Origin of the sequence: Sulfitobacter sp. EE-36, from assembly GCF_000152605.1 — a bacterium.
GTDB classification, from domain to species: domain Bacteria; phylum Pseudomonadota; class Alphaproteobacteria; order Rhodobacterales; family Rhodobacteraceae; genus Sulfitobacter; species Sulfitobacter pontiacus.
Map to the genome: position 1 here is coordinate 1,162,948 of NZ_CH959310.1, position 54,701 is coordinate 1,217,648.

59 protein-coding genes (2 of these 59 only partly in view) are annotated in these 54,701 nt (G+C 61.5%); 39 read left to right on the top strand and 20 right to left on the bottom strand.

Features of this window, described 5'->3' with window-relative positions:
- A protein-coding gene (locus EE36_RS08190; RefSeq protein WP_005851203.1) for a DUF1244 domain-containing protein crosses the window boundary here: on the bottom strand, positions 1-250 show its 5' portion. It extends 65 nt beyond the left edge of the window; only the first 250 of its 315 coding nucleotides appear in the window; its start codon is at positions 248-250; the stop codon falls past the left edge of the window.
- 280 nt (positions 251-530) lie between these two features.
- On the opposite strand from EE36_RS08190, the gene pyk reads away from it, so the two are divergent.
- The 4 genes from pyk (at position 531) to rplT (ending at position 2,961) form a co-directional block, all read left to right on the top strand.
- On the top strand, positions 531-1,976 hold the full coding sequence (gene pyk / locus EE36_RS08195; RefSeq protein ID WP_005851205.1) for a pyruvate kinase: 1,446 nt from the start codon (positions 531-533) through the stop codon (positions 1,974-1,976).
- 44 nt (positions 1,977-2,020) lie between these two features.
- Positions 2,021-2,248: a hypothetical protein gene (locus EE36_RS08200; RefSeq protein ID WP_005851207.1), complete on the top strand. Its 228-nt coding sequence runs from the start codon at positions 2,021-2,023 to the stop codon at positions 2,246-2,248.
- A 131-nt stretch (positions 2,249-2,379) separates the two neighbouring features.
- Positions 2,380-2,580, top strand: coding sequence for a 50S ribosomal protein L35 (gene rpmI, locus EE36_RS08205; RefSeq protein WP_005851209.1), 201 nt, complete (start codon positions 2,380-2,382; stop codon positions 2,578-2,580).
- Positions 2,581-2,595: 15 nt separating this feature from the next.
- Positions 2,596-2,961: a 50S ribosomal protein L20 gene (gene rplT / locus EE36_RS08210; RefSeq protein WP_005851211.1), complete on the top strand. Its 366-nt coding sequence runs from the start codon at positions 2,596-2,598 to the stop codon at positions 2,959-2,961.
- A 72-nt stretch (positions 2,962-3,033) separates the two neighbouring features.
- Here rplT and EE36_RS08215 read toward each other — a convergent pair whose 3' ends face one another.
- A complete protein-coding gene (locus EE36_RS08215; protein ID WP_254655566.1) occupies positions 3,034-4,257 on the bottom strand; it encodes a YbfB/YjiJ family MFS transporter in 1,224 nt (407 codons plus the stop codon).
- Positions 4,258-4,395: 138 nt separating this feature from the next.
- Between EE36_RS08215 and pheS the strand changes: the two genes are divergently transcribed.
- The 6 genes from pheS to mscL all read left to right on the top strand — a co-directional run bounded on the left by pheS (position 4,396) and on the right by mscL (position 10,216).
- Entirely contained in the window at positions 4,396-5,469 is a 1,074-nt protein-coding gene (pheS, locus tag EE36_RS08220; RefSeq protein WP_037954562.1) for a phenylalanine--tRNA ligase subunit alpha, read from the top strand.
- 65 nt (positions 5,470-5,534) lie between these two features.
- The gene (locus EE36_RS08225; protein ID WP_005851216.1) at positions 5,535-5,816 is read left to right on the top strand and encodes a YrhK family protein; all 282 of its coding nucleotides are present in this window, start codon (positions 5,535-5,537) and stop codon (positions 5,814-5,816) included.
- 8 nt (positions 5,817-5,824) lie between these two features.
- Positions 5,825-6,676 (top strand): PHB depolymerase family esterase, encoded by an 852-nt coding sequence (locus EE36_RS08230; RefSeq protein WP_152540646.1) that lies wholly within the window; start codon positions 5,825-5,827, stop codon positions 6,674-6,676.
- Positions 6,677-6,759: 83 nt separating this feature from the next.
- Entirely contained in the window at positions 6,760-9,159 is a 2,400-nt protein-coding gene (pheT, locus tag EE36_RS08235; protein ID WP_005851220.1) for a phenylalanine--tRNA ligase subunit beta, read from the top strand.
- A gap of 16 nt (positions 9,160-9,175) precedes the next feature.
- Positions 9,176-9,625 (top strand): YtoQ family protein, encoded by a 450-nt coding sequence (locus EE36_RS08240; RefSeq protein ID WP_005851222.1) that lies wholly within the window; start codon positions 9,176-9,178, stop codon positions 9,623-9,625.
- A gap of 159 nt (positions 9,626-9,784) precedes the next feature.
- Complete coding sequence (gene mscL, locus EE36_RS08245; RefSeq protein WP_005851224.1) at positions 9,785-10,216, top strand: large conductance mechanosensitive channel protein MscL; 432 nt, start codon at positions 9,785-9,787, stop codon at positions 10,214-10,216.
- Between the two features lie 72 nt (positions 10,217-10,288).
- On the opposite strand, the gene ald is transcribed toward mscL, so the two are convergent.
- Complete coding sequence (gene ald / locus EE36_RS08250; protein WP_005851225.1) at positions 10,289-11,407, bottom strand: alanine dehydrogenase; 1,119 nt, start codon at positions 11,405-11,407, stop codon at positions 10,289-10,291.
- A 141-nt stretch (positions 11,408-11,548) separates the two neighbouring features.
- On the opposite strand from ald, the gene EE36_RS08255 reads away from it, so the two are divergent.
- The gene (locus EE36_RS08255; RefSeq protein WP_005851227.1) at positions 11,549-12,010 is read left to right on the top strand and encodes an Lrp/AsnC family transcriptional regulator; all 462 of its coding nucleotides are present in this window, start codon (positions 11,549-11,551) and stop codon (positions 12,008-12,010) included.
- Here EE36_RS08255 and EE36_RS08260 read toward each other — a convergent pair.
- Both EE36_RS08260 and rpsU read right to left on the bottom strand, forming a co-directional pair.
- On the bottom strand, positions 12,007-12,657 hold the full coding sequence (locus EE36_RS08260) for a hemolysin III family protein (RefSeq protein ID WP_005851229.1): 651 nt from the start codon (positions 12,655-12,657) through the stop codon (positions 12,007-12,009). The genes EE36_RS08255 and EE36_RS08260 overlap by 4 nt on opposite strands.
- A 155-nt stretch (positions 12,658-12,812) precedes the next feature.
- A complete protein-coding gene (gene rpsU, locus EE36_RS08265) occupies positions 12,813-13,019 on the bottom strand; it encodes a 30S ribosomal protein S21 (RefSeq protein WP_005851231.1) in 207 nt (68 codons plus the stop codon).
- Between the two features lie 115 nt (positions 13,020-13,134).
- On the opposite strand from rpsU, the gene EE36_RS08270 reads away from it, so the two are divergent.
- The 4 genes from EE36_RS08270 to EE36_RS08285 all read left to right on the top strand — a co-directional run bounded on the left by EE36_RS08270 (position 13,135) and on the right by EE36_RS08285 (position 16,308).
- Entirely contained in the window at positions 13,135-13,833 is a 699-nt protein-coding gene (locus EE36_RS08270; RefSeq protein WP_005851232.1) for a COQ9 family protein, read from the top strand.
- A gap of 84 nt (positions 13,834-13,917) precedes the next feature.
- Complete coding sequence (locus EE36_RS08275; RefSeq protein WP_005851234.1) at positions 13,918-14,643, top strand: energy-coupling factor ABC transporter ATP-binding protein; 726 nt, start codon at positions 13,918-13,920, stop codon at positions 14,641-14,643.
- Complete coding sequence (locus tag EE36_RS08280; RefSeq protein WP_005851236.1) at positions 14,618-15,214, top strand: energy-coupling factor transporter transmembrane protein EcfT; 597 nt, start codon at positions 14,618-14,620, stop codon at positions 15,212-15,214. Before EE36_RS08275 ends, EE36_RS08280 begins: the two co-directional genes overlap by 26 nt.
- A 101-nt stretch (positions 15,215-15,315) precedes the next feature.
- Positions 15,316-16,308 carry an NAD(P)H-quinone oxidoreductase gene (locus EE36_RS08285; protein ID WP_005851238.1) on the top strand — a complete coding sequence of 331 codons (993 nt, stop codon included), beginning with the start codon at positions 15,316-15,318 and terminating at the stop codon, positions 16,306-16,308.
- Between the two features lie 67 nt (positions 16,309-16,375).
- On the opposite strand, the gene EE36_RS08290 is transcribed toward EE36_RS08285, so the two are convergent.
- A complete protein-coding gene (locus tag EE36_RS08290; protein WP_005851239.1) occupies positions 16,376-18,928 on the bottom strand; it encodes an ATP-binding protein in 2,553 nt (850 codons plus the stop codon).
- Between the two features lie 18 nt (positions 18,929-18,946).
- A complete protein-coding gene (locus EE36_RS08295; protein ID WP_005851241.1) occupies positions 18,947-19,426 on the bottom strand; it encodes a molybdopterin-dependent oxidoreductase in 480 nt (159 codons plus the stop codon).
- Between the two features lie 213 nt (positions 19,427-19,639).
- Between EE36_RS08295 and EE36_RS08300 the strand changes: the two genes are divergently transcribed.
- Positions 19,640-20,260 (top strand): response regulator, encoded by a 621-nt coding sequence (locus EE36_RS08300; protein WP_005851242.1) that lies wholly within the window; start codon positions 19,640-19,642, stop codon positions 20,258-20,260.
- On the opposite strand, the gene EE36_RS08305 is transcribed toward EE36_RS08300, so the two are convergent.
- Positions 20,253-20,897, bottom strand: a complete 645-nt coding sequence (locus EE36_RS08305) for a ribonuclease T2 (RefSeq protein WP_005851244.1) — start codon at positions 20,895-20,897, stop codon at positions 20,253-20,255. The two genes, EE36_RS08300 and EE36_RS08305, sit on opposite strands and share 8 nt — an antisense overlap.
- Positions 20,898-21,025: 128 nt before the next feature.
- Here EE36_RS08305 and EE36_RS08310 point away from each other — a divergent pair, with 128 nt between their 5' ends.
- From EE36_RS08310 to aspS, 4 genes are all read left to right on the top strand, one after another.
- Positions 21,026-21,787 (top strand): DUF1013 domain-containing protein, encoded by a 762-nt coding sequence (locus EE36_RS08310; protein WP_005851246.1) that lies wholly within the window; start codon positions 21,026-21,028, stop codon positions 21,785-21,787.
- Between the two features lie 109 nt (positions 21,788-21,896).
- The gene (locus tag EE36_RS08315) at positions 21,897-23,000 is read left to right on the top strand and encodes an endonuclease/exonuclease/phosphatase family protein (protein ID WP_005851247.1); all 1,104 of its coding nucleotides are present in this window, start codon (positions 21,897-21,899) and stop codon (positions 22,998-23,000) included.
- A gap of 246 nt (positions 23,001-23,246) precedes the next feature.
- Positions 23,247-24,425 (top strand): type III PLP-dependent enzyme, encoded by a 1,179-nt coding sequence (locus tag EE36_RS08320; RefSeq protein ID WP_005851249.1) that lies wholly within the window; start codon positions 23,247-23,249, stop codon positions 24,423-24,425.
- Positions 24,426-24,618: 193 nt separating this feature from the next.
- Entirely contained in the window at positions 24,619-26,469 is a 1,851-nt protein-coding gene (gene aspS, locus EE36_RS08325) for an aspartate--tRNA ligase (protein WP_005851251.1), read from the top strand.
- A gap of 127 nt (positions 26,470-26,596) precedes the next feature.
- Here aspS and EE36_RS17695 read toward each other — a convergent pair whose 3' ends face one another.
- The gene (locus EE36_RS17695) at positions 26,597-26,758 is read right to left on the bottom strand and encodes a hypothetical protein (RefSeq protein WP_235602514.1); all 162 of its coding nucleotides are present in this window, start codon (positions 26,756-26,758) and stop codon (positions 26,597-26,599) included.
- A 165-nt stretch (positions 26,759-26,923) separates the two neighbouring features.
- On the opposite strand from EE36_RS17695, the gene EE36_RS08335 reads away from it, so the two are divergent.
- Positions 26,924-27,649, top strand: a complete 726-nt coding sequence (locus tag EE36_RS08335; protein WP_005851255.1) for a GNAT family N-acetyltransferase — start codon at positions 26,924-26,926, stop codon at positions 27,647-27,649.
- Positions 27,650-27,656: 7 nt separating this feature from the next.
- Here EE36_RS08335 and EE36_RS08340 read toward each other — a convergent pair whose 3' ends face one another.
- Entirely contained in the window at positions 27,657-28,376 is a 720-nt protein-coding gene (locus tag EE36_RS08340) for a response regulator (RefSeq protein ID WP_005851256.1), read from the bottom strand.
- A gap of 134 nt (positions 28,377-28,510) precedes the next feature.
- Between EE36_RS08340 and mce the strand changes: the two genes are divergently transcribed.
- The gene (gene mce / locus EE36_RS08345) at positions 28,511-28,915 is read left to right on the top strand and encodes a methylmalonyl-CoA epimerase (protein WP_005851258.1); all 405 of its coding nucleotides are present in this window, start codon (positions 28,511-28,513) and stop codon (positions 28,913-28,915) included.
- Between the two features lie 2 nt (positions 28,916-28,917).
- Positions 28,918-29,211, top strand: coding sequence for a DUF1467 family protein (locus EE36_RS08350; RefSeq protein ID WP_005851259.1), 294 nt, complete (start codon positions 28,918-28,920; stop codon positions 29,209-29,211).
- Here the strand turns inward: EE36_RS08350 and EE36_RS08355 are convergent.
- The 4 genes from EE36_RS08355 to trpS form a co-directional block, all read right to left on the bottom strand.
- The gene (locus EE36_RS08355; protein ID WP_005851261.1) at positions 29,144-29,878 is read right to left on the bottom strand and encodes an EI24 domain-containing protein; all 735 of its coding nucleotides are present in this window, start codon (positions 29,876-29,878) and stop codon (positions 29,144-29,146) included. The two genes, EE36_RS08350 and EE36_RS08355, sit on opposite strands and share 68 nt — an antisense overlap.
- Positions 29,869-30,441: a nitroreductase gene (locus EE36_RS08360; protein WP_005851262.1), complete on the bottom strand. Its 573-nt coding sequence runs from the start codon at positions 30,439-30,441 to the stop codon at positions 29,869-29,871. The genes EE36_RS08355 and EE36_RS08360 overlap by 10 nt, the downstream gene beginning before the upstream one ends.
- Positions 30,442-30,452: 11 nt before the next feature.
- Positions 30,453-31,559, bottom strand: coding sequence for a class II histone deacetylase (locus tag EE36_RS08365; protein WP_005851264.1), 1,107 nt, complete (start codon positions 31,557-31,559; stop codon positions 30,453-30,455).
- A gap of 137 nt (positions 31,560-31,696) precedes the next feature.
- Positions 31,697-32,713 (bottom strand): tryptophan--tRNA ligase, encoded by a 1,017-nt coding sequence (gene trpS / locus EE36_RS08370; RefSeq protein WP_005851266.1) that lies wholly within the window; start codon positions 32,711-32,713, stop codon positions 31,697-31,699.
- Positions 32,714-32,788: 75 nt separating this feature from the next.
- On the opposite strand from trpS, the gene EE36_RS08375 reads away from it, so the two are divergent.
- Complete coding sequence (locus EE36_RS08375) at positions 32,789-33,475, top strand: rhomboid family intramembrane serine protease (RefSeq protein WP_005851267.1); 687 nt, start codon at positions 32,789-32,791, stop codon at positions 33,473-33,475.
- 87 nt (positions 33,476-33,562) lie between these two features.
- On the opposite strand, the gene murJ is transcribed toward EE36_RS08375, so the two are convergent.
- The 3 genes from murJ to EE36_RS08390 form a co-directional block, all read right to left on the bottom strand.
- A complete protein-coding gene (gene murJ, locus EE36_RS08380; protein ID WP_005851269.1) occupies positions 33,563-35,155 on the bottom strand; it encodes a murein biosynthesis integral membrane protein MurJ in 1,593 nt (530 codons plus the stop codon).
- Positions 35,156-35,263: 108 nt separating this feature from the next.
- On the bottom strand, positions 35,264-38,047 hold the full coding sequence (locus EE36_RS08385; RefSeq protein ID WP_005851271.1) for a [protein-PII] uridylyltransferase: 2,784 nt from the start codon (positions 38,045-38,047) through the stop codon (positions 35,264-35,266).
- A gap of 13 nt (positions 38,048-38,060) precedes the next feature.
- Positions 38,061-39,245, bottom strand: coding sequence for a penicillin-binding protein activator (locus tag EE36_RS08390; protein WP_005851273.1), 1,185 nt, complete (start codon positions 39,243-39,245; stop codon positions 38,061-38,063).
- An 89-nt stretch (positions 39,246-39,334) separates the two neighbouring features.
- Here EE36_RS08390 and rsmI point away from each other — a divergent pair, with 89 nt between their 5' ends.
- Genes rsmI through EE36_RS08410 form a run of 4 tightly spaced genes read left to right on the top strand, consistent with a single transcriptional unit; the run spans position 39,335 to position 42,494 of the window.
- On the top strand, positions 39,335-40,195 hold the full coding sequence (rsmI, locus tag EE36_RS08395; RefSeq protein WP_005851274.1) for a 16S rRNA (cytidine(1402)-2'-O)-methyltransferase: 861 nt from the start codon (positions 39,335-39,337) through the stop codon (positions 40,193-40,195).
- A gap of 1 nt (position 40,196) precedes the next feature.
- Positions 40,197-40,586 carry a YraN family protein gene (locus EE36_RS08400; RefSeq protein ID WP_005851276.1) on the top strand — a complete coding sequence of 130 codons (390 nt, stop codon included), beginning with the start codon at positions 40,197-40,199 and terminating at the stop codon, positions 40,584-40,586.
- A gap of 58 nt (positions 40,587-40,644) precedes the next feature.
- Positions 40,645-41,580 (top strand): glutathione synthase, encoded by a 936-nt coding sequence (gene gshB, locus EE36_RS08405; protein ID WP_005851278.1) that lies wholly within the window; start codon positions 40,645-40,647, stop codon positions 41,578-41,580.
- A complete protein-coding gene (locus EE36_RS08410; protein WP_005851280.1) occupies positions 41,577-42,494 on the top strand; it encodes an alpha/beta hydrolase in 918 nt (305 codons plus the stop codon). The genes gshB and EE36_RS08410 overlap by 4 nt, the downstream gene beginning before the upstream one ends.
- Here EE36_RS08410 and EE36_RS08415 read toward each other — a convergent pair.
- Both EE36_RS08415 and EE36_RS08420 read right to left on the bottom strand, forming a co-directional pair.
- Positions 42,460-43,974 carry a YifB family Mg chelatase-like AAA ATPase gene (locus EE36_RS08415; RefSeq protein WP_005851282.1) on the bottom strand — a complete coding sequence of 505 codons (1,515 nt, stop codon included), beginning with the start codon at positions 43,972-43,974 and terminating at the stop codon, positions 42,460-42,462. The genes EE36_RS08410 and EE36_RS08415 overlap by 35 nt on opposite strands.
- Before the next feature lie 120 nt (positions 43,975-44,094).
- Positions 44,095-44,676: a histidine phosphatase family protein gene (locus EE36_RS08420; RefSeq protein WP_005851284.1), complete on the bottom strand. Its 582-nt coding sequence runs from the start codon at positions 44,674-44,676 to the stop codon at positions 44,095-44,097.
- A 181-nt stretch (positions 44,677-44,857) separates the two neighbouring features.
- Between EE36_RS08420 and EE36_RS08425 the strand changes: the two genes are divergently transcribed.
- The 8 genes from EE36_RS08425 (at position 44,858) to EE36_RS08460 (ending at position 52,304) form a co-directional block, all read left to right on the top strand.
- Positions 44,858-45,736, top strand: a complete 879-nt coding sequence (locus EE36_RS08425; protein ID WP_037944893.1) for an RNA polymerase factor sigma-32 — start codon at positions 44,858-44,860, stop codon at positions 45,734-45,736.
- A 106-nt stretch (positions 45,737-45,842) separates the two neighbouring features.
- Positions 45,843-47,036, top strand: a complete 1,194-nt coding sequence (coaBC, locus tag EE36_RS08430) for a bifunctional phosphopantothenoylcysteine decarboxylase/phosphopantothenate--cysteine ligase CoaBC (protein WP_039912206.1) — start codon at positions 45,843-45,845, stop codon at positions 47,034-47,036.
- A gap of 64 nt (positions 47,037-47,100) precedes the next feature.
- Complete coding sequence (gene dut, locus EE36_RS08435) at positions 47,101-47,550, top strand: dUTP diphosphatase (protein ID WP_039912208.1); 450 nt, start codon at positions 47,101-47,103, stop codon at positions 47,548-47,550.
- 99 nt (positions 47,551-47,649) lie between these two features.
- Entirely contained in the window at positions 47,650-48,459 is an 810-nt protein-coding gene (gene phnC, locus EE36_RS08440) for a phosphonate ABC transporter ATP-binding protein (protein WP_005851291.1), read from the top strand.
- A gap of 68 nt (positions 48,460-48,527) precedes the next feature.
- Complete coding sequence (gene phnD, locus EE36_RS08445) at positions 48,528-49,439, top strand: phosphonate ABC transporter substrate-binding protein (RefSeq protein WP_005851293.1); 912 nt, start codon at positions 48,528-48,530, stop codon at positions 49,437-49,439.
- Between the two features lie 71 nt (positions 49,440-49,510).
- A complete protein-coding gene (gene phnE, locus EE36_RS08450; protein ID WP_005851294.1) occupies positions 49,511-50,395 on the top strand; it encodes a phosphonate ABC transporter, permease protein PhnE in 885 nt (294 codons plus the stop codon).
- Positions 50,392-51,690: a phosphonate ABC transporter, permease protein PhnE gene (phnE, locus tag EE36_RS08455; RefSeq protein WP_005851296.1), complete on the top strand. Its 1,299-nt coding sequence runs from the start codon at positions 50,392-50,394 to the stop codon at positions 51,688-51,690. Before phnE (EE36_RS08450) ends, phnE (EE36_RS08455) begins: the two co-directional genes overlap by 4 nt.
- On the top strand, positions 51,690-52,304 hold the full coding sequence (locus EE36_RS08460) for a chloramphenicol acetyltransferase (protein WP_005851298.1): 615 nt from the start codon (positions 51,690-51,692) through the stop codon (positions 52,302-52,304). The genes phnE (EE36_RS08455) and EE36_RS08460 overlap by 1 nt, the downstream gene beginning before the upstream one ends.
- Positions 52,305-52,316: 12 nt before the next feature.
- Here the strand turns inward: EE36_RS08460 and phnF are convergent, their stop codons facing one another.
- Complete coding sequence (gene phnF, locus EE36_RS08465; protein ID WP_005851300.1) at positions 52,317-53,030, bottom strand: phosphonate metabolism transcriptional regulator PhnF; 714 nt, start codon at positions 53,028-53,030, stop codon at positions 52,317-52,319.
- A gap of 102 nt (positions 53,031-53,132) precedes the next feature.
- On the opposite strand from phnF, the gene phnG reads away from it, so the two are divergent.
- The 3 genes in view from phnG to EE36_RS08480 are tightly spaced (each overlapping or abutting the next) and all read left to right on the top strand, a layout consistent with a single transcriptional unit that may run on beyond the window.
- Positions 53,133-53,588: a phosphonate C-P lyase system protein PhnG gene (gene phnG / locus EE36_RS08470; protein ID WP_039912210.1), complete on the top strand. Its 456-nt coding sequence runs from the start codon at positions 53,133-53,135 to the stop codon at positions 53,586-53,588.
- Positions 53,588-54,148, top strand: coding sequence for a phosphonate C-P lyase system protein PhnH (gene phnH / locus EE36_RS08475; RefSeq protein WP_005851304.1), 561 nt, complete (start codon positions 53,588-53,590; stop codon positions 54,146-54,148). The genes phnG and phnH overlap by 1 nt, the downstream gene beginning before the upstream one ends.
- Positions 54,148-54,701, top strand: partial view of a carbon-phosphorus lyase complex subunit PhnI gene (locus EE36_RS08480; RefSeq protein WP_005851306.1) — the start only. The gene runs 595 nt beyond the window's last position; the window shows 554 of its 1,149 coding nt (coding positions 1-554); its start codon is at positions 54,148-54,150; its stop codon lies off the right edge, out of view. The genes phnH and EE36_RS08480 overlap by 1 nt, the downstream gene beginning before the upstream one ends.

The window sequence follows — 54,701 nt, forward strand, 5'->3', positions numbered from 1 at the left end:
CGTCGGTTTGATAGTTGGCTTTCCATGCGTCCATGGTCATGCCGTAGAACAGCTCGCGCGCTTCATCCTTGCCCATGTCGATCCCGCGTTCGTTTGCGGCTTCTTGATACCAGCGCGACAGGCAGTTGCGGCAAAATCCGGCCAGGTTCATCATGTCGATGTTCTGCACGTCCGTGCGGTCTTGCATCAGGTGCTGTTGCAGCCGGCGAAACGCAGCGGCCTGAAGTTCGATTTCCTGTTGTGTGGGCATTATGCTCTCCTGCGTGTGGGGTGGGCCCAAGCTATGGGTTGGCCGGTGCGGGTTCAAGGCGGCGGGCCGTGAATGTGGCGCTGCCTTCCGCTGCCCGCTGTCATCGTGCTGTCATACTGTGGTGGGCATAGACGGGGCAGGCGATCTTCGCTAAGTGTTAACGCTAACACATGTTAACGCTAACTTATTTACTATCCACTCTGACCGCCGCGCGTGTTAGACCCGTGGCAATGAGCGCAGGGGCTGCCAAAGCCCGCAGATGAAAAGGGACGTCACCAGTATGAAACGCACGCGGAATGTCAAAGTAGTTGCCACCTTGGGTCCGGCCTCGGATACGCACGAGACGATATCGGCACTGTTTCACGCGGGCGCGGATGTGTTCCGGTTGAACATGAGCCACGGCAGCCATGACGAAATCCGGATCAAGCACCAGATCATCCGCCAGATCGAAGAGGAAACGGGATCCACGATCGGTATTCTCGCGGATCTTCAGGGGCCAAAGCTGCGTGTGGGTGTCTTTTCGGGGGACAGCGAATTGCTGGTCGAGGGCGCATCCTTCCGGCTGGATCTGGACGAGGCAGAGGGCAATGCCCGCCGCGTGTGCCTGCCGCACCCCGAGATTTTCCAGGCGCTTGAACCGGGCGCATCGCTGTTGGTCAATGACGGCAAGATCCGTTTGAAGGTCAAGGAATGCGGCCCTGATTTCGCGGAGTGCGAAGTGATGATCGGCGGCGTGATCTCTAACCGCAAAGGCGTGAACGTGCCGGATGTGGTGCTGCCGCTGGCCGCCCTGTCGGAAAAAGACCGCGCCGATCTGGAATTCGTGTGCGAGCTGGGGGTCGACTGGCTGGCGCTGAGCTTTGTGCAGCGTCCCGAAGATGTGACCGAGGCGCGCGACCTGGCCAAGGGCCGTGCCGCATTGCTGAGTAAGATCGAAAAGCCGTCGGCGGTGGACCGGTTCGAGGACATCCTGGCGGTAAGCGACGGTATCATGGTCGCGCGCGGTGATCTGGGGGTTGAACTGCCGGTACAGAACGTGCCGCCGATCCAGAAACGACTGGTGCGCAAATGCCGTGCGGCGGCAAAGCCGGTGATCGTGGCGACGCAGATGCTGGAATCGATGATCGAAAGCCCGATCCCCACCCGGGCCGAGGTATCAGATGTCGCGACCGCCATTTATGAAGGGGCCGATGCGGTGATGTTGTCGGCGGAATCCGCGGCCGGTGCCTATCCGGTCGAGGCGGTGCGCACGATGGATAACGTGGCCACCGAGGTAGAGCAGGATCCGACCTACACCCAGATTATCGAATCGTCGCGCAAGGTGGATCGCATGACCGTGGCGGATGGTATTGTCGCCGCCGCACGCGAGATTGCGGAAACCGCGAACATCAAGGCAATCTGTTGCTTCACCCAAAGCGGGACCACGGCGCTGTTGACCGCACGTGAACGCCCGCGGGTGCCGATCATCGCGTTGTCACCCCTCGTCAAGACCGCGCGCCGTCTGGCGCTCACTTGGGGCGTCAATTGCGTTCAGACCGGTACGCTGGAACGCTTCAAGATGGCCGTGGTCAGCGCCGCACGCGTTGCCCGTGACGAAGGCTATGCCGGGCCGGAAGATATGATCGTTGTCACCGCAGGCGTGCCTTTCAACGTCGAGGGCAGCACAAATATCCTGCGCGTCGCACCCTGCGACGAACGATTGATTTTTAATACCGATCCGGAATAACCTCTGGTCAGGTAACAAGAATATATCGAGCAAGGGCAGGAATAATGGATACTGATCTGATTTTGGTGATTGGTCTTGCCCTTGCTGTGCTTTCTATCCCCTCTGTCGTGTCGGCCTTCTCTGATGGCCGTGCGCCGCGCGCGTCGGCGTTGACGGTGCTGATCGCGGGCGGGATGATCGTCTATGCCATCAACACCCATCCGGGCGGCTACGCGTTGGAAGACGTGCCAGACGCCGTTTTGCATGTGATTGCGCGCTACAAGTTCTGGTAAGCGCAGGCGTTTCGCGCTTTTGCCCTTGCTTTGGGCCCCTGTCCCTCCTATACGCCAGCTTCGTTCCGCGCGTCCGGCCTTCGTGGCATGCCGAGTCGCGCACTTACCGAACTCAAGTTAAGGAGACGGAAATGCCCAAGATGAAGACGAAATCGAGCGCCAAGAAGCGCTTTAAGATCTCGGCGACCGGCAAGGTCATCGGCGGTCAGGCTGGCAAACAGCATGGTATGATCAAACGGACGAAAAAATTCATCCGTGACGCGCGTGGGACAACAGCTTTGTCTGCCCCCGACGCCAAGATCATCAAGGGCTTCATGCCCTACGACCGCTAAGATAGGAGAGCCGATATGTCCCGTACAAAAGGTGGTGTCGTTACCCACGCCCGTCACAAAAAGGTAATCAAAGCAGCCAAAGGTTACTATGGCCGCCGCAAGAACACCTTTAAGGTCGCCCGTCAGGCGGTCGACAAAGCCAACCAATACGCCACGCGCGACCGTAAGAACCGCAAGCGGAACTTCCGCGCATTGTGGATCCAGCGGATCAACGCCGCTGTGCGCAGCCACGACGAAGCACTGACATACAGCCGCTTCATCAATGGTCTGTCCCTGGCTGGTATCGAAGTGGACCGGAAGGTTCTGTCCGACCTGGCCATCAACGAGCCCGAAGCATTCGGTGCCATCGTGAAGCAAGCACAAGACGCACTGGCCGCGTAAGCGCCCTTTGCCGACCCCAAGTTTTAGAACGCCGCCCTGACATCGGGGCGGCGTTTTTCGTTTGTGCGGTGCTCAGCTGGGGTCTTGTTGCGGCAGCGGTTTTTGAAACACCACCACAGCGGCCCCTGTCAGCAGGATCGCAGCGGCAGCCAGCAGGCTGGATCCGATATTGCCCGTCAGGTCGCCCAAGGCACCGGCGGCGAAGGGGCCTGCGGTCTGCGCGATGGCAAAGACCACGGTGAACAGGCTCATCGCGGCGGCCCAGCTTTCGGCAGGCAGGTTCTGGCGGATAAAGCTGGTGATCGCGCCGGGAGCCATGAAGACGCATAGCCCGAAAACCACGGCTGAAATCACCACGGCCCCACCCGCAGGCAAGACGAGCGGCAGCGCCGATCCGATTGCGATGCCGGTCAGGATCATCGCCAAGGGCTTGCCCGAAGCATGCCGTGCCAGTACCCCGCGCCAGACGAAGGGCGAGGCGATCAGCGCCACCCCCATGATGATCCACACCGCCGAGATCAGCAGCGCCGGTGCCTGTTGATCCGTCATCCACGCAGACAGGAACGTCAGATAAACGATGTATCCCATGGCAAAACCGACGTAGCCTGCAAGCTCTCTCCAGATTAGGTGCAGCTTGATGCCGCCGGCCGCCGTGTTGCGCTGTGCAGGCACCGATAGACGCGCCGCGGCCCATAGGGACAGGGGCAGGCAGGCCACGCTGATCACGCCGATGATATACCAGCCATAGCGCCATGATCCGGTGCCCCAGAGCTCTATCATCAGGGGCAGGGATGCGCCTGCCAGCATGATTCCGATACCGCCCCCTGCGCCGAACAGGATCGCGATCGCCAGCGCATTGCGGCGCGCGTCGCCCGGAAACAGCCGCGCGGTCAGAACGCCTGCGGTGGAAAAGGACATCGCCCCGAACACCCCCGCCGCGATCCGCCAGAAGGACTGCCAGCCCATCGTCGCCTCGTACCCCGTCGCCAGCAGCGTCAGCGTCGTGGTCACCATGCCGAACCCGAACAACCGCGCAGGCGCGATGCGCCCGATCAGCAGCAGCGTCAGCACCGCGCCGATGATATAGCCGATGGCATTCGCCGTGTTCAGCCAGCCCGCCTGCGCATAGGTCCAGTCCAGCTCGGTCTTCATCGCGGGCAGGATCAGCCCGTAGGCAAAGCGCGCGAACCCGTTTGTGACCGTCACCCCCAGCGTCAGGCCAAGCAGCGCCAGCCAGGGCCGTGTGACAGGTCGGGGCAGGGACGGGTTGCTGTCGGGTTGTAAAATCTCTGCCACGCGCGGCACCCCCTTGATGGTTTGCGCCACTATGTGCCCGCGGTTTCAGCATCACAAGACCCGCTTCAAATGGCCCTGCCGCTTGTATTCGGGGCCAATTCTGCTAGCACCAGCCCGAGCAAAAGACATGAGGCCGATATGGACGACCTGAAAGCGAAATATCTGGGCCAGATCGCTGGTGCCGCCGACGAAGCCGCGTTGGAGGACATCCGTCTGGCCGCCGTGGGTAAAAAGGGTGAAGTCGCCCTGAAGATGCGCGAGCTGGGCCGTATGACGCCCGAAGAACGCCAGACAGTCGGCCCCGCGCTGAACGCGCTCAAGGACGAGATCAACTCCGCCATTGCCGCGAAGAAAGCAGCACTTGGGGATGCGGCCCTTGATGAACGTCTGCGCAGCGAATGGCTGGACGTGACACTGCCCACGCGCGCGACGCGTCAGGGCACGATCCACCCTGTCAGCCAGGTGACCGAGGAAGTGACCGCGATCTTCGCCGAGCTAGGGTTTTCAGTCGCCGAAGGGCCGCGCATCGACACCGATTGGTATAACTTCGACGCGCTGAACATCCCCGGCCACCACCCCGCACGCGCCGAGATGGACACGTTCTATATGGCCCGTGCCGAGGGCGACGACCGTCCGCCCCACGTGCTGCGCACCCACACCAGCCCCGTGCAGATCCGCACGATGGAGGCCGAAGGCGCGCCCCTGCGCATCATCTGCCCCGGCGGCGTCTACCGTGCCGACTATGACCAGACCCACACGCCGATGTTCCATCAGGTCGAAGGTCTGGCGATCGACAAAGACATCTCTATGGCGAACCTGAAATGGACGCTGGAGGAATTCTTTAGCGCGTTTTTCGAGGTCGAGGGCATCAAGACCCGCTTCCGCGCCTCGCATTTCCCCTTCACCGAGCCGTCGGCAGAGGTCGACATCCAGTGTTCCTGGGTCGACGGGCAGCTGCGCATCGGCGAAGGCGACGGCTGGATGGAGGTGCTGGGCTCTGGCATGGTCCATCCGAAGGTGCTGCAAGCGGGCGGGATCGACCCGAACGAATGGCAGGGCTTTGCCTTTGGCATGGGCATCGACCGTATCGCGATGCTGAAATACGGCATTCCTGATTTGCGGGCATTCTTTGATTCTGACCTGCGCTGGCTGCGCCACTACGGGTTTGCGAGTTTGGATCAGCCGACGCTGCATGGTGGTTTGAGCCGCTAATCGATCGTCGCGGTGTCCGTCGCTGGGCACCGCGTCGCTTGTCCGGTGAACAAGGGCAGGGTCCCATGAAAATATTTCGCAATGAACGTCGGGACCAATCCGAGGCGCACCGCAGGCTTTATGCACGGTTCGAGTTGGCCCATACGGTTGTCGATTTCATGGCCGCTTTTTGCTTTATTGTCGGGTCGGTCATGTTCTTTAGCGACGCTTGGCTTACGCCGGGCACATGGCTGTTCCTGATCGGGTCGCTGCTGTTTGCTGCCAAACCAACCCTGCGTCTGATCCGCGAGATCAAGCTTTATCGCATGGGCGATGTGGACGATCTCGCGCATCGGCTTGAGGATTAGAGAAACCCGTGAGCCTCTCCGCCTTTTTCTACGCCATGACCGCGCGGCCAAAAGCGCTTGTACAGGCCGCGATGCTGGCCTGCGCGCTGTCTGCCGCGCCGATGGTTGCCACCGCCCAAACCCTCCCGCCCTGCGGCGGGGATACCGTCTGCAAGCTCGGTGACCGCAGCTACAATATCCTGATGCCCGACGACTGGGACGGCGTGACGCCCCTGCCTGTCATGATGCATTTCCACGCTTTTCTGCGGCGCGGGCGCACGGTGATCCATCATCCGCGTATCGGGTCCGAGACAAAGCCCCGTGGCGTGATGCTAGTAGCCCCGTCGGCGCAGCATCGGGCGTGGCGGTTCTGGCAGGATGACCCTGCGGATATCGCCTTTGCCGACGCGGTGCTGGCGGATGTGGCGAAACGCTATCCGGTGGATCAAAGCCAGATCTATATTTCGGGGTTCAGTTTCGGGGCGGCGATGGCGTGGCGCTATGCCTGCGCGCGCGGCGACCGGATCGCGGGGCTGATGACCATGTCGGGCACGATCAAACAGTCCAGCACCTGCGCCAACCCGCCGCGTCAGGTCCGCCATGTGCATGGGCTCAACGACCTGTGGATGAGCCTGCCGCGCGGGCCCGAACATGACACCACCAATGTCGTAGCACTCTGGCGCAAGGCGTTCCGCTGCGGCAAGGGCCGGCTGGATGGCGCGCTGACCCTCGCCCCGGGGGTAGAGTTCGCGCATTTCACCTGGGACAATTGCGCCGGCGACCGCAGCGTGACGCTGGACATCCATACCGGCGGACATTTCATCCCGACCGGATGGCTTGGCTACCAGCTGGACGGGTTGATGCCCAAAACACCGGGCTAGGCGCAAAACGCAGCCGCACCGCATTGAAACCGCGCCGATTAAACGCTACGCCCTAGCGCAAGCATTGCATGAGGATCACCGCCATGAAATTCACACTGTCCTGGCTGAAGGAACATCTCGACACCACCGCGTCGATCGATGAAATCACCTATGCGCTGACCGATCTGGGGCTCGAGGTCGAAGGCGTCGAAGACCGTGGCGCGAAGCTGGCGGATTTTACGCTGGGCTATGTGCAATCGGCAGAAAAGCACCCCGACGCGGATCGTTTGCAGATCTGTCAGGTGGATACCGACGAAGGCGTGCAGCAGATCATCTGCGGTGCGCCGAACGCGCGTCAGGGCATCACCGTGGTTGTGGCGAAACCGGGCGTTTATGTGCCGGGCATTGATACCACCATCGGCGTCGGCAAAATTCGTGGCGTCGAAAGCTTTGGCATGATGGCGTCAGAGCGCGAGCTTGAACTATCCGAGGAACATGACGGTATCATCGAGCTGCCCTCGGGCAATGTCGGCGACCGTTTTATCGACTGGCTGGCGGAAAACGACCCCGCCAAGGTCGACCCCGTGATCGAGATCGCGATCACCCCCAACCGCCCGGATGCCTTGGGTGTGCGCGGGATCGCGCGTGATCTGGCGGCTCGTGGTCTGGGCACGCTGAAACAGCGCGATGTGCCAGCGGTCGAGGGGCAGTTCCCGTGCCCGATCTCTGTTTCGATCGACGAAGACACGCTGGACCAATGTCCGGTTTTCTACGGTCGTGTGATCCGCGGCGTCAAAAACGGCCCGTCGCCGGCGTGGTTGCAGGACAAGCTGCGCGCTATTGGCCTGCGCCCGATCTCGTTCCTCGTCGATGTAACGAACTTCTTCACCTATGACCGCAACCGTCCTTTGCACGTGTTCGACGCGGATAAGGTCGCGGGCAACAGCCTGCGCATCCACCGCGCCAAGGGCGGCGAGACCCTGATGGGGCTGGACGACAAGGAATACACCTTCAGCGAAGGCATGACCCTGATTTCGGACGCCGAAAAGGTTGAAAGCATCGCGGGTGTGATGGGCGGCGCGGAAAGCGGCTGTTTCATGGACACGGTGAATGTCTTTGTCGAAGCGGCCTATTTCGATCCGGTGCGCACCGCCTACACGGGCCGAGCGCTCAAGATCAACTCGGACGCGCGCTATCGTTTTGAACGGGGGATTGACCCCGAATGGACGCCCTATGCCATCGAACATGCGACGCAGATGATCCTGGACATCGCAGGCGGTGAGGCGTCCGAAGTTGTCGTCGCGGGCAAGGTGCCGGACTATTCTCGCGCCTACAAGCTGGACGCGGCGCGCGTGCAGTCGCTGGTGGGGATGACCATCTCGGAAAGCGAGCAGCGCAAGACGCTGACGGCGCTTGGCTTCCGTCTGGAAGGCGACATGGCGCATGTCCCAAGCTGGCGCCCCGATGTGCAGGGCGAAGCCGATCTGGTCGAGGAAGTCGCGCGGATTGCGTCTCTCACCAAGCTTGAAGGGCGCCCCTTGCCGCGCCTGACGACCGGCGTGCCCAAGCCCGTCCTGTCGCCGATGCAGCGCCGCGAGGCCATCGCGCGCCGCGCCTGCGCGGCCTTGGGCTACAACGAATGTGTGTCCTACAGCTTTATCGATCAGGCGTCTGCCGCGCTGTTTGGTGGCGGCACCGATGACACCCGTCTGGAAAACCCGATCAGCAATGACATGAGCCATATGCGCCCGTCGCTGTTGCCCGCCTTGCTGCAGGCCGCGGCCCGCAATCAGGCGCGGGGCTTCCCTGACATGGCGCTGTTCGAGGTCGGCCCCGTCTTCACCGGCGGCGAGCCCGGCGATCAGCATCTGCAGATCAGCGGCCTGCTGACCGGCAGCACCGGCCCCAAAGATGTGCACGGCGCATCGCGTCCGGTCGATGTGTTCGACGTCAAGGCGGATATCGAGGCGGTCTTGTCTGCCATCGGTGCCCCCGCCAAGGTGCAGATCAACCGCAATGGCGCTGACTGGTTCCACCCCGGGCGTCACGGACAGATCTGCCTTGGCCCGAAAAAAGTGCTTGGCGTCTTTGGTGAAATTCACCCGCGGGTGCTGGCGGCACTGGATGTCAAAGGGCCCGCGATGGGCTTCACCATCTGGCCAGCCGAGGTGCCCTTGCCACGCAAGTCCGGTGCCACACGTCCCGCGCTGAACACCAGCGCGCTGCAAGCGGTGGAACGTGACTTTGCCTTTGTAGTGGACGCCGATGTTGACGCGCTGACGCTGGTCAATGCGGCGATGGGGGCGGACAAGGCCCTGATTGACGATGTTCGCGTCTTTGATGAATTCATCGGCGGTGCCTTGGGCGAGGGGAAAAAATCGCTCGCCCTCACGGTACGGATGCAGCCAAGCGACAAGACACTGAAAGACGCGGATATCGAGGCGGTTGGCGCCAAGGTCATCGACAAGGTGACCAAAGCCAGCGGCGGCGTGCTGCGCGGCTAAAGCGAACGGAGGCGGTATGACACTGCATGTATATCTCTCGGGTGAAATCCACACCGACTGGCGCGATCAGATCATCGATGGCGCGGCAGGGTTGGATGTTGTGTTCACCGGCCCTGTCACCGACCACGCGGCCAGCGACGACTGCGGTGCGGCGATTCTGGGGGCCGAGGAAAACAAGTTCTGGCACGACCGCAAGGGCGCGCAACTGAACGCGATCCGCACGCGCAAGGGCATCGAAGAGGCGGATGTCGTCGTCGTGCGTTTTGGCGATCAGTACAAACAGTGGAACGCGGCTTTTGATGCAGGCTATGCGGCGGCTCTGGGGAAATCTCTGGTGATTCTGCATGGGGCCGACCACGCGCACGCGCTGAAAGAGGTCGACGCCGCAGCTTTGGCTGTCGCCGAAGAGCCCGCGCAGGTCGTGCAAATCCTGCGCTATGTGCTGACGGGCACCCTGCCAGCGTAAGCACGCTTTGCACCGGATTGCGCGGTTTTCGCCTCTGTAAGGGGGAAAACCGTGCTTATCCGACAAAAATCCATCGTTATTTGGAAAACTTGTGCTAACGCATGCGCAGTATGTCGTGCGACGTAGCAGACACGGCTTTCAATCATACGAGGGACAGACATGATTCAAGAATTCAAGGATTTCATTGCCAAGGGCAATGTTATGGACCTGGCAGTCGGTATCATTATCGGCGCGGCGTTTACGGCTATTGTGACCTCGCTGGTCAGCGATCTGATCAACCCTGTGATCGGTCTGGTCCTTGGCGGCGTTGATTTCACCAGCATGTATGTGGTGCTGTCTGGCGATGTGCCTGCGGGTACCGGTCTGGACGCGGCGCGCGAAACCGGCGCGGCGATCTTTGCCTATGGCGCGTTCATCACGGCCTGCATCAACTTCCTGATCATCGCTTTTGTGGTGTTTATGCTGGTCAAATCCGTCAACCGGCTGAAGTCGCTGGCTGAACGCCCCGATGATGTCGCGCCCGAAGTGGCGACTGGCCCCAGCCAGTTGGATGTGCTGCTGCAAATTCGCGATGAGCTTGCCAAGAAGTAAGCGTTTCAACCGCGTGACACGAAAAGGCCCGCAGGTGCACTGCGGGCCTTTTGCGTGGTGCGTAGGGGGTGGTTAACCGGCGATGGCCTGATCGGCGGTGATCGCCTCCATCCCGAGCGCTTCGGCCACGGCGGCGTAGGTCAGCTGGCCTGCGTGCACGTTCAGACCTGCCTTGAGGTGGGGATCGTCGGCGCAGGCTTGCTTCCAGCCTTTATCCGCGAGTGCCAGCATGAACGGCATCGTGGCGTTGCCAAGCGCAATGGTCGATGTCCGCGCCACGGCACCGGGCATGTTGGCAACGCAGTAGTGCATGATGCCGTCCACGTCGTATACGGGGTCTTGGTGGGTGGTCGCTTTCGAGGTTTCAAAGCAGCCACCTTGGTCAATCGCCACGTCCACCAGCGCCGCGCCGGGCTTGAGCTCGGACAGTTGCGCGCGGCTGATCAGTTTGGGGGCGGCGGCCCCGGGGATCAGGACGGCGCCGATGATCATATCGGCCTCGCGCGCCAGTTCGATCGTATTGCCCGCCGAGGCGTAAGAGGTGTTGAACACGCCGCCATAGATGTCATCCAGATAGCGCAGACGGGGCAGGGACCGGTCAAGCACGGTGACATCCGCGCCCATACCGGCGGCAATACGTGCGGCGTGGGTGCCGACAACACCGCCGCCGATCACGACCACACGCGCCGGACCAACGCCGGGGACGCCGCCCATCAGCACGCCGCGCCCGCCGTTGGCTTTTTGCAGCGTCCATGCGCCCACCTGCGGGGCCAGACGACCCGCGACTTCGGACATTGGCGCAAGCAGCGGCAAGCCACCATTGCGGTCGGTGACGGTTTCATAGGCGATACAAGTCGCCCCGGAAGCGAGAAGATCCTTGGTCTGTTCGGGATCGGGGGCGAGGTGCAGATAGGTGAAGAGGATCTGCCCTTCGCGCAGCATCTTGCGTTCAGCCGCTTGGGGTTCCTTGACCTTGACGATCATGTCGGCGCTGTCGAAGACCTCTTGCGCGGTGGCAAGGATCGTCGCGCCTGCGTCGGTATAGGCGGCGTCATCAAAACCAGCGCCGATGCCGGCACCTGCTTCGATAACAACCTCATGTCCCTTGTTCACCGCCTCGTAAGCGGCATTCGGGGTCATGCCGACGCGGAATTCCTGTGGCTTGATTTCTTTGGGGCAACCGATTTTCATGAGTTCATCCTATTGAGGGTGCATTTGAATTACGGTACGCCCCTCGATACGCAATTGGGCACGGATTATGGGCCGTTATCCCCCTTGCTCTTCGAATACTCTGCTGCATATTGGTCATTTCACGCGAAAGTATTGCGCCACATGAGTCTAGACGACATCGATCGCCGCATCCTTACTGCCCTGCAACGCAACGGGCGGATGTCGAACTCTGACCTGTCGGAAAAGGTACATCTGTCGCCGTCGGCATGTCACCGGCGCGTGCAGCGGCTGGAAGCCGAAGGGTATATCCGCGATTACGTCGCCCTGCTGAACCCGCGCAAGATGGGCGTCCCCACGACGGTGTTTGTCGAGATCACCCTACAAGGCCAAGCGGACGAGGTGCTGGACGCCTTTGAAAAGGCGGTTGCGCGTATTCCCGATGTGCTGGAATGTCACCTGATGGCGGGGGCCGCGGATTACCTGCTTAAGGTCGTGGCCGAAAATACCGAGGATTTCGCCCGCATCCATCGCCAGCATTTGGCGCGGTTGCCCGGTGTGGGGCAGATGCAATCCAGCTTTGCGCTGCGCACGGTGTGCAACACCACAGCGCTGCCAGTCGGTTAAGTCGCGGACGGAAACAGCGCCATCCAGATGCCCGCGAACATCGCGATGCCGCCGATATTGACCCATGCGTGCCATGTCGCATAGCGAAAGCGCATGGCCCGGCGCACATAAAAGCCGACGCCGATCACATAGGCAAATGCCCCGCCGATGATGCACCAGAGTGTTGCCAGCGGCACCCCTGTCAGGTCGGGCAGTGCGCAAAGGCCAATGGCGCCTAGCCCCAGATAGGATGCGGTGGACCATTTGCCCTGAACCTGCGGATCGGTGATTTTTTTGTACATCGCCACCAGCGCCAGCCCCCATGACACACAAAGCAGCGTGATCGTCCATGTGGTGCCGGCCTGCACGAAGAACGGCGTAAACGTGCCCGCAATGCTGGGATAGATCGCCGCGTGATCAATCCGCCGCATGAGTTTGCGCGCGTCATGCCACGGCGCGAAGTGGTAGGCGCAGGATGCAAGGTTTGATGCCAGCGCGCAAAGCACATAGACCACCACCGCGACCGTCACCGCCGTTTGCAGCGATGTGGCCGATTTCATCACCAACGCGCCGCCAGCCCCCAGAATCAGCGCAAGCCCCACAAGGTGGACGATCAGATCAGCCCGCCGGTGGATCGGGGCAACGCTGGGGTAGGTGGGCTGGGTCATGCTCTGTCCTGTCTTTGGCCGTTTTGCGATACGCTCTGCCGCCGGGTCCTGTCTACTGTACCCATGCGTCACCACGTGCGCAGCGGCAGACAAAAGAAAACCCCCGGCACCGAAAGGTAACGGGGGTTCGTATTCTTATGCGTCGCTTGGATGATTTACATCATGCCTTCGCGCTGCAATTTCTTCCGTGCCAGTTTGCGGCTACGGCGGATCGCTTCTGCTTTCTCGCGTGCTTTTTTCTCGGAAGGTTTCTCGAAATGCTGCTTAAGCTTCATTTCACGAAACACACCCTCGCGCTGAAGTTTTTTCTTCAGGGCGCGCAGCGCTTGATCGACGTTGTTATCGCGAACACTAACCTGCATGTGGTTTTCACCACCTTTCTAGTTTGAAGTTGCAAGGATTTGCAGGAACTGGCCATATAGCAACCGAAACCTATATTGTCTAGAGCAAAGCCAATCACCCCTTCAGGAGGCCGCTATGACGAACACGTCCCAGACACCGAAAGAACAGCTGCTGGATGCCGCGCTGATGCATGTCGCGTTTGACGGCTGGTCAGAGGCGACGTTCAAGGCTGCGGTCAGCGATACCGGCATGGACCCGACCGTCGCGCGTGCTGTCTGTCCGCGCGGTGCCGTTGATCTGGCCGTCGCCTATCACAAACGGGGCGATCAGCAGATGATCGATCGGATGAAGGCCGAAAACATGACCGAGATGAAATTCTCGGCCAAGGTGGCTGCTATGGTCCGCTTCCGTCTTGAAGCCGCCACGGACAAAGAGGCCGTGCGTCGTGGGACAACCCTGTTTGCCCTGCCTCAATATGCGCCCGAGGGGGCCAAACTGGTCTGGGGGACGGCGGATGCCATATGGGCTGCCTTGGGGGATACGTCCGAAGACGTGAACTGGTATACCAAACGCGCCACGCTGAGCGCGGTCTATTCCTCGACCGTGCTGTTCTGGCTGGGCGATACGAGCGAGGGCCACGCAGAGACATGGGCCTTCCTTGATCGGCGGATCGAGAACGTGATGCAGATCGAAAAGGTCAAGGCGCAAGTGAACAGCAGCCCGACGCTCAGCATGTTGATGGCCGGGCCCAACTGGTTGCTTTCCCACGTGAAAGCCCCCTCGCGGCTGAACCGCAGTGATCTTCCGGGCAGCTGGGGCAGCCCGCGACCCTAGGCTGGCTTTCCTCGCCAGACCAGACCTGCTAGGTGCTGCGGCGTCCGCATCCGGCGCGGGCGCGGCTTATTGGTACTCACGCATATGCACCCGTTTCTGATCGATCTGGACAAGGTTTCCTACACCCCCGAAGGAACCTCGGTGCTATGTGATGTGACACTGCAGGCATCCGAGCGGCGGATTGGTATTGTCGGGCGTAACGGGTCCGGTAAGACATCTCTGGCACGGGTGCTGGCGGGGCTGGTGGCCCCGTCGTCGGGCAAGCTGCGGATCAACGGGGTGGATGTGGTCAAGGATCGCAAGGCGGCCTTGCGGCAGGTCGGCATCCTGTTCCAGAACCCCGATCACCAGATTATCTTCCCCACGGTGGAAGAAGAGATCAGCTTTGGCCTGACCCAGCTGAAACACACCCCAAAAGAGGCCGCAGAGAGAACGGCGGATATCCTCGCCCGCTTTAACCGCAGCCATTGGGCGAAGGCGGCGATCCATCAGCTATCTCAGGGGCAGCGGCAGCTGGTCTGTCTGATGTCGATCCTTGCCATGCAGCCGCGCCTGATCATTCTTGATGAACCTTTTGCGGGGCTTGATATCCCGACGATGATGCATCTCACGCGCGTGCTGCACGCGGTAGAGGCGCATCTGGTGCACATCACCCATGACCCCGCGCATCTGGCGACCTATGACCGGATGATCTGGATCGATCAGGGTCAGATCGTGCAGGACGGCGCGGTGCCTCAGGTGACCCAAGCCTTTGTGGCACAGATGCAAGAGATCGGGGAAAGCGATGATTTCACTCACCTCCCCGGTTGAGACCCGCGCCCACGGTTGGCCTGCGGGTGCAAAGCTGGCAGCGCTTTGCGTGGCGACGATGGGGCTATTCAGCCTGACCCACCCCGCGCTGCAGGCGGCGGCCTTGGCGGTGACCCTGCTGCTTTATGCGCTGCCGGGATGGCGCTTTTTCAAGGTGGGGCTGGCGCGCTTGCGGATGCTGCTGCCCTTCGTTGTGCTGATCATGGTCTGGCATATCGTGACCCGTGACATCATGGCGGGTGCGACCGTGACGTTGCGGATGATGACAGCGGTGGCGCTGGCGAATCTGGTGACCATGACGACCAAGCTGGCACAGATGGTGGCTGTGGTGACATGGCTGACAACGCCGCTCCGCCGCCTTGGCATCCAGACCCGCGCGATCGAACTGGGCATCGCCCTCGTCATCCGCTTTACCCCCGTTCTGGCGCAAAAGGGCCAGTTGCTGGCGCAGTCATGGCGCGCGCGTTCCACCAAGCGGGTCGGCTGGCGGATGATCATCCCGTTTACCGTGCTGGCGATTGACGACGCCGAACATGTGGCCGAGGCCCTGCGTGCCCGTGGCGGGCTTTGATGTGAGGCCCTCCGCGACCTGACGCCTGTCAGTTCGCATTGTGTGTGCCGAAATCCGTGCCTATGGTGCGGCAACACTGATTTACGGAGGAGACGTAGTCGATGACAGAAACCATGCGTGCGATAGAGATCACCAAGGCCGGCGGACCCGAAGTGCTGCAACCCACCGACCGCCCCATGCCGCAGCCGGCTCACGGGCAAGTGGTGATCAAAGTGGCCTATGCCGGTGTGAACCGCCCCGATGCGCTGCAACGCGCGGGCATGTATGCGCCGCCCCCCACTGCCAGCGATCTGCCCGGGCTTGAAGCCTCGGGCGTGGTGTCCGCCGTGGGCGAGGGCGTCAGCGGTCTGGCTGTCGGTGACAAGGTCTGCGCGCTGCTGCCCGGTGGCGGCTATGCGGAATATGTCGCGACGCCTGCGGCCCATTGTCTGCCGGTGCCCAAGGGCATGGACATGAAGCAAGCCGCCTGCTTGCCCGAGACATTCTTCACCGTCTGGTCCAATGTGTTCATGCGCGGTGGCCTGAAAGCGGGCGAACGGTTCTTGGTGCATGGCGGGTCGTCGGGCATCGGGACGACAGCGATCCAGCTGGCGCGCGAATTCGGCGCACGGGTTTTTGCCACGGCAGGGACCGACAGCAAATGCGACGCCTGCGCCAAACTCGGGGCCGAGGCCGCGATCAACTACCGTGACTCGGATTTCGTTGATGTGCTGAAAGCCGAGGGCGGGGCAGACCTGATCCTTGATATGGTCGGCGGCGACTACATCCCGCGCAACCTGCAAGCGCTGGCCGAAGACGGCCGTCTTGTGCAGATCGCCTTCCTCAGCGGGCCGAAGGTAGAAGTGAACTTTGCCACGCTGATGACACGCCGTCTGACGATGACCGGCAGCACCCTGCGTCCGCAAAGCGAACTGGCCAAGGCCAAGATCGCCGAAGAGCTGCGCGAGAAGGTCTGGCCACTGCTGGACGCGGGCAAGATCGCACCGGTGATGGACAGCGAATACGCGTTCGAGGACGCGAGCGAGGCGCACGCCCGCATGGAAACAAGCGGCCATATCGGCAAGATCGTGTTGAAGGTTGACGCCAACGCCTAAGCGGCGGGCAGTGAGATCTGGCAAGGGGCGCTCTGATATCAGGGTGCCCCTTGTCGTTCACGGGGCGTTACGCCGACAGGCGCGCCTCCCATGCATCAAGGGTTTCGGCCCATGCCGCGGGCACTTTGGCGACCTGATCACGGGCTTTATCTACGTCGCCCTGTTTGCAGTCCTGTTCGATGGTGGCGAGCAGCGCGTGCATACGCTCTGCGCCGAACATGCCGCACAACCCGGCAAGGTCGTGGGTCTTGCGTTGCAGATCGTCGCGGTCCTCGGCAGAGGCTAGGGGCGGCAATTGCCCCTCTACACGTTGGCGCAGATTGCCAATGCGATCGGCAAGCTTTTCAGGACCAAGCAGTTCGAACAATTCGTTCACCTGATTGGCGTTCAGCACCGGATGCTGCGGCTCGGCGTGCGTCGCTTCAGTCGCATCAGAGGCACCCTCAGCGGCGGGCATCACAAGCTCGCTTAGCGCGGTTTTCAGGCGGCGCGTGTTGATGGGTTTTTGCAGAAAGCCGGTCATCCCGCCCGCGGTAAAGGCCGCGCGTTCGTTGGGCAGGGCGTGGGCGGTCACGGCCATGATCGGGGTATTGGCATTGGGCCCGCCACCTTGAAGGATCACTTGCGTGGCCTGTAGCCCGCTCATCCCCGGCATCGAAATATCCATCAGGATCGCGTCAAACCTCTGTTCGGCCGCACGATCAATGCCTTCGGGGCCGCTGCTGGCAAGGGTGACCTCGTGACCCAGACGGCCCAGCATCGCCTTAAGCAGATCGCGGTTGATCTCGTTATCGTCGACGACCAGCAGGTTCATCGCGGGGGTGTCTTCGGTATCAAGTTGCGGTTGGGCGACGGGCTGCGGGGCTTCTGTTTGCACGAAGTCTGCTGGCAGTCGCACGATAAACCGCGCGCCTTTGCCAACCTCCGAGACGCAGGTGATCGTGCCGCCCAGACGGTGCACCAGCCGCCGCACGATGCCCAGCCCCAGACCGGTGCCCCCTGTGCGCCGCTCGTAGCGGCTGTCGAGCGATACGTAATCCTCGAAAATCCGCTTGAGGTCATCGGGCGGGATACCGGGGCCATTGTCTGCCACTTCGATATGCAGCATCGGCGCATTGGCCGTTTCCATGTCATAGGTCGCGCTAAGCACAATATCGTCGTCGGGGCTGAACTTGATCGCGTTGCTGATGAGGTTGACCAGAATCTGCTGCATCGCGCGCGGGTCTGTCAGGATGGGCGTGTCGGTCAGCCCGTCTTGATCCAGATGCAGGCGCGTGTCCGATGTCTTGGCCAGTGGCGTCATTGTGTTGACCATGCCGGCGGTCAGCGCGACCATATCACTGGCTTGCAACTCGTTGTCGTTGGTTTCGGCCTCACTGCGTTCGATGGCTAGCACGTCGTCGATATGGCCCAGCAGGATGTCACCGGATTTCAGCGCCGCTTCGACGTATTTGCGCTGTTCGGCGTCCAGCTTGTCGTCGTGCAGCAAGTGGATGGCGGAGAGGATGCCGTTCAGCGGCGTGCGCATCTCGTGGCTCATCATCGCGAAGAAACGCGATTTTTCCTGATAGGCATCCAGCGCCTCGTCGCGGGCGCGGATGATCTCTTGCTCTTTTTGCAGTTTGTCGGTGATGTCGCGGATATAGGTGACGAAAACCGGCGCGTCGTTTGACCGCGCCAGCGACACGGAAAGTTCGACAGGGAAGATGCGGCCCGTGCCGTCGATCATCTCTGTCTCGTGACGGCCGGTTTCAGCCAGCCGCGTTTTGCCGGTCTCGTTGAAATGGGCGAGGTTATCCCGTTGCCGATGGCGCAGTTTAGGGGGGACCAGCAGTTCGATATAGCTGCGCCCAAGCGCATGATCACGCGAGATGCTAAAGACCTCTTCGGCAGAGCCGTTGAAATCGATAATCTCGCCATCTACCGACAGCACCATCACCGCATCAAGCGAGGCGCGTAGCATGGTTTCAAGCTGCGAGTGGTTGCGTTCGACCTCGCGCGAGGCACGATTGAGCGTGATCGTCTGGCGCGACAGCCGGAGGATCGCCCCCAGCAGCGCAATGGTCACGGTCACCACGATCACCAGCAAGATCTCGATCAGCTGCGCAATTTCTTTGCGCTCGGCCTCTGCCGCTTTGGCGGCAAAGGAGATGGAGGCAAGCCCGATGTTGCGCGGCATATCCTCGACCGTGTCCAGCGCTTCCGACAGGGCGGGCACACCGGCGGCGAGCGCCTCATCGCTGCCGTCGATCAGGGGGATCAGTGTGTCCAGAACCGCTTGTATCTTCTGGATTTCGCGGGTCAGGTCGCCGCTTTGCTGTACGCGTTCGGCGACTTCGGTGCGGCTGTAGAAGATGTCGAACCGTTTGCGCAGGTTCGCCAGATCGTTTTCGTCCCCGGACCGCGCCTGTTCAACGGCACCATCCAGTTTGAGAAAGTCGATTTCGAGCTGCGAGAACACCCATTCGGCATGATCCTGCTGCGCGCTGCCAAGGGCGCGCACGCGGTCCCAGACGTTGAACGCCAGGTAACCGGCAAGCAGGATGCCGACCATCAGCGCCAGGGCAAGAATATATCTTACCCTGTTGCGCTGTGGGCCGTCCTGCATCAAATCGGCCATGGTAAACATGCCTTGCGGTTACTTGATCGCCAGCCGGTTCAACTGCCAGATAGAACGGCTATAGATCGTCTCTGTCTGGTACTTTACGTCGCTGTCATAGGGATAGACAATCCATAGCGGACCTTTCCCGCGGCGCGACATCTCTTTGTCGTTGTTAGAGTAGGCGATGATCGGCCCGTCGGACACCGCATCCTCCATCGGGATTTCGACCGCATAGTCGTTGATCGCGGTTGCTTCGATCGTACCATCGGTCAGGTCCAGCGTGTCCATCAGATCCTTGAGCGATACGCCCTGAAAGGTCTGCGCGCCTTCGGTCCAGATGGTTTCGGTCTCGAAGCTGGACGACGGCAGTTCTTTCAGCTGCTCCATCGTATAGGTGTGTTCCATGCCGCCTGCCGTGACGGTCAGAACGGCATCTTCTTGTGCACTCACAGCAGTGGCCAATGCGGCACCGCACAGTGCGGCGGTGATTGTCTTGGTGAAAGCTTGAAACGTCATAACTCGGTATCCTTCCCCTGTGTTTGTACATCAACCTTAGGTTAACGCCGTTTGGAGAGCGACTGAGATTAAGGGTATTCTTACTATACGAAGGTATAGCCGTCAAAAATTCGACACAGTTATCCTATCCTCATGTGTGCTATTATTCGCCCATAAGTTGGTCTACGACTACTTAAGCAGCATTGAGGTGGTGGCGAGGGAAGGAAAGAACTTATGGCATTACGGATACTGATTGCGGACGACCACGATATGGTCCGCGAAACGATTGCAATGTTTCTGGACGCCGATGGCGGGACAGAGACGGTTGCAGCAAGCGACCTGCCCGAAGCGATGGCCAAGATAGAGGCAGAGGGGCCGTTTGATCTGGTGCTGCTCGACTATACGATGCCGGGCATGAAGGGGCTTGAGGCGCTGCCTAAGGTCATGAAAGCCAACGAGGAAAAGCCTGTCGGTCTGATTTCGGGCACGGCAACGCGGTTGATCGCGGAACAGGCGCTGGCCATGGGCGCGATCGGTTTCCTGCCCAAGACGCTGCCTGCGAAATCACTGGTCAACGCGGTCCGCTTTATGGCCGCGGGCGAGATTTACGCGCCCGTCAACTTTATGTCTGGCAAGGACGATCCCGAAGAAACCGACTTTGAAAAGGCCCTGTCAGAGCGGGAGCGTCAGGTTCTGCGCGGCTTGATGGAGGCGAAATCGAACAAGGAAATCGCCCGCGACCTAGAGTTGCAAGAGGTCACGATCAAGCTGCACGTCAAAACGCTGTGCCGCAAGCTGGACGCCCGCAACCGCACCGACGCCGCAATGATCGCACGTAGTGCGGGGTTTATCTGATCGGGGTAAACAGCGCGTCGTCCAGCGTGCAATCCTTGATCACGTCGCGCCCACAAGGCACCGGCTCCAGCGTTTTTGACAGGCATAGACGCACTTCTTGAATGTAGCCGCTTTTGCAGGTGACGGTAACGCCATCGGCCTTCATCGTCGGGTTTGCTTTCAGAAACGCTTCCTCCACCACCGAGGCGGGCAGGCGGATGTCGCCCGTGATCTTGCGAAAGACCGCGGGGCGGGTCACGGCATCATAGGCCTGACGCGACAGATCGAAATATCCGTTGGCAGACAAGCCAGTACAACTGCCGTGTTTCTTCCATTGATGCCACGCCAGACCGGGCGTTCCCATAATGTCAGCCATGGCGGCGGTCATGCTACGGGTGGGGGGCCGTTCGGCGGTGCGGCAGTAGGAGGGAAACCCCCGATGCAGCTGCGGCCAAAGCCCGTGCATGATCCAGCCGTGGTCGTGGCGCGCGTCGCATTGCGCGGAATCGCGCGCATCGCCTTCCAGCGCGCACCAGTTGGGCGACCAGCTGAGCGCCAGCACGTAATAGTCGAATTCCCCTGCAATTTCGCCCTTGGCCGCCACGGGGCGGGGCATCGGGGCCAGCAACAGACACAGGCACAGGATCAGCAATCGCATTGAGGTCTTTCCTTATTTTGCCGGTCCGAGTATAAGGCGTTCAAGTTCCCCCACAATGGAAACCGTTCTGCCCCGCAGGACAGCCTATTTCAGGCGACGGGGAAAGTGCGTTTTAAGGAGAGACCGACATGGCAAAACCGATTATGGCCCGCGCCACTGCCGTATGGCTGGTGGACAACACAACCTTGAGCTTCAAACAGATCGCGGATTTCGTGGAAATGCACGAGCTTGAAGTGCAGGGCATCGCGGATGGCGACGTGGCGCAAGGCGTGAAGGGCTTTGACCCGATTGCCAACAACCAGCTGACCGAAGAAGAGATCGAAAAAGGGCAGGCGAACCCGCTGCACAAGCTCAAGCTCAAGTTCAACGCGTCTGCCCAAGGCGAAGAGAAACGTCGCGGCCCGCGCTATACGCCGCTGTCCAAACGTCAGGACCGCCCCGCGTCGATCTACTGGCTGGTCAAGTTCCACCCCGAACTCTCCGACGGTCAGGTCAGCAAGCTGGTCGGCACCACCAAGCCAACCATTCAGGCGATCCGCGAGCGGACGCACTGGAACATTGCGAACATCCAACCGATCGATCCCGTGGCTTTGGGGCTGTGCAAACAGTCCGAACTGGACGCCGCCGTCCAGAAAGCCGCTGCCAAGAAAGCCGCCGAAGGTGGCTTGATGACCGATGACGAACGCCGCCGTCTGGTCAGCACCGAACAATCGCTTGGCATGGATACGGAACCGAAGATGCCGACTTCTATCGAAGGTCTGGAAACGTTCACCCTGTCCGGCAACCCTGCGGATGACGAAGAAAAAGACCACGGCGACTATTCTGACGCCGACAGTTTCTTCAAGCTGCCAGAGGGCGGTTCCGACGCGGATGAAGACGAGGACAAGTAATCCGGTTCCGCGCTTCTGGCGGCTTCGGAACAAATCCGCTTAACCTCGTGTTGAGCTAGGGGTGCAGGGCAACCGCTCTGCGCCCCTTTTTTTGACGTAGGGGGCATGCATGCTGGCGACGATACTACTCGGTCTGTTTTGGGGCGTTGTCGCACTCGTTGCTGCGATCAGCGTGCTTCCCTTTAGCAAGATACCGCACGGCGCGATCCGGGGGATGGCATTCCCCCGTGAGCAGCTGTTTGTGTTGACCGTGGCGCTGGCTGCCGTGGCGCTGGTGTTTCTTGAACCTGACCATCGCAATCCGGCGCTGGCGATCCTCGCTGTGATTGCGGCGATCCACACGGGCTACATCCTGAAATTCACGCCGCTCTGGCCGCGCCAATCCGTGGATGCGACCGAGGCACAGGCCGCTGACGCCGAAAACCGTGTCACCATCCTTGCGTCAAACGTGAAACAATCCAATCGCCAGTATCAGCGTCTGATCGACCTGATCCGCACCGAAGACCCCGATATCGCCGCCGCGCTTGAGGTGGACCCAGACTGGGTCGATGCGCTTTATGACGCGCTGAAAGACCAGTACCCCCATTGGGTGAAAGTGCCCAAGGATAACTCCTATGGCGTGGTCATGATGTCCAAGATGGAGCCGTCAGAGACGCAGGTGCGGGACCTGCTGGTTGATGATGTGCCGTCGATCCGGACCAAGGTCGCGATGCCGTCAGGGCGGATGTGGCGTTTGTATATCGTGCACCCCGAACCGCCCGTGCCCTATCACGACACCAAGGGCCGCGACGGAGAGATCGCGTTGGTCGGCATCGAAGCCAGCAAGGACGATCTGCCCGCGATCGTGACAGGTGATCTGAACGACGTGGCCTGGTCCACCACCACCCGTCGGTTTCAGCGGCTGTCGGGATTGCTGGACCCACGGGTCGGACGTGGGTTCTATAACACATTCCATGCGGGTATTGCCGTCATGCGCTGGCCCCTTGACCACCTGTTCCATGATGCAGAGTTCCGCCTGATCCGCATGTCGCGCTTGCCCAATATAGGGTCCGACCACTTCCCGATCCTGTTCTCGCTTGCCCTGACAGGGGAACCACAGTCGAATTCCACGCCCGAACAAAGCGACGCCGAAGAGCGCGCCGAGGTGCGGGAAATGGCAGCCGAAGAACGCGAAAAGGACCGCGAAGCCATCGGCACGGATTGGGAAAAATAGCCCCGATCCGTCACCGCTCACCGGTACGCAGCGCTTTGCGTGCCTCCTTGAAAAACGAATTGTCGTATCAAGTATTTTGCCACTTGCGCGAATCTGAAAACAGCGTAAATGCGCGCTTACAGACGCCAACGCACGCGCCTCTGGCCGGTCCGTCTGTCCGCGGATTGACCCCGCGCCTATGCAGCGACGGTAACGTCTCTTGAAACGACATGTTAGGGTACTCCCGCCCTTCCTTGCTCTTTGGAGATGACCATGAACGCCACAGCTACCGCCACCGTGAACACATCCGCAGCATCGAACTATGACGAAGCGGCTGATTACATCTGGAACAACAGCTTCGACAAACCGACTCTCGTCGTCAGCCGCGCCCGTGTGGGTGTACAATACGACGCGCTGCAAGCCGGTCTGGGCGATGCGCGAATCCACTATGCGGTAAAGGCGAACCCCGCCCCCGAGATCATTCGTATGCTGGTCGAACGCGGCTCTGGCTTTGATGCGGCGTCGCGTCAGGAGATCGAGCTGTGTCTGTCCCAAGGGGCGGATCCTGCGAAAATCTCTTTCGGCAACACCATCAAACGCGGCGTTGACATCGCCTTTGCCCATTCCATCGGTGTGACCATGTTCGCCGCCGACTGCGAGGCAGAGCTCGACAAAATCGCAGAGCACGCCCCCGGCGCGCGCGTCTATATCCGTCTGATCGTCGAGAATTCCATGGCGGACTGGCCGCTGACCCGCAAGTTCGGCTGCGCGGGCTCGCTGCTGCCAAGCCTGCTGGAGTACACCAAATCCGTGGGTCTCGTGCCTTATGGTCTGTCGTTTCACGTCGGTTCGCAAACCCGTCGCGCCGAATACTGGCACCCCGTTTTGGATCAGGTCGCCCCGCTATGGCACGCCGCGAAAGAAGCAGGGCACGACCTGCAACTGCTTAACATCGGCGGCGGTTTTCCTGCCTATCACGGTGATCCGGTGGATGCGCCGCGCGGCTATGCCGCCGCAGTCGTTGCCGCTGTCAAAGAGCGCTTTGGCGAGATTCCGGTCCTGATGGCAGAGCCGGGCCGCGGCATGGTCGCAGAGGCAGGGCATATCGCGGCCGAAGTGTTGCTGGTGTCGCGCAAATCGGCAGAGGCGGCGCGCCGGTGGGTGTATCTGGATATCGGTCGTTTTTCCGGTCTGGCCGAAACCGAGGGCGAGGCGATCCGCTATCAGTTTGTGACCCCGCATGACGGCAAGCCCGTCGGCCCCTGTGTGCTTGCCGGCCCGTCCTGCGACAGTGCCGATGTGCTTTATGAAAAAAATCCGGTTGACCTTCCACTTGACCTAAGGGACGGTGACAAAGTCATGATCAAGAACTGCGGCGCTTACACAAGCTCGTACAGTTCGGTCGGCTTTAACGGGTTTCCGCCGCTTGATGTATTGGTCCTGTAAGAGGATCATCAACGTCGCGCGGGAAGGGCCGTCTGCTTTGGGAGGAGCAGGCGGCCCATCTATTTTCAGCCCCACGGTTTGACGCGGGGGTTTTACCCGCGGTTTGTGCCGTTTTTACGGGAAACTCTTGACTTCCGCGGCCCCAAACGGTGTACCTGCCCCGAACAATTCTAGCCCTCGAAAGGGACCCGTCATGCACGCATATCGCAGCCATACATGCGCCGATCTGAGCAAGGAAAACGTTGGCGACAAGGTTCGCCTGTCCGGGTGGGTGCACCGTGTGCGCGACCACGGTGGTATCCTGTTTATCGACCTGCGCGACCACTACGGCATGACCCAAGTGCTGTGCGACCCTGATTCCCCCGTCTTTGCCGAGGTGGAAAAGGTGCGGTCCGAATGGTGTATCCGCATCGATGGCGAGGTAAAGGCCCGCGACGCCGATCTGGTCAACACCAAGATCCCCACCGGCGAGATCGAAGTTTTCGTGCGCGACATCGAAGTGCTGGGGCCTGCGAAAGAGCTGCCTTTGCAGGTTTTTGGCGATCAGGAATATCCCGAGGAAACCCGCCTGCGCTATCGCTACCTCGACCTGCGTCGCGAAAAAATGCAGGACAACATGGTGCTGCGGTCCGATGTTGTGTCGTCGATCCGCAAGCGCATGTGGGACCAGAACTTCAAAGAATTCCAGACGCCGATCATCACCGCGTCTTCCCCCGAAGGCGCGCGCGACTTCCTCGTGCCGTCGCGTCTGCACCCGGGCAAGTTCTACGCGTTGCCGCAGGCCCCGCAGCAGTTCAAACAGCTGCTGATGGTGTCCGGTTTTGACAAGTATTTCCAGATCGCGCCGTGTTTCCGCGACGAAGATCCGCGCGCTGACCGGTCGCCCACCGATTTCTACCAGCTCGACCTCGAGATGTCCTTTGTCGAACAGCAAGACGTGTTCGACACCATCCAGCCCGTGCTGACCGGCATTTTCGAAGAATTCGGCGGCGGCAAGGCTGTGGATCAGGAATGGCCGCAAATCTCTTATAAAGACGCGGCGCTGTGGTATGGCTCTGACAAGCCTGACCTGCGCAACCCGATCAAGATGCAGGTCGTGTCCGACCATTTCCGCGACTCCGGCTTTGCGATCTTCGCGAAACTGCTGGAACAGGAGGGCACCGAAATCCGCGCCATTCCCGCGCCCACAGGCGGCAGCCGCAAGTTCTGCGACCGCATGAACGCCTTTGCGCAAAAAGAAGGGCTGCCCGGCATGGGCTATATCTTCTGGCGCGAGAAAACCGCCGACAGCGTGGCACAGGAACTGGGCATCACGGTGAAAGAAGCCCAAGCCAAGCTGAAAGCCGGTGAGGTCGAAGGCGGCATGGAAGCAGCGGGCCCACTGGCCAAGAACATCGGGCCAGAGCGTACCGAGGCGATCCGCCAGCAATTGGGTCTGGACGTGGGCGATGCGGCGTTCTTCCTTGGCGGCAAGCCCAAGTCCTTCGAAGGCGTCGCGGGCCGTGCCCGTAACGTTATCGGTGCCGAATTGGGGCTGACGGATGAAAACCGTTTCGCCTTTGCCTGGATCGTCGATTTCCCGATCTACGAGAAAGACGAAGAAACCGGCAAGATCGACTTTGAACACAACCCGTTCTCTATGCCACAGGGTGGGATGGACGCGCTGATGGGCGATCCGCTTGAGGTGCTTGGCTATCAGTATGACCTTGCGTGCAACGGCTACGAACTGGTGTCTGGCGCCATCCGGAACCACAAGCCAGAGATCATGTTCAAGGCGTTCGAGATCGCAGGCTACGGCAAGGAAGAAGTCGAGAAGCGGTTCGGCGGCATGGTGAACGCGTTCCAATACGGTGCCCCGCCCCACGGTGGTTGTGCCGCCGGTATCGACCGGATCGTCATGTTGCTGGCGGAAGAGGCGAACATCCGCGAGGTGATCCTCTTCCCGATGAACCAGCGTGCCGAAGACCTGATGATGAACGCGCCAAGCGAACCACAGTCGGACCAGTTGATGGAACTGGGTCTGCGGGTCATCCCGCAGGACTAAGCCCTGCAACATACCCATAGAAAAGCCCGCCTTGGATATGCCAAAGGCGGGCTTTTTCGTTTGAACGCGATGGAATCGCGTTGGTGTCGGGGTGGTGGTCTATGTCAGGCCGGCCTGCGCCCAAAGGTCAGAAACCGGCTTGCGCAACCTCTACCACGGTCTGCGCGCCAAAGTCGCGCGCATGGGCAAAAGCCAGTGCCACGATCGCCACACCCACTACATTTGCCGCAAAGACGGTCCAGTCGAAACTGGTTTCCTTGGCGTAGATGCGGCGCAGTTTGGTGAACATGATGTGCCCCTTGGGATGGGTGACGTGGGTGGCTTGGTGGTTGCGGATGGCATCAGCCTCGCAGGCGTTTGTGGCAAAAACAGGACTTTTCTGCGCTCCAGTTTGGGTGATGTCATATGACATTCGGGTCTTGGCGCTGACAGCGCTTGGCCTTAACGTAAGCGCATGAAACAAGATGACCAGCCCCCCGGCCCACTTGGTGCCCCTGTTGCAGATTTTTCCGTCCCGCCGCGCCCGCCGCGGACGGTAATGACGGGCCGCTACGCCCAGCTTGAACCGCTGAACGCCGAGGCCCATGCCGCCCTGCTGTTCCGCGCCTTTGAAGGGCAGGATCACCTGTGGCATTATATGTATGACGGGCCGTTCTCATCCTCTGCCCAGTTTCACCGCTGGGGGCGCGAGGTCGAAACCAAGGACGACCCGCTATTCTATGCGATCAAGAACCTAGAGACAGGGCATATCGAAGGGGTGGCAAGCTATCTGCGCATCGCGCCAGAGGCCGGATCGATAGAGGTCGGGTCAATCACCTTTGGGCCCGCGTTGCAGCGCACGCGGGCGGCGACGGATGCCATGTATCTGATGATGAAATGGGCGTTCGAGGCGGGATACCGTCGGTATGAATGGAAGTGTAACGCGCTGAACATGCCGTCACGCCGTGCCGCGCAACGCTTGGGCTTCAGCTACGAAGGCATCTTCCGGCAGGCGGCTGTCGTCAAAGGGCGCAACCGCGATACGGCTTGGTTTGCGGCGATTGACGCCGAATGGCCGGGCCTGCGCGAAGCCTTCGAGGCGTGGCTTTCCCCTGCAAACTTTGACGCAGAGGGTAAGCAGCGCGAACGGTTGGGCGATCTGACCAGCCTCGTGCGGGTGTCCAGTGACCCGCTGACGTGACCCGCGACTAGATCGCGATTTGCCGCATCAGGCGTTGGCGCAAGACCGATCGGATCACCCGTTGTTCCTCTATCGCCGGCAGGCCCAAGGTGCTGCGTGCTGCCAGCGCTGTCGCCGCCTGTTCCAGTGCTGCGTCCCGCGCACTGCGCGCCACGCCGGTCAGAAACTGCGCGACATATTCCAGCGTCTGAGGCGTACAGGGGCCGGACAGAACGTCATCCATATGCGCCATGTCATCCTGCAACGCGATAGTGTCGGGCGTGATCGTTTCATCGGCAAGCACGGACAGCCCCAGCGGACGGTGATGCTGGGGCAGGGCGGCCAGCACGACCTGTTGAAACTGTGACAAAGACTGCAACGGTTTGCTCATGAAACGGTCTGCCCCTGCGGCCAGCGCATCCGCCGCCAGGTGGGTGTCCCCCGAAATCGCCAGCAACGCATCCACGCGGGGCTGCGATTGTGCCAGTTCCGCAATCAGATCAATGCCGTTTCCGTCTGGTAGCCCCAGATCGGCAATCACGATCGACGGGCGGTAGACCTGCAAATGCCGCCGCGCCGCGCGCAGGCTGTCGGCCCGTCTGATCCGCGCGCCAGAGCGGAGACAGAGCAGGCGCATCGCCTCGCAGGCAAAGCGGCTGTCTTCGATCACCAGAACCGTAAGGCCCAAAAGCGGGCGGTCGGCCGTGGGGGCGGGCAGGCTTTGGGCCTGATGTTCAAGCGTATCCATGATTCCTCCGTTATGCTTTGTGGGTGACCTATGGTTAGGCGCGCTTCGCTAATACGGTGTTAACGTGACGCATTGCTCTTGCGGCAGCGGCAGCCCATAAACCGGGTCAAATGTTGATTTGAGGGAGAAGAATGATGATCGGTCGCCTAAACCACGTAGCCATCGCCGTGCCGGACCTTGAGGCCGCTGCGGATCAATACCGCAACGCTTTGGGTGCGAATGTTGGTCCCGCGCAGGATGAACCCGACCACGGCGTCACCGTGATCTTTATCGAACTGCCCAATACCAAGATCGAACTGCTTTACCCGCTGGGGGACGATAGCCCGATCAACGGTTTTCTGGAAAAGAACCCTGCCGGTGGCATCCACCACATCTGCTATGAGGTCGAAGACATCATCGCGGCGCGGGATCGCCTGAAGGAAAGCGGCGCGCGTGTTCTGGGCAACGGTGAGCCCAAGATCGGTGCCCACGGCAAGCCGGTGATTTTCCTGCACCCCAAAGACTTTAACGGCGCGCTGGTCGAGCTGGAGCAGGTGTAACCATGGCCGTCATGTCAGGTATCGTTCTGTTCACCGTGATCTGGTCGATGGTATTCATGATCCTGCTGCCAGTACGGGTGCAGACCCAGGGGGATCTGGGCCAGATCGTCGAGGGCACCCACGCGGGGGCCCCCGAACATCACCATCTTAAAAAGAAAGCGCTGTGGACGACCGCTGTGTCGATCGTGCTATGGGCGATCATCGCGGGGATCATCCTGTCGGGCTGGTTCACCGTGGCGGATGTGGAGCAGTGGCTCCACGGGGCACCGACACCAATTGGTGGAACAAATGGGTAAAGGTCGCCGCCCCTAGGATCGGAATCACCAGATTCAGCAGCGGCACCGACAAGGGAATCGCCATCAACACGCCGGCGGCCCAGATTGTAAGGCCATGTTTCCCGCGCAGACGCTTTGCCTCGGTCCGGCCCACCCGCCGGATCGCGGCAAGGGTGAAATACTCGCGCCCCAACAAGAAACCGTTCACGCTCCAGAAGATCAGGGGCGCGAAGGGGGCGAACATCAGGTACAGCACCAACGCCACGACGTTCACGCCGATCAGCACCCCCATGAAGTTCACCGTATCGCGCAGCGCATCGCCAAAGGGCACGGGGGTGGCGGGGGGCAGATGGGGGTAGTGTTCGGCCTCTACCGCGTCGGCCACATCATCCAGAAACATCGACGTGATGGCCGAGGCGACGGGCACCATCAAGAACACCGACAGCACCATCAACAGCAGCGCTGCCCCCCAGCTGAACAAATCGTCCAGCCACGAAACCTCGCCCAGAACGGGCAGCCAGTTGTCCTCTCCGGTCAGCCAGTCGATCAGCCAGACAAAGCCCGCCGAGGCGCCGACCAGCAGCAGCAACGCCAAGCCGACACCCAGCAGCAGCACGCGGCGAAAGCTTGGATCGCCGACCTGTCCAACGGCCAGCCCGAAGGCGCGAAAAATCTGTGCTATTGCCATGTGGTGATCGCCGTGATGTCGGGGCGCCCGCGCTCTGGCGGGGCGGAGGTTTCGGTGCCGATATGGATGATGCCGGCGATGCGTTCATGCTCCGCGAGGTCGAAAGCCTCGGTCATGAAGGCGCGGTCGTGGCTGACCCAACCGCTTAGCCAGTTCGCGCCCCAGCCAGAGGCGAGCGCGGCATTGACCAGCGACAGGCAGACCCCGCCCACGGCATAGGTCTGTTCCAAGGGCGGGATCTTGGGCGAGGGTTTCTGCACCTCGACCACCACAACCGCCAGATCGCTCTGATCAAATTGCCCGCGGCCCTTCTGGATCTGCTCGGGGTCGAGCGCCAGTGCGGTGCCGCGTGCCTCGGCGATGTCGGCCAGACGCGCCATCGCGGGCTTTTCGATCACGATAAACCGCCACGGCTCCAGCATCCCGTGATCCGGTGCGCGCGAGGCCACGGTCAACAGCTCGGTCAGCGTGTCGCGGTCGGGGACCGGTGTGGTCAGGGTCTTGGCAGGGCGCGAACGGCGGGTTTGCAGGAAATGCAGCGCGTCGGGATTGGGTGTCGGCATCGGGGTCTCTCTTATAGGTTCAGCTCTTGCGCCATGTCGTCAATGGACGCGCGCAGGAAAGCGTCGAATGCGGGGCTTGGCTGGCGGATGCGAAAGTTCTTCGCATGGGGATCTGGCGCTGTGATGTCACTGTCTGCGAGGGCTGCGATGGTGGCGTGGCCACAGAAGGGAACATAGGCCTCTGAATAGCCGCCTTCATGGACGAGCACCAGCTTGCCGCCGCAAAGTTTTTGCGCCACGGCTTTGATCCGCTGTGTCATCTCGGCAAAGGTTTCCGCTGTGGCCTGCATGCGCGCCAGCGGGTCCACGATAGAGGCATCGAAACCGCAGGCGACGATGATCATGTCGGGTTGATACGTGTCGAGCGCGGGGAGCACGACGCGATCGAGCGCATGCAGATAGGCCGTATGCCCCGACCCCGCGTGCATCGGCAGGTTGATATTGTAACCGGCTCCCGCACCGTTCCCCCGATCCGCCAGCGCACCGGTATCAAGCGGGTAATTCCCTTCTTGATGGAGCGAGATCGTCAGCACGTCGTCGCGGTCATAAAAGATCGCCTCGGTGCCATTGCCGTGGTGCACATCCCAGTCCAGCACGGCAACGCGGCGCACCAGCCCCTTGGCCTTTGCTGCCTCGATCGCGATGGCGATATTGGCGAGCAGGCAGAAGCCGTTGGGAAAATCAGGCAGCGCATGGTGCCCCGGTGGACGGCTGAGCGCATAGGCATTGTCGAGGTCACCTTTGGCAACGGCCTCTACCGCGGCGAGGGAGAGACCCGCGGACAGCGCCGCAATCTCGAACCCGCCCGCGGCGAAGGGGGTGCGCAACCCCAGCTCTCCACCGCCCGCGTCGGAAAGGCGCTTAAAGTCGTCGAGATAGGCAGCCGGATGGACCCGCAGCAGATCCTCGCGCGATGCAGGTGCCGCGCTGCGCACGTCGAGTTCAGCCATCAGGCCGGTGACCTCCATCAGATTGCGCAGGCGGCGTTTGGTCTCGGGGTTTTCCGGCAGGCCGCCCGCGGCCAGCGGCTGCACCAAGCCGCCCACGGGCATGGTAAAGGCATAGTTGCCACCTGCGTGCCAAAAGCAGCGTTCATCCATGAAAAAACCGGTGGTCATCGTCTATCCCCTTCGTGGTTCGGGCGAAGGCTGGCAAAACGCTAAAGGATTGTCCATGGGGGCAAGGCCCGCAGCCGTGGTGCTGCGGGGGGACCTGTGGAGTGAGTATTTGGGAAAGGGTGAAGGGGCGGGCTGGTTTAGCCCACCATGCCCACAATCTCGTAGGTTTTCTTGAGGATCGGCGCGGTGATCTCGCGCGCTTGGGTGGCACCGTGGGCCAGAATGCGGTCGATCTCTGCTTCGTCGGCCATCAGCTCTGCCATGCGGGTGCTGATCGGGGCCATTTTGGCGACGGCGAGTTCAGCCAGTTTGGGTTTGAAGGTGCCGAACTGCTGGCCGCCCACATCGGCAAGAACCTGTTCAACGGTCTGGTCGTTCAGCGCGGCGAAGATATTGACCAGATTGCGCGCCTCTGGCCGGTCCTTGAGGCCGTCCACTTCGGAGGGGAGCGCATCGGCGTCGGTCTTGGCCTTGCGGATTTTCTTGGCGATGGTGTCGGCATCGTCGGTCAGGTTGATACGGCTGGCATCGGAAGGGTCGGATTTCGACATCTTCTTGGACCCGTCGCGCAGGGACATGACGCGGGTCGCAGCCCCTTCGATCACCGGTTCGGTCAACGGGAAGAAATCGACGCCGTAGTCATGGTTGAACTTGGCCGCGATGTCGCGCGTCAGTTCAAGGTGCTGTTTCTGGTCCTCGCCCACGGGCACATGGGTCGCGTGATAGATCAGGATGTCGGCGGCCATCAGCGCGGGATAGGCAAAGAGCCCCAGCGAGGCAGCTTCGGCGTTCTTGCCGGCCTTGTCCTTCCACTGGGTCATGCGGCCCATCCAGCCCATGCGCGCCACGCAGTTGAAGACCCAGGCCAGTTGCGCGTGTTCGGGCACCTGGCTTTGGTTGATCAGGATGGATTTATCGGGGTCGATGCCCGACGCGATGAAACCGGCACAAAGCTCGCGCGTGCTGCGCTTGAGGTCCGCAGGGTCCTGCCAGACGGTGATCGCGTGCAGATCGACCATGCAGTAGATCGACTGCACCCCCTTGTCCTGCGCATCGGCGAAACGTTTGAGCGCGCCTAGGTAGTTTCCAAGATGCAAATCGCCCGACGGCTGGATGCCGGAAAACACACGCGGGGTGAAAGAGGTGTCGGTCATTGGATGCTCCGATAAGGCTGGAAACTACGGCCAGATGGGCTTACCCATGCGCACCATGCCCGTCAAGGAGGCCCTATGGAAGACCCAGATTTTCACCCCCCCGTGAACCCGATGCCCGCAACCGTGACGCTGCTTTTTCTGGCGCTTGCGGGGATAGAGGTCGTGCTGTCGCTGGCCGAGGCCGGGATCATCGGCGGCCCTGCAGCTGTGGGCTGGCGTCTGGCCTTGATCCGCGACTTCGGGTTTTCGGGCGATGTCTTCGACTGGATGGTCGCCAACATGCAGTTCCCCCTGCGCGACCTGTCGCGGGTGGTAAGCTATAGTTTCATCCATCTGGGGTTCACCCATGCGATCTTTGCCTGCGTGCTGTTGCTGGCGCTTGGCAAGATGGTGGCGGAGGCGATGGGGCAGGTGGCGTTTCTGGCGATCTTCTTTGTGTCGGGCATTTTCGGGGCGGTGGTCTATGCGCTGGTGCTGGATGATCCGGTCTGGCTGGTCGGTGCCTACCCGTCAGTTTATGGGCTGATCGGCGGCTATTCCTTTGTCATGTGGCGCAAGCTGGCGGTGCAAGGGGAACAGCAGTACCGCGCGTTTTCCCTGATTGCCGTGCTGATGGGGTTGCAGCTGATCTGGGGCGTGTTCTTTGACGCGGGCACCCAGTGGGTGGCGGAGCTTTTGGGCTTTGCCTGTGGTTTCGCGCTGAGCTTTGTTTTTGCGCCGGGCGAATGGGGCAGGCTGCGGGAGCGTATTCGGCATCGGTGAGGCTTGCAGGCGGGACAGGCAGGCGTGACAGGCAGGGGGCCAGCCCCCTGACCCCCGGGATTTAATGCCATTTGGAAGCGGGTCGGGTTAGCTGCGTTTTAGGGCGCGTTTGAATTCGGCCAGTTTGAACGCACCGATGAGCTGGCCGGTGCCGAAGTAGCTGACGGCCGCCAGGGCAGTGAGGATCACCAGGGCGACCCCGCGCCACCAGGCTTCGGCGAGCAGGGGTTGCAGGGCCAGGTTGCCGATCCAGAGCGCTCCGCCCATGACCGCCGCCGCCGCCATGATGCGCCAGATGCGTTTGTGAAAACGCGCATCGAATTTCGCGGCCAACCCGAAGCCACGTGCGCCATAGGCCAGCAAGGCAAACATCGCCCATCCCGCCAGTGTCGTCGCGATGGCAGGGGCAATCCAGCCGATCACGGGGCTGAGGCCGACGGCCAGTACCACGTTCACCACCATTGCGACCACGGCAAAGTAGAACGGGCGGCGGGTGTCTTCACGCGCGTAGTAAAGCGGTTGCAGGATCTTTTGCAGCACGAAGGCCGGCAGGCCGAGCCCGTAGATCGCCACCGCAATGGCGATGGCCGCGGCGTCATCTGTGGTTGTGGCCCCGCGTTGGAACAGCACCGTGGCCAATGTGAAGGGGATCACCATCAACGCAACCGCCGAAGGGATGGTCAGCGCCAGCGACACCTCGGCGGCGCGGCTGATCTGGGTGTGCGATCCCTGTTCGTCTCCAGCCTTGAGCCGTCGTGACAGGTCGGGCAGCAGCACCACGCCAATCGCGATCCCCACCACGCCCAAGGGCAGTTGGTAGAGGCGGTCTGCGTAATTGAGCCATGCCACAGCCCCTTCGTAGAAGCTGGCGACCTGACGGCCGACCAGCAGGTTGATCTGCATGACCCCGCCCGCCAGGGCCGCAGGGGCGGCGATGATGGCGAGGCGTTTCAGCTCGGGCGTCAGGCGGGGGCGACGGCCGAAGGTCAGTGTGAAGCCTGCGCGTTTCGCGGCCCACCAGACCAGCGCCAGTTGCGCGATCCCCGCCAGCGGGACAGACAGCGCCAGCGTGTCGCCGATCTGCAGGCCAAGCGCCTTGTCGATGCCCATGCCGATCGCCTCTGATCCGTCGCGGCCAAGGGCGGCCCCGATCAGGACGGCGAGGATGAAGATGACGTTCAGCACCACAGGGGCTGCCGCCGCCGCCATGAAGCGGCCCGTGGCGTTCAGCACGCCCGATACAAGGGCGGCGAGGGAGATGAACAGAATATAGGGGAAGGCCAGCCGCCCGTATTCGACCGCCAGATCGAACCGTTCGTCCCCCGCAAAGCCCGAGGCCATCAGCAGCACCAGCCCCGGCATCGCGACGATCCCGATGATGGTGAACAGCGTCAGGATGAACGCCATACCGACAAAAGCATCCTGCGCGAATTTTTCCGGATCATCGCCGCTTTCGAGCTTTTTCGAGAACATCGGCACAAAGGCCATGTTGAACGCCCCCTCGGCAAAGAAGCGGCGGAACATGTTGGGCAGGGAAAAGGCGACCAGGAACGCTTCGGCTGCGGGGCCGGAGCCAAGGTAGCCCGCGATCATCACATCACGCACGAACCCCATGACCCTGCTGAGGAGGGTCCAGATCCCGACGGTGAAGAAGCCGGACATAAGGCGGATAGGTTTCATGGTGGTGCTGCCCCGTAACTGCGGTGCAAATGGCCTAGCCGTTGGCGCCGCACTGCGCAATCAGGGAAATGCGAACACAGCCGTCATGCCCGCGCGAAAGCGCCGATGTCAGTCCTGTGCCCGTGCAACACCGTCGATGATCGCCGCACGCAACCGTTTCTCGAGCGTCTTTTGTTTGCTTTCGGTATAGTATTTCAGCCCGAACATATCCTTGACGTAGAAGGTATCGACCACCTGTTCGCCATAGGTCGCGATCACCGCATTGGCGATATAGACGTTGGATTCAGACAGCGACCGCGTGAGGTCATAGAGCAGGCCGGGGCGGTCGCGGGTATCCACCTCGATAATCGTGTAGATTTCGGAGCCTTCGTTATCAAAGGTGATATGCGTGGGCACCTTGAACACTTTCTCGCGCTTTTTCACCTTGTCGCGGGATTTCAGCGCATCGCGGGCCAGAATTTCACCCTTGAGCGTCTTGGAGATCATCTGCCGCAGCCGTGGCAGGCGCGAGACGTCGTAGGGGTTGCCCTCGGCGTCCTGAATCCAGAACGCATCAGTCACCCAGCCATCCTTGGTAGTATAGCTGCGGGCATCGACGACATTGGCCCCGACCAGCGCCAGCGCACCGGCGAGCCGTGCAAAGATGCCCGGGTGGTCTGCCATGACAAAGCAGGCGCGGGTGGCGTCGCGGTTATCGTCAGGGTGCAGGTCAATGCGGATTTCACCGTCCTGAATATCGCGGAGCTGTTCGGCGAATACCACCTGCGATGCCGTATGAAGCCCCTGCCAATAGGGCGGGTAGTGGCGTGCGGTTTCGGCCTGAAGATCCTTGCGCGGCCAATGGGCAAGGGCCGCACGCAGGGCCTTTTTGGCCCCCGCGCCGCGGTTCTCGCGGTTGAGGTCTTCGAGCCCGGTTTCAAGCGCGCGTTTGGTTTGCCGGTAGAGCCCGCGGATCAGCACGGCTTTCCAGTTGTTCCATGTGTTCGGGCCGACGCCGCGGATATCGCAGACGGTCAGCACACACAGCAGATCAAGCCGCTTGACGGTCTGCACCGCCTTGGCAAAGTCCCGCACGGTGCGCGGATCGGAAATATCGCGTTTTTGCGCCATGTCCGACATCAGCAGGTGGTAGCGGACCAGCCATTCGACCGTGTCGACCTCGGCCTTGTTGAGGCCCAGACGGGGCGCGATCTTGCGGGCCATTTGGGCTCCGAGGATCGAATGGTCTTCGGGGCGGCCCTTGGCGATATCATGCAGCAAGAGAGCCACATATAGCACCTTGCGGTTCACCCCACGTTGCAGGATCGACGAGGCGACCGGCAGGTCTTCTTCCAGCTCGCCTTTCTCGATCAGGGCAAGGTTTGTGATGCACTGGATCGTGTGCTCGTCCACCGTGTAGCTGTGATACATGTTGAACTGCATCATCGCCACGATGGGCTCAAACTCGGGGATGAAGGCCGACAGCACGCCCAGTTCATTCATCCGGCGCAGGCCGCGTTCGGGGTTGCCGTGTTTCAGCATCAGATCAAGGAAGATCCGCCGCGCTTCGGGCGTGTTGCGCATGTCGTCGTCGATCAGGGCGAGGTTCGCTTTGACCAGACGCATCGCATCGGGGTGGATCAACATGCCGGTGCGCAATGCCTCTTCGAAGATGCGCAGCAGGTTCAGCTTGTCGCTGATAAACGCCTTGCCATCGGTGACCGCCAGCCGCCCGCCCACGACCTCATAGCCGTCCCGCAGCTTGGGGCGACGGCGAAAGATGCGTTCGAGTAGGGGTTCCGCCTTGACGTGCAAGGCTTCGAGCTTGGTGAGGAAGATGCGCGTCAGCTCGCCCACTTCGGTGGCGTGGCGGAAATAGGCCTGCATGAACACCTCGACCCCGCGGCGGCCCCGCGTGTCGCGGTATCCCATCGCCTCGGCCACGGCGACCTGCATGTCAAAGGTCAACTGTTCGGTCGCGCGTCCTGAAATGAGGTGCAGGTGCCCGCGTACCGCCCAAAGAAAATTCTCGGCCGCGACGAAGGTCTTGAATTCTTCCTCCAGAAACACGCCGCGGTCGACAAGATCGGCGGCATGTTCGACGCTGTAGATATGTTTGGCGATCCAGAACAACGATTGCAGATCGCGCAAGCCGCCCTTGGCCTCTTTGACATTGGGTTCCACAACATACCGTAGACCCTGCTTGCGGTGCCGCGCGTCGCGTTCCTCCAGCTTGGCTTCGATAAAGCTGCGACCGGTGCCTGCAAATAGATCAGTCTTGAGCGTTTCATCCAGATCCTGCGCCAACGCCACATCCGCGGCGATAAAGCGGTGCTCCAGCAGGGCTGTCTGGATCGTAAAATCCTCGCGACCAAGGGTCACGCAGTCGCGGATGGTGCGGGTGGAATGGCCGACCTTCAACTTGAGATCCCATAGCATGTAGAGCATGGATTCGATCAGGTTTTCAGTGCGCTGGCTGGGCGTTTGGGGGATGAGGAACAGCAGGTCCACATCGGAATAGGGGGCCATCTCTCCGCGGCCATACCCGCCGACGCCGATCACGGCGAGCCGGTCGTTCGGGCCAAGCGTTTCAACCGGGTGGAGCCGTTGTCCGGCGATCTGCAGGGTCGTGCGGACAAGCTGATCGGTGAGGTAGCAATAGGCCGACGTCATGGGGCGCGCGTTGAAGGGTGACGCCGCAAAGGCGCGGGCGATTTCGGCACGCCCGTTCTTTTGCGCGTCTTGCAGAACGGCGACAGCGGCGGCCTGAATCTCTGCCGGATCGGTCAAACCGTCCAGCACGTCCTTGAGCGCGGCGGAAACAGCCGCTTCGTCAAAGATGCGTTTGGGGGTGCTGATCAGGTGACGCGCGGTGGCCTCACCTGATTCTGCTGGTGCAACAAGGGGTTTCACAAAAGGCGGTCCCTTAGAAACCAGCCCCGCCAAAGGCTTGGGGGGCAGGGCTGATGATGACGACCTGCTGGTTGCGGATCGTGGCAACGGCAAGGCCGCGTTCGGCGGTGCCGTCGGCCTTGAGGCGGAACACGCCGCTCGCCCCGCGGAAGCCCGCGCCCTGGGTCAGCCGTGCCGCGGACAACGCGTCGGATTTGCCGGATTTCGCCAAGGCCCCCACGGCTGCGATCCCGTCAAAGGCCAGACCAGCGATCGGGCCCGGTGTGTCGCCATAGGCTGCGGCATAGCGCTGCGAAAATGCGGTTGTCGCACCGGGATCGGGCAGGGCGAACCAGCCACCTTGCACGCCGGGCAGGGCCAGCGTTTGGGGCGGGATGTCCCAGCGGGTCAGACCGATGTACTGCGTGGTGGCACCGCTGATCCCTGCCTCTGGCAGCATCTGTGCGAAGAGCGGCAGCGCACTGGCCGAGGATGTCGTCAGGAAGACCGCATTCGCCCCGTTGCTTTCTACGGCAGCTTTCACGCGCGGCACGGCAGACATTACGGCTTCTTGGCTCAGCGCGTAATCAACCGTACCGGCAGAGGTCGCCCCGTTTGCGGCAATCGCCTTGAGGATGGCATCGCGGCCCAGCTGGCCGGCCAGATCCTGCCCGTGCAGTACGAGGATCTTGTCTTTTCCGTTGCTCTTGGCGTAGCGGACCAGACGGTTGGAGGTGTCGTTAAAGTTCTGACCCAGCACAAAGACATTGCCGCCCGCGATGCTGGGGTTGTTCGAGAAGGACAGGACATTCACGCCCTGCGCGGCAACCGCGTTACCCGCCGCATTTGCGGCCTCGCCATAAAGCGGCCCCAGAATGATCTGAGCCCCGTCGGTGACGGCCTGCGCCGCCGCGGTGCCCGCAGTGCCAGCATTGCCGCCCGTACCATAGACCCGCAGGTCAATCTGCACGCCGCCCAGATCGCGGATCGCCAGACGCGCGGCGTTCTCAAGCTCTTGCGCCAGCAGGTTATCTGCCGCCGATCCGCCACGCGGGATCAGCAAGGCCACCGGAATAGGTTTGCTCGAGTCGACTTTGGGGCCCTTGGACCCGTTCATATTGGTCATCGCCACAGGTTCACAGGCGGCAAGCGCCAATGCAATCAGTGGCAGGATCAAAAGCCGCAGTGGCTTGCGAAGGATGTTGAAAACAGCGATCATAACAGTGTCACTCCATTGGTGGCAGGTCGGCGGCGATGGCCCCGAGGACATATGCACTGATCATAGAGGGTGCGAAAGGCGGGTCCAGCTTGAATTACCAAAAGATTCCCCTTGCGGCGGGGCTTTACTTTGTCGGGGTGCCGATCGGCTCTGCCCGCGACATAACCTTGCGGGCGCTCGACGTGCTGGCCTCGGCTGATGTGCTGGCGGCGGAGGACACGCGGAGCCTGCGTAAGTTGATGGATATCCATGGGGTGCCTCTCAACGGGCGGCAGATTGTGGCGCTGCACGACCATTCGGGTAGTGGCGTGCAGGACAAGCTTGTCGCCGCGATCCGCGATGGGCAATCCGTCGCCTATGCCTCTGAGGCTGGCATGCCGCTGATCGCGGATCCGGGGTTCGAACTGTCCCGCGGTGTGGGCGAGGCAGGGCTCATGCTGACCTGCGCCCCGGGCCCCTCGGCGGTGCTGACCGCGCTGGCTTTGGCAGGGCTGCCGACGGATGCCTTCTTTTTCGCAGGGTTCCTGCCCAATGCGAAAGGCGCACGGCTCACGGCGCTGCAAAAGTTGAAAGAGGTGCAAGGCACGCTGGTTTTCTACGAATCACCCAAGCGGGTGGGGGCGATGCTGCGCGATGCCGCACAGGCGCTGGGCGGGGAACGTCCGGCGGCTGTCTGTCGCGAGCTGACCAAGAAGTTCGAGGAAATTCAGCGCGGTACCCTGGATGAATTGACCGAACACTACAGCGGTAAAGCCCCGAAGGGCGAGATTGTTGTGCTGATTGATCGCGGGCGTTTACCGGCTGTTAGCGAAAGTGATCTAACCTCTGACCTTGCGAACGCATTGGAAACGAATTCGATGCGCGATGCCGTCGATATGGTGGCGCAGGCATATGATGTGCCGAGGCGACAGGTGTATCAGGCGGCATTGGAACTGGGGAAAGAAACCTAAGATGACCGACACACTGACGACATTGGCGAAATCCGTTCAAGGGGCTGTTTCCTATCACGCAGGTCGTGCGGCTGAACTGCAGGTCTCGGATGACTACCGCCGCCGCGGCTTTGATCTGGCACATGAACGGTGGCGCGGTAAGGCAGGCGAAATTGATCTGATCATGCGCGACGGCGACGGGATCGTCTTTGTCGAAGTGAAGAAAAGCAAAAGCCATGACAGCGCCCTGCAGCGTCTGAACCGGAAACAGATGCGCCGTATCTATCGATCCGCCGAAGAATTCATTGGCGGCGAACCCAAGGGCGCGCTAACGGATGTGCGGTTTGACGTGGCGTTGGTCGATCAGACCGGTGACCTGCGGATCCTTGAAAACGCCTTCGGGCACGACTGACCCATTGCACCCCACGCCCTGCTGCGCCATCTAGAAAGGAACAACAGGGAGACCCCTTATGAAAATCGCCTTTCAGATGGACCCGATCGGGGACGTGAACATCAACGCGGACAGCAGCTTTCGCCTGGCCGAGGAAGCACAGGCGCGCGGGCACGCGCTTTTCTACTACACCCCCGATCACCTCGCCTATCAAGAGGGGCGCATAACCGCACGGGGTCATGATCTGACCGTGCAGAGGGTACAGGGCGATCACGCCACCTTGGGGCCTGAACGCGAGGTTGATCTGGCGGATTTCGACGTTGTCTGGCTGCGGCAGGATCCGCCGTTCGACATGCATTACATCACCTCGACCCATTTGCTGGACCGTCTGAAAAAGACAACGCTGGTGGTGAATGACCCGTTCTGGGTGCGGAACTACCCCGAAAAACTGCTGGTGCTCGATTTCCCGCAGCTGACCCCGCCGACCACAATCGCCCGTGATCTGGACACGATCAAAGCGTTCAAGGCGAAACATAAGGATGTCATCCTCAAGCCGCTATACGGGAACGGGGGCGCGGGTGTCTTCCGTCTGGACACGAATGATCGCAACCTCAGCTCTTTGCACGAACTGTTTACCGGTTTCTCGCGCGAGCCGTTGATCGTACAGAAATTCCTGCCTGCTGTGTCCAAGGGCGATAAACGGGTGATTCTCGTGGATGGCGAACCCGTCGGGGCCATCAACCGCGTCCCGGCAGAGGGGGAAACCCGGTCGAACATGCATGTGGGCGGCCGCCCCGAGAAGGTCGGCCTGACAGAGCGTGACCTTGAAATTTGCGCCGCCATCGGCCCGTTGCTACGCGAGAAAGGGCAGATTTTCGTCGGCATCGATGTCATTGGCGACTATCTGACAGAGATCAACGTGACCTCCCCCACCGGCATACAAGAACTGGAACGTTTCGACGGCACCAATATCGCGGCCAAGATATGGGAAGCGATCGAGCGTAAGCGCGCATGAGCCTGCTGCGCCCTCTGCTGAACGGCTATTTACGTTTGGTAGAGAAGCGCAAGCTGGCGCGCACGCGTGATGTGCATAAGATACGTCGTGATTTCGCGAAAACCGCGCGGCTGCTGTTTCGGGCACCTCGGGGCACCCAGATCACCAGAAGCCGCTTGGTTGGCGCGGGCGAGGTTCTGCGGGTGACCCCTGCGCAGACACGCTCTGATCTGGTGATCTTTTACATTCATGGGGGCGGTTTCGTGTTCGGCAGTCCCGATACCCACGGCGCGATGCTGGGGGCCTTGGCGCAGCGTCTGGGGGCTGTGGCGGTGTTGCCCTATTACCGTCTTGCCCCCGAAGCGCCGTTTCCCGCCGCAATCGAAGATGTCGCCGCGGCCTATCAGGCGCTGCTCGACAGTGGTGTGTCGGCGCAGAATATCATTGTGGGCGGCGATAGCGCGGGCGGCGCGCTGGCTTTCAATCTGCTTAGCCGGCTTTGTGCGGGCAGTGGCCCCCTGCCGCGCGCGCTTTTTGCCTTTTCACCGCTGACCGATTTTCTGCACGAGGGGGCCAGCTTCCGCGAGAATGCGGCACGAGAGGCCGTATTGCCCGCCGCGCAGGCCGGTCTTATGGCAGAGATGTATCTGGCCGGTGCCGACCCCCGAGATCCCGATATAAGCCCCTTGCTTGCGAGCTATCCGGGGGCACCGCCAGTCTGGATCACCGTCGGGTCCACAGAGATTTTACGCGATGACGCGCGCCGGATGGCAGCGCATTTGCGGGATCAAGGTGTTAGCGCGTCGTTGGAAGAGGAGCATGACCTGCCCCACGTCTGGCCGATCTTCCACAACACCCTGCCCGAAGCGCAGGCCACGCTGGACGCATTGGCGCACTGGATCACGCAACTGCCACCGACGGCAACCGAAAGCTGAGCGCTTCGGCCAGATGCGGTTTGCGCACGTCGCCGGCCCCGTCCAGATCCGCGATGGTGCGCGCCACACGCAATACCCTGTGATACCCACGCGCCGATAGGTGAAACCGCTCTGCCGCGCGGGACAGCAGCTGCCGCGCCTCCGTATCCGGGGCGGCGATCTGTTCCAACAGGTCCCCTTCGGCATCTGCGTTCAGAGCCGCTGTGGGATGGTCGGCAAAGCGGTCGTGCTGGCGGCGGCGTGCGGCTTGCACCCTTTGGGCGACCTCCACCGAGCCTTCCGCACTGGGGGGCAGGTCGAGGTCGGTATAGCCCACGGGCGGCACATCTATGCGCAGGTCGAAGCGGTCACGCAGCGGGCCCGAGACGCGGTTCATATAATCCTCACCGCAAGCGGGGGCTTTGCTGCATGCGCGGGACGGATCGCTAAGGTAGCCGCATTTGCAGGGGTTGGCTGCGGCGACAAGCATGAATTTGCACGGGTATTTCACATGTGCATTGGCGCGGGCGATCATCACCTCGCCCGTTTCAACGGGTTGGCGCAGGGTTTCCAGCACGGTGCGCGGGAATTCGGGGAATTCATCCATGAACAGCACGCCGTTATGGGCAAGGCTGACCTCTCCCGGTTTGGCCAGCCGCCCGCCGCCAATGATCGCCGCCATAGACGCCGTGTGGTGCGGTTCGCGGAACGGGCGCAGACGAGAGATGCCACCGTCATCCAGAAGCCCGGCAAGCGAGTGGATCATAGAGGTGCTGAGCGCTTCTTGTGGGGTCAGCGGGGGGAGGATGGAGGGCAAACGCGCCGCCAGCATGGATTTACCCGAGCCGGGCGTGCCGACAAACATCAGGTGATGACGTCCCGCGGCCGCGATTTCCAAGGCGCGTTTGGCGCGTTCCTGACCTTTGACATCACGCAGGTCATGCTGGCTGGGGCTTTGCGAGACTTCGCCCGGTGTGGCAGGCGGCAGCGGGGTTTGGCCGGTATAATGCCGCACCACCGCGCCGAGGCTGGGGGCCGCGATCACCTGGGCATTGCCGACCCATGCCGCTTCGGCACCAGAGGCAGCGGGACAAAGCAGGCTACGCCCGTTTTCCGCCGCAGCCATCGCCGCAGGCAGCGCGCCGATCACGGGGATCAGGCTCCCGTCCAGCGACAGTTCGCCCAAGGCGACGGTGCTTTGGATGACATCATTCGGCAGGATATCGATCGCCCCCAGCAGGGCCAGCGCGATCGGCAGGTCGAAATGGCTGCCTTCTTTGGGCAGGTCGGCAGGGCTGAGGTTGATCGTGATCCGTTTGCTAGGCAGGGCGATGGCCATCGCACCAAGCGCGGCGCGGACCCTTTCGCGCGCTTCCGACACCGCTTTGTCGGGCAGGCCCACGATTGAGAAGGCGGGCATACCGGCGGAGAGCGCGCACTGCACCTCGACGATGCGCGCGTCGATGCCCTGGAATGCGACCGTATATGCCCGTGCGACCATTCTACCCCTGATGTCTTGCGATACCTCAGGGGTAGGGCGGGGGTGTTTAATAAGCGTTAACGGGCGTGGAAAGCGCGGGATTTGAGTTTAATTGGCAAAATGAAGGTAGGGGCGGGGCCGTCAGACCTGATGGTTGATCGTGCCGATGTCCCACCCCTGCGGGGTGATGTGGATATCCGTGACCGACAGGTTGTCGATCTTATGTGCCATCGCGGCATGGGCATCCACGCCAAGCGCGCGTTGGACCTGTGTCAGGATCACGCCGAAATGCGCCACGGCGATGATGTCTGTGTTCGGATGGGCCTGTGTGATCCGGTCAACGGCGGCGTTGATCCGGCGGGCCGCGTCATTCCAGCTTTCGCCTTCGGGGGCGGCGATGTCACCCGGGTTGGTCCAATAGGCGCGGCTGAGCTCGGGGTGGCTTTGCGATACATCGCGGGCGTGCATGCCGTCCCACAGCCCGAAATCAAGCTCGCGCAGGTCGCGGTCATGGGGCAGGCGCAGACGGCTGGCAGAGGCCAGCGTATCGGCGGTGGCAGAAGCGCGGATAAGGTCCGAGGATACCAACACGGCCCTCTGCGGAAGATGCGCGTTGAGCCGACCGAGCTGTGCGACATCGGAAAGATCGGCAGGGACATCGCGCCAGCCGACAAAGTTTTTCTCGTGGGTCGGGCCGTGGCGCACCCAATGCCAGATAGTCATGATCAGCGCGCCTTATTCGCCCAGTGGTTTGCGATTTATTTAGCGTCATTGTCACAAAGTCAAAGCAAGCTGCGCGGAAAAAAGCCGATTCTTTTTCGATTCCGCGTGAACCAACTGGCGGTTTTCCGCGTTTAGATGAAAAGGCGCAGACAGATGTGCCTCAATAGTAGGGATGGACATCATGACGCTGGCGCAATCACGTGAATTTTCTTTGACCCGCACCGCAATGAAGGCAGAGCTTTTGGATGCGGAGACAGAACTGAAGCTTGCCTATGCCTGGCGGGACGAACGCGACGAGGAAGCGCTGCACCGGCTGATCACAGCTTACATGCGTCTAGCTATCTCGATGGCGGGTAAATTCAAGCGCTATGGCGCGTCGATGAATGATCTGATCCAAGAGGCTGGATTGGGCCTGATGAAAGCTGCCGACAAGTTCGACCCCGACCGCGGGGTGCGCTTTTCTACCTATGCCGTCTGGTGGATCAAGGCGAGCATTCAGGATCACGTCATGCGCAACTGGTCGATGGTGCGCACCGGCTCTACGTCCTCTCAGAAATCGCTGTTCTTCAACATGCGCCGTGTACAGGCACGTCTTGAGCGCGAGGCCCAAGCTGCGGGCGAGACCCTGGACAAGCATCAGCTGCGTCAGATGATTTCTACCGAGATTGGCGTGCCGATGCATGACGTCGAGATGATGGAGGGGCGTTTGTCCGGCTCTGACTTCTCGTTGAACGCGACGCAATCGGCAGAGGATGAGGGCCGCGAATGGATCGACGCGCTGGTCGATGACAGTGCGCAGGCCGCCGAACGTGTCGAGGAAAGCCACGACACGCTGACATTGCGCAGCTGGCTGTTGTCGGCGATGCAGGCCCTGAACGAACGCGAGCAATTCATTGTGCGCGAACGCAAGCTGCGCGACCAGCCACGCACGCTTGAAAGTCTGGGTGCCGAGCTGAGCCTGTCGAAAGAACGTGTGCGCCAGCTGGAGGCCGCGGCCTTTGGCAAGATGCGCAAAACGCTTGAGACACAATCCTCCGAAGTGCGCCACTTCCTGATGTGACCCCCCTGGTATGTTCCCGCGGTCTGCGCGCGCTGCCGCAGGAACGGGCTGGCGGAAAATGAACCGCCCCCCTATGGTCGGGACGAATACCGACGAGGGGGCGATCATGCTGGCTGGCAAACATATTCTGCTGATAATCGGGGGCGGCATTGCCGCTTTCAAATCCCTTGATCTGATCCGTCGCCTGCGCGAACGCGGGGCCACTGTGACGCCCGTGCTGACTCGCGCGGGCGAAGAGTTTGTGACGCCTTTGTCTGTTTCGGCGTTGGCGGGGCAGAAGCTGTATCGCGATTTGTTCGATCTGGGCGACGAGGCCGAGATGGGACATATCCAGCTCAGCCGTGTCGCGGATCTGGTTGTGGTGGCCCCTGCCACGGCGGATCTGATGGCCAAGATGGCGAGCGGTGTGGCGAATGATCTGGCCTCTACCCTATTGTTGGCGACAGATACGCCGGTGCTGATTGCACCGGCGATGAACGTGCGCATGTGGGACCACCCCGCGACGCAGCGCAACCTTGCGACCCTGCGCGGTGATGGCATCCATGTGGTCGGCCCGAATGATGGTGATATGGCCTGCGGGGAATTCGGCCCCGGACGCATGTCCGAACCGCTTGAGATCGTCGCGGCGGTCGAGGCGCAGCTGGCCGATGGTCCGCTAAAGGGGCGACGTATTCTGGTGACCTCCGGCCCGACGCATGAGCCGATTGATCCTGTGCGCTATATCGCGAACCGGTCCTCGGGCGCGCAGGGCACCGCTATTGCGCGCGCGTTGGCGGCATTGGGGGCTCAGGTGATCTTTGTCACTGGCCCTGCCGACGTGCCCCCGCCCGACGGGGTAGAGGTGATCCGCGTGCAAACGGCGCAGCAGATGCAGGAAGCGGTAGAGGCAGCCTTGCCCGTCGACGCTGGCGTATTTGCCGCGGCGGTGGCGGATTGGCGCATGGCCAGCGCCAGTGATCGAAAGCTCAAGAAATCGAAAGACGGGCTGCCGGTGCTGAGCTTTGCTGAAAACCCCGATATTCTGAAAACCGTCAGCGCGGCGGGTGCGCGGCGGCCCAAGCTGGTCGTGGGCTTTGCCGCCGAGACGAATGACGTCGTTGAAAACGCCACGGCGAAACGGCTGCGCAAAGGCTGCGACTGGATCGTTGCGAATGATGTCTCACCGGCGACAGGCATTATGGGCGGGGCGGAAAATGCTGTGACCCTGATCACGGATGCGGGTGCCGAAAGCTGGCCGCGTATGGGCAAGGATCAGGTGGCACAGCAGTTGGCCGCGCGCATTGCAGAGACGTTGCGCTAGAGTTTTCTTGCCTTCGGCGAGGATTTAAAACCATTTGGAAAGCGCGCGTGCGGTGGAGCGGATGATGAGCGAGATCAAATTCAAACGGGTCAGCGGCAATGATGATCTGCCGCTGCCGTCCTATGCCACTGCCGGGGCGGCGGGGATGGATTTGCGGGCCTTTCTGCCGGACGGGCCGATGGAATTTGTAAAAGGGCAGATTAGTCTGATCTCTATCGGGTTCTCGGTCGAGCTGCCGCGCGGGACAGAGATGCAGATTCGGCCACGGTCGGGCCTGGCGTTGAAGCACGGGTTTCTGATTCCCAATGCGCCCGGCACGGTGGATGAGGATTACCGCGGCGTGGTGATGGTTGGGCTGTACTATGTAGGGGATGCGCCTTTCGTTATCCGGCACGGGGATAGGATCGCGCAGGCTGTTATTGCGCAGGTTCAGCAATACGCCTGTGTCGAGGTCGATGCCTTGTCCGATACCACGCGCGGGGACGGCGGATTCGGCTCAACCGGCCTGAAATAGACTAGGATCGTGAAAGGTTCCGCTGTCGTGAAACTTTCATAAAGCTGAAACGAATGTGAATTAATGCCGCCCTAGGTTCCCCGAAAAAAGGGGAACCGAATGCTTCAGCTTCAAGCCGTCACAAAAACATTTGGCGCGAATACAGCCGTTCACGCAGCGAGCTTTTCCGTCGACCGCCCGATGATGATTGGCATCATCGGCAGTTCCGGTGCCGGTAAGTCGACGCTGCTGCGGATGATGAACTGCCTGACCCCTGCCAGTTCGGGCGAGATTCTGGTCAACGGGCGCGACATCACCAAGCTGCGCGGGGCCGAGAAGCGCGACTGGCAATCCCATTGCGCGATGATCTTTCAGCAGTTCAATCTGGTGCCGCGTCTGGATGTGGTGTCGAACGTGCTGCACGGCACGTTGAACCGCCGGTCGACACTGGCGACGATGTTCAACCTCTACCCCGAGGACGACATCATCCGCGCCATCGATATTCTGGACCGTCTGGGCATTGCCGAGCACGCGCCCAAACGCGCCGAGGCCCTGTCGGGCGGGCAGCAGCAACGTGTCGCCATCGCGCGCGCACTGATGCAGGACCCCACGATTATTCTGGCCGATGAACCCATCGCCTCGCTTGATCCGATGAACGCGCAGCTGGTGATGCAGGCGCTGCGGGATATCCACGAACAGGACGGGCGCATGGTGATCGCGAACCTGCACACGCTGGACACCGCGCGTCGCTATTGCGACCGCGTGATCGGCATGCGGCAGGGGCGCATCGTGTTTGACGGCACGCCCGCGCAGCTGACCACCGGTGTGGCGCGCGACATTTACGGGGCGGATGCCAGCTTTTCCGAAGCGACGACATCGACCCAGATCGAAACGCTGTCCGCCCGTCCCGAAACGGTGGCGGCGCAATAACCCCAATTATCTTTTCATCCCCAGCCTCCGATCCTCGGGGGCCTATCTGCAAAAAAGAGAGACGACCGATGAACAAACTACTTGCTGCTGCTTTCGCGACGACCGCCCTTGCGACGGGTGCTGTGGCCCAAACCGAAGCCATTTCCGAATTCCGCATCGGTATTCTGGGCGGCGAGAACGCGCAGGACCGGATGAATTCGAACGAGTGTATGCGCGCCATGACCGAGGATGCCTTGGGCGTCCCGACCAAGCTGTTCGCCCCTGCCGATTATAACGGCGTTATCCAGGGTCTGCTGGGTGGCACGCTGGACATGGCATGGTTGGGTGCTTCCGCCTATGCCGCGGTGTATCTGCAAGACGCCGAAGCGGTCGAGCCTGTGCTGGTGAAAATCAACGTGGACGGGTCCTACGGCTACCACTCCATCGGGTTTGCCCGCGCCGACAGCGGCATCACCAAGCTTGAAGACGTCAAGGGCAAGGTCTTTGGTTTCGGTGACCCGAACTCCACCTCCGGCTATCTGATCCCGTCGATCGAGATCCCCCAGATGGGCGAAGAGATCACCATGGACTCCGGCGCGTATTTTGGTGAGGTCAAGTTCACTGGCGGTCACGAGCAGACCATCGTTGCGGTCAACAATGGCGACATCGATGCAGGCGTGACCTGGGCTGATGGTCAGGGCAACTGGGAAGACGGCTACAACTCCGGCGCGCTGCGCAAGGCCGTGGACGCAGGCCTGGTCGATATGAACGATCTGGTGGAAATCTGGCGCTCCAAGCCGATCCCTGAAGGCCCCGTCGTGCTGCGCACCAGCCTGCCTCAGGACGTCAAAGACAAGATGACCGCGCTGGTCGACAACCTGTACGAGAACGACCCCGACTGCGCCTATGGCGTGGCGGCGGGCGACAGCCTTGGGTTCGATCCGATCACCCATGACGCCTATGTGTCGATCATCGAAGCCCGCAAGGCAAAATCGAATTGATCCAAGTGATTTAAGCACTGTCGCTGGCTCCGATCCGCATCGGGGCCAGCATTTTTACGTAAGGGCTTCCCATGACCGCGACATCGCAAACCGACCCTGATCTGGCAGGGATTCAGGAAAACTATCTGGCGCTGGCCCGATCAAAGCGCTGGATGAATCTGGTGCTGCTGATCCTTTTCGTAGCGCTGCTGGTGGGTGGATTTAACACCGCAGGCAACCGCAATGCGGGCGGGTTCTGGGACGGCTTGCCGAATATTCTGGATTTCCCCGCCGATGTGATCGGCGAAGCGATAGAACGCGGGCACCTGCTGCCCGGCTATATGGCGAAATACCTGCCGTCGCTGATCGAGACGGTGAATATCGCCGCTGCCTCGACCCTGCTGGGGGCGATGGTCGGGCTGTTCTTGTCGCTGATGGTCACGCGCGGGTTGGCCCCGGTGCCGTGGCTCGTGGGCCCTTTGCGCCGCGTCTTGGATCTGCTGCGCGCCATACCCGAGATTGTCATCGCGCTGGTGCTGATCTTTCTGCTGGGGGGCGGGCCGGTGCCTGCGATGATCGCCATCGCGCTGCATACCATCGGTGCCTTGGGCAAATTGTTCTCGGAGGTGAATGAAAACGCATCGCTCAAACCGGTAGAGGGGCTTGCCTCTGTCGGGGCGGGGTGGAGCCAGCGCATGTGGCTTGGCGTGATCCCGCAGGTGGCCCCGAACTACATCAGCTATGCGCTCCTGCGGTTCGAGATCAACATCCGCGCCTCTGCGATCCTTGGCTTCGTCGGGGCAGGGGGCATCGGCTATGACCTGCGCAACACCATGAGCTGGGGGCAGGGCAAATTCGACGAGGCCGCTGCCATCTTCCTGCTGCTGTTCCTGACGATTGTGATCGTCGACCAGCTTTCTTCTGTTTTCCGTAACCGTCTGACCCACGGCCTGCCGAGCGCAAAGGTGACCCTATGACCGCGACCGCCCTTCACACCCAGACGATGGTCCATTTCTCGCGCAAGCGGATGGCTGCGCTGGCGCTGCCCGTGATCGTTCTGGCCTATTTCGTCTATATCTTCTTTGCCTTCGACATTCCGGGGCTGGGGGATCGGATCAACGTGGGCAATGCCCGCACGCTGGTGGCCGACGCCTATAGCTACAAGACCCATGTCACGCAGGACAACCGCGACGGCGCGTTTTCCGTCGCGATCGAAGGCGAGCGTAAGGGCGCATATGAAGCCGGCACGGCGCCCGATTGGGTCACGTTGGGGGATCGCCCTGTCGCGGATCTGGGGGGCGGGCATATCGTGACCTTTGGCCCGCAGGTCAGCTATGACATCCCGGGCTATGGCACGGTCATGGCCGAGCCGGGGCAGCGCGGTGTTCAAGCGACATTCCCGCCCGGCGACATTCCCGACTACATCAGCGCGTCCAAGAACCGCGTGATGATCAACACGGAGGCAGGGCGGCTGACGATCACCCGCAACCGGACCGAGGTGTTCAAATACGACTACGGGTGGGAGCTGTTCTTCTTCACGCTCGACAGCCCCTATCACGGGCTGGGCCCGGTCGCGCTGATGAGCCGCGCGTTCAGCGGTGAAGCGGGCGCGATCTTCCATGACTTCTGGACCAACCGCATGTGGCGGCACAGTGATGTGGCCTGGGCGCTTTACGAGACTTTGCTGATGGCCTTTCTGGGCACATTCGGCGCAGCGATCATCGCCCTGCCGCTGGGGTTCCTTGCGGCCAAGAACTTTACCCCACTGCGGTCCTTGCGCTTTGCTGCGCGGCGGATGTTCGATTTCCTGCGTGGTGTCGACGGGCTGATCTGGACCATCGTCCTGTCGCGCGCCTTCGGGCCGGGGCCGCTGACCGGAGCCTTGGCGATCCTGCTGACCGACACAGGGTCTTTCGGCAAGATGTTCTCGGAAGCGCTGGAGAATGTGGACGGCAAACAGATCGAAGGTATCGCCTCTACCGGGGCCAAGCCGCTGCAACGCTACCGTTTTGGGGTGCTGCCGCAGATCGTGCCCGTGCTGCTCAGCCAGGTCCTCTATTTCCTTGAATCCAACACCCGCTCTGCAACGATCATCGGGGCGATCACCGGCGGCGGCATCGGTCTGCTGCTGACGCAGGCGATTGCCACCCAGAAGGACTGGGAAGAGGTGACCTATTATATCGTGCTGATCGTGCTCATGGTCATGGCGATGGACAGTTTCTCGGGCTGGCTGCGCCGCAAGCTGATCAACGGTGACGAGGGCGGTCACTGATGCCGCGCCTGACTGCCGACAGCCCCTTCATCCACCCCGACTGCGAGATCAAAGATGCCACATTCGGAGCCTATACAGAGGTCGGGCGCGGGTCGCGGATCGCCCACAGCCAGCTTGGCGATTACAGCTATTGCGACCGCTACGCCGACATTGCCAACACCACCGTGGGTAAATTCTCGAACATCGCGGCCTATGTGCGGATCGGGGCCACAGACCACCCGATGGAAAAAGCCAGCCTGCATCACTTTCACTACCGCGCGGGCGACTACTTTGACGGCGCGGCTGACGATGACGCTTGGTTTGCACACCGTCGCAGCCGGCGCGTTACCCTTGGCCATGACACATGGCTTGGCAATGGCGCACAGGTGCGGCCAGAGGTGACGATCGGCCACGGCGCGGTTGTCGCGGGTGGGGCCATCGTGACCAAGGATGTCGCCCCCTATATGATCGTCGCGGGCATTCCCGCGGTGCCGCTGCGGGCGCGGTTCAGCGCGGGCATCGCTGACCGGATGATGGCGCTGGCATGGTGGGACTGGCCCCATGACGCCTTGCACCGCGCGCTGGATGATTTCCGCACGCTGTCAGCTGAGGCATTTCTGGAGCGGTACGAATAACGCCACGTGATTTCAGGTATCTGCCAGTGTCAGGGTCACTTTGTCCCCTGCGAACCACGTGCGCCCGTATTCCAGCGGTTGCCCCTGATCATCCACATTCAGGTTGATCGTGCGCAAGATCGGCGCGCCCTCGGCCACGCGTAGATGCAGCGCCTGGGTGGCGCTGGCGAGCTTGGCGTTGATGCGGGTTGATGCGCGGGTATAATCCGTCACGCCCCCGAGCCGCAGCGCCGCCGTCACCGATTGCGCCTGTTCAAGATGCGCCAGCATGTCGGGGAAGCGCGCGGCAGAGAAGACGCTGCGAAACAGCGCGATCACCTGACCGTCGGCAAAGGACAGCCCCTCGCAGACCTGCACCTGTGCGTTCTGCGCCAGCGCAAGTGCGTCGCTTTCTTCGGGGCGCGCGGTGCGGGTTTCCAACGTCAGGAACTCTTTGCTTGGCATCCGCCCCTGCGCCGACAGGTTCTGGTGAAACCGCACGCGGCGGCCGATGGGGTAATCGGTGGGGGTCGAGGTCACGAACACCCCCGCACCGCGCCGCGGCAACACCAGCCCTTCGCCCGCCAGCGCCTTGATCGCGTGCCGCACCGTATGCCGGTTCACCCCGAACCGCGCCGCCAGCGCGCTTTCGGTCGGCAGCTTGTCGTCGGGGCCATAGACACCCGCTGCGATGTCGCTGCGCAGGCTATGGGCGATGGCGGTCCAGATCGGGGTGCGTTGGGGCATGTCACAAATATTTCGCAAAAGGAGGGCTTGGCGCTGATCGGTGCCACAGGTAGTATTTGTCTAGTTGTATAGACAACTCGAAAAGGTGTCTAGATGAATATGATGAACTCAGAAATCGACCCGCACGCGCCTCGTAAGGCATGGTTGGGTCTGCTTGCCAAATCCCCCGCCGCCGAGGTCGCGCGCCTTTGGGCCGCCTATGGCACCCACCCTGATCACAGCATTCTGCGCGCGCCGGAAATTGGCGGCGTAATGGTGCGCGGTCGGGCAGGGGCCGTCGGGGCCGCGTTCAACCTTGGCGAGATGTCCGTCACCCGTGCGTCTGTCAAACTGGGCTGCGGTACGGTGGGTCACGGCCATGTGCAGGGCCGCAGCAAGGATCACGCGCTGCAGACGGCGCTGGTTGACGCGTTGATGCAAACCGACGCGGCGGCGCAGGTAGAGGCCGCGATCCTCGCGCCCCTGCGCAAGGGGCGTGACACGGCCAAGGCCACCCGCGCGGCCAAGGCGGCGGCGACCAAGGTGGATTTCTTTACGATGGTACGAGGGGAAGACTGATGCAGACCCATGCTTTGGAGGGTGGCTTTACCGACGCCCCGATCGACGCCGCCCGCGCCTTTCGCGGGCTGATGACCGCTATGGCACGCCCGGGGACGATCTGTGACGTCTCAGGGGCCACACCGCCCGCCCCGCTTGGCGCGGCCGCGGGCACCGCGATCCTGACGCTGTGTGATCCCGATACGCCAATCTATCTCGGCACCGCTTTTGACACCCAAGACGTGCGCGATTGGATCACCTTTCAGACCGGCGCGCCCTTTGTGCCGCCCGCACAGGCGATGTTTGCCGTCGGGGCTTGGGAAGATCTCCCGCTCTGCGAATTTGCCATCGGCACCGCCGAATATCCCGACCGCTCGGCGACGGTGGTTGTCGAGGTGCCTGACCTCACGTCTCAGGGTGCGACCCTAAGCGGGCCGGGCGTCAAGGATACCGCCAGCCTGTCGCTGCCGGATACTGCCGCGTTCCAACGCAACGCCGCGCTGTTCCCGCTGGGGCTGGATTTCATTTTCACCTGTGCAAACCGGCTTGCCGCGCTGCCGCGCACGACGAGGGTCCGCTGATGTATGTTGCTGTCAAAGGGGGCGAACGCGCCATCGACAACGCCCATGCCTGGCTGGCCGAGGAACGGCGCGGGGACCGCGATGTGGCGGAACTGGGGGTAGACCAGATCCGCGAGCAGATGACGCTCGCCGTTAATCGGGTGATGGCGGAAGGGTCGCTGTATGATCCCGACCTTGCCGCGCTGGCGATCAAACAATCGCGCGGCGATATGATAGAAGCGATCTTTCTGATCCGCGCCTACCGTACCACGCTGCCGCGTTTTGGCGGCTCTAACCCGGTGGATACGGCCACCATGGCCTGCGACCGCCGCGTGTCTGCCACATTCAAGGATGCACCCGGTGGGCAAGTGCTGGGACCGACATTTGACTACACCCACCGTCTGCTGGACTTCAAACTCGCCGCCGATGGCGAGTTTGGCGAGATGCCGCAAACAGAGCCTAATGCAGGCGAAACGCCGCATATCATGGGGTTCCTTGATCGCGAGGATCTGATCCAGTCGGAACCCGCTGGGGCGGACACACCGGACGATCTGACCCGCAGCCCGCTGGAGCT

Coding starts and splice junctions, on each gene's coding strand:
- phnD (WP_005851293.1), top strand. CDS start 48,528: ATGAACAAACTACTTGCTGCTGCTTTCGCGACGACCGCCCTTGCGACG.
- EE36_RS08315 (WP_005851247.1), top strand. CDS start 21,897: ATGCTGGCGACGATACTACTCGGTCTGTTTTGGGGCGTTGTCGCACTC.
- pheS (WP_037954562.1), top strand. CDS start 4,396: ATGGACGACCTGAAAGCGAAATATCTGGGCCAGATCGCTGGTGCCGCC.
- EE36_RS08375 (WP_005851267.1), top strand. CDS start 32,789: ATGGAAGACCCAGATTTTCACCCCCCCGTGAACCCGATGCCCGCAACC.
- EE36_RS08255 (WP_005851227.1), top strand. CDS start 11,549: ATGAGTCTAGACGACATCGATCGCCGCATCCTTACTGCCCTGCAACGC.
- EE36_RS08365 (WP_005851264.1), bottom strand. CDS start 31,559: ATGACCACCGGTTTTTTCATGGATGAACGCTGCTTTTGGCACGCAGGT.
- pyk (WP_005851205.1), top strand. CDS start 531: ATGAAACGCACGCGGAATGTCAAAGTAGTTGCCACCTTGGGTCCGGCC.
- EE36_RS08280 (WP_005851236.1), top strand. CDS start 14,618: ATGATTTCACTCACCTCCCCGGTTGAGACCCGCGCCCACGGTTGGCCT.
- EE36_RS08460 (WP_005851298.1), top strand. CDS start 51,690: ATGCCGCGCCTGACTGCCGACAGCCCCTTCATCCACCCCGACTGCGAG.
- EE36_RS08295 (WP_005851241.1), bottom strand. CDS start 19,426: ATGACGTTTCAAGCTTTCACCAAGACAATCACCGCCGCACTGTGCGGT.
- EE36_RS08240 (WP_005851222.1), top strand. CDS start 9,176: ATGACACTGCATGTATATCTCTCGGGTGAAATCCACACCGACTGGCGC.
- mce (WP_005851258.1), top strand. CDS start 28,511: ATGATCGGTCGCCTAAACCACGTAGCCATCGCCGTGCCGGACCTTGAG.
- EE36_RS08355 (WP_005851261.1), bottom strand. CDS start 29,878: ATGGCAATAGCACAGATTTTTCGCGCCTTCGGGCTGGCCGTTGGACAG.
- EE36_RS08425 (WP_037944893.1), top strand. CDS start 44,858: ATGACGCTGGCGCAATCACGTGAATTTTCTTTGACCCGCACCGCAATG.
- rpmI (WP_005851209.1), top strand. CDS start 2,380: ATGCCCAAGATGAAGACGAAATCGAGCGCCAAGAAGCGCTTTAAGATC.
- aspS (WP_005851251.1), top strand. CDS start 24,619: ATGCACGCATATCGCAGCCATACATGCGCCGATCTGAGCAAGGAAAAC.
- coaBC (WP_039912206.1), top strand. CDS start 45,843: ATGCTGGCTGGCAAACATATTCTGCTGATAATCGGGGGCGGCATTGCC.
- mscL (WP_005851224.1), top strand. CDS start 9,785: ATGATTCAAGAATTCAAGGATTTCATTGCCAAGGGCAATGTTATGGAC.
- phnG (WP_039912210.1), top strand. CDS start 53,133: ATGAACTCAGAAATCGACCCGCACGCGCCTCGTAAGGCATGGTTGGGT.
- EE36_RS08260 (WP_005851229.1), bottom strand. CDS start 12,657: ATGACCCAGCCCACCTACCCCAGCGTTGCCCCGATCCACCGGCGGGCT.
- EE36_RS08340 (WP_005851256.1), bottom strand. CDS start 28,376: ATGGATACGCTTGAACATCAGGCCCAAAGCCTGCCCGCCCCCACGGCC.
- EE36_RS08270 (WP_005851232.1), top strand. CDS start 13,135: ATGACGAACACGTCCCAGACACCGAAAGAACAGCTGCTGGATGCCGCG.
- rpsU (WP_005851231.1), bottom strand. CDS start 13,019: ATGCAGGTTAGTGTTCGCGATAACAACGTCGATCAAGCGCTGCGCGCC.
- EE36_RS08320 (WP_005851249.1), top strand. CDS start 23,247: ATGACCATGAACGCCACAGCTACCGCCACCGTGAACACATCCGCAGCA.
- dut (WP_039912208.1), top strand. CDS start 47,101: ATGAGCGAGATCAAATTCAAACGGGTCAGCGGCAATGATGATCTGCCG.
- EE36_RS08300 (WP_005851242.1), top strand. CDS start 19,640: ATGGCATTACGGATACTGATTGCGGACGACCACGATATGGTCCGCGAA.
- EE36_RS08335 (WP_005851255.1), top strand. CDS start 26,924: ATGAAACAAGATGACCAGCCCCCCGGCCCACTTGGTGCCCCTGTTGCA.
- EE36_RS08290 (WP_005851239.1), bottom strand. CDS start 18,928: ATGGCCGATTTGATGCAGGACGGCCCACAGCGCAACAGGGTAAGATAT.
- EE36_RS08310 (WP_005851246.1), top strand. CDS start 21,026: ATGGCAAAACCGATTATGGCCCGCGCCACTGCCGTATGGCTGGTGGAC.
- rplT (WP_005851211.1), top strand. CDS start 2,596: ATGTCCCGTACAAAAGGTGGTGTCGTTACCCACGCCCGTCACAAAAAG.
- phnF (WP_005851300.1), bottom strand. CDS start 53,030: ATGCCCCAACGCACCCCGATCTGGACCGCCATCGCCCATAGCCTGCGC.
- EE36_RS08415 (WP_005851282.1), bottom strand. CDS start 43,974: ATGGTCGCACGGGCATATACGGTCGCATTCCAGGGCATCGACGCGCGC.
- phnE (WP_005851294.1), top strand. CDS start 49,511: ATGACCGCGACATCGCAAACCGACCCTGATCTGGCAGGGATTCAGGAA.
- ald (WP_005851225.1), bottom strand. CDS start 11,407: ATGAAAATCGGTTGCCCCAAAGAAATCAAGCCACAGGAATTCCGCGTC.
- gshB (WP_005851278.1), top strand. CDS start 40,645: ATGAAAATCGCCTTTCAGATGGACCCGATCGGGGACGTGAACATCAAC.
- EE36_RS08225 (WP_005851216.1), top strand. CDS start 5,535: ATGAAAATATTTCGCAATGAACGTCGGGACCAATCCGAGGCGCACCGC.
- EE36_RS08350 (WP_005851259.1), top strand. CDS start 28,918: ATGGCCGTCATGTCAGGTATCGTTCTGTTCACCGTGATCTGGTCGATG.
- EE36_RS08305 (WP_005851244.1), bottom strand. CDS start 20,897: ATGCGATTGCTGATCCTGTGCCTGTGTCTGTTGCTGGCCCCGATGCCC.
- EE36_RS08420 (WP_005851284.1), bottom strand. CDS start 44,676: ATGACTATCTGGCATTGGGTGCGCCACGGCCCGACCCACGAGAAAAAC.
- EE36_RS08400 (WP_005851276.1), top strand. CDS start 40,197: ATGACCGACACACTGACGACATTGGCGAAATCCGTTCAAGGGGCTGTT.
- EE36_RS08200 (WP_005851207.1), top strand. CDS start 2,021: ATGGATACTGATCTGATTTTGGTGATTGGTCTTGCCCTTGCTGTGCTT.
- trpS (WP_005851266.1), bottom strand. CDS start 32,713: ATGACCGACACCTCTTTCACCCCGCGTGTGTTTTCCGGCATCCAGCCG.
- EE36_RS08360 (WP_005851262.1), bottom strand. CDS start 30,441: ATGCCGACACCCAATCCCGACGCGCTGCATTTCCTGCAAACCCGCCGT.
- EE36_RS08275 (WP_005851234.1), top strand. CDS start 13,918: ATGCACCCGTTTCTGATCGATCTGGACAAGGTTTCCTACACCCCCGAA.
- phnE (WP_005851296.1), top strand. CDS start 50,392: ATGACCGCGACCGCCCTTCACACCCAGACGATGGTCCATTTCTCGCGC.
- EE36_RS08410 (WP_005851280.1), top strand. CDS start 41,577: ATGAGCCTGCTGCGCCCTCTGCTGAACGGCTATTTACGTTTGGTAGAG.
- murJ (WP_005851269.1), bottom strand. CDS start 35,155: ATGAAACCTATCCGCCTTATGTCCGGCTTCTTCACCGTCGGGATCTGG.
- phnC (WP_005851291.1), top strand. CDS start 47,650: ATGCTTCAGCTTCAAGCCGTCACAAAAACATTTGGCGCGAATACAGCC.
- pheT (WP_005851220.1), top strand. CDS start 6,760: ATGAAATTCACACTGTCCTGGCTGAAGGAACATCTCGACACCACCGCG.
- phnH (WP_005851304.1), top strand. CDS start 53,588: ATGCAGACCCATGCTTTGGAGGGTGGCTTTACCGACGCCCCGATCGAC.
- EE36_RS17695 (WP_235602514.1), bottom strand. CDS start 26,758: ATGTTCACCAAACTGCGCCGCATCTACGCCAAGGAAACCAGTTTCGAC.
- EE36_RS08285 (WP_005851238.1), top strand. CDS start 15,316: ATGACAGAAACCATGCGTGCGATAGAGATCACCAAGGCCGGCGGACCC.
- EE36_RS08390 (WP_005851273.1), bottom strand. CDS start 39,245: ATGATCGCTGTTTTCAACATCCTTCGCAAGCCACTGCGGCTTTTGATC.